Annotated in this window: 50 protein-coding genes and 1 other annotated feature (1 of these 51 running past the window's edge); of the genes, 2 read left to right on the top strand and 48 right to left on the bottom strand. The window is 47.8% G+C overall.

Translation table 11 applies throughout. The annotated features are described in order from the left end of the window. The 11 genes from BLV50_RS22040 to pyrR form a co-directional block, all read right to left on the bottom strand. On the bottom strand, window positions 1–135 hold the 5' end (the start) of the coding sequence (locus tag BLV50_RS22040; RefSeq protein ID WP_063567873.1) for an ABC transporter ATP-binding protein. It extends 729 nt beyond the left edge of the window; the window shows 135 of its 864 coding nt (coding positions 1–135); the start codon lies at window positions 133–135; the stop codon falls past the left edge of the window. Between the two features lie 2 nt (window positions 136–137). Next, a complete protein-coding gene (locus BLV50_RS22035; RefSeq protein WP_090809968.1) occupies window positions 138–3,044 on the bottom strand; it encodes an ABC transporter permease in 2,907 nt (968 codons plus the stop codon). Then, on the bottom strand, window positions 3,044–4,159 hold the full coding sequence (locus tag BLV50_RS22030) for an efflux RND transporter periplasmic adaptor subunit (protein ID WP_079696183.1): 1,116 nt from the start codon (window positions 4,157–4,159) through the stop codon (window positions 3,044–3,046). Before BLV50_RS22030 ends, BLV50_RS22035 begins: the two co-directional genes overlap by 1 nt. Continuing rightward, window positions 4,122–5,042: an ABC transporter ATP-binding protein gene (locus BLV50_RS22025; protein ID WP_256338017.1), complete on the bottom strand. Its 921-nt coding sequence runs from the start codon at window positions 5,040–5,042 to the stop codon at window positions 4,122–4,124. Before BLV50_RS22025 ends, BLV50_RS22030 begins: the two co-directional genes overlap by 38 nt. A 289-nt stretch (window positions 5,043–5,331) precedes the next feature. Then, a complete protein-coding gene (pyrE, locus tag BLV50_RS22020) occupies window positions 5,332–5,973 on the bottom strand; it encodes an orotate phosphoribosyltransferase (RefSeq protein WP_090809967.1) in 642 nt (213 codons plus the stop codon). After that, window positions 5,970–6,710, bottom strand: coding sequence for an orotidine-5'-phosphate decarboxylase (gene pyrF / locus BLV50_RS22015; protein WP_064636479.1), 741 nt, complete (start codon window positions 6,708–6,710; stop codon window positions 5,970–5,972). Before pyrF ends, pyrE begins: the two co-directional genes overlap by 4 nt. A 112-nt stretch (window positions 6,711–6,822) precedes the next feature. Beyond that, the gene (gene carB, locus BLV50_RS22010; protein WP_090809965.1) at window positions 6,823–10,041 is read right to left on the bottom strand and encodes a carbamoyl-phosphate synthase large subunit; all 3,219 of its coding nucleotides are present in this window, start codon (window positions 10,039–10,041) and stop codon (window positions 6,823–6,825) included. 1 nt (window position 10,042) lies between these two features. After that, the gene (gene carA / locus BLV50_RS22005) at window positions 10,043–11,185 is read right to left on the bottom strand and encodes a glutamine-hydrolyzing carbamoyl-phosphate synthase small subunit (protein WP_090809963.1); all 1,143 of its coding nucleotides are present in this window, start codon (window positions 11,183–11,185) and stop codon (window positions 10,043–10,045) included. A gap of 401 nt (window positions 11,186–11,586) precedes the next feature. Beyond that, window positions 11,587–12,891 carry a dihydroorotase gene (locus BLV50_RS22000; protein WP_072734473.1) on the bottom strand — a complete coding sequence of 435 codons (1,305 nt, stop codon included), beginning with the start codon at window positions 12,889–12,891 and terminating at the stop codon, window positions 11,587–11,589. A gap of 126 nt (window positions 12,892–13,017) precedes the next feature. Beyond that, window positions 13,018–13,929, bottom strand: a complete 912-nt coding sequence (locus BLV50_RS21995) for an aspartate carbamoyltransferase catalytic subunit (RefSeq protein ID WP_090810050.1) — start codon at window positions 13,927–13,929, stop codon at window positions 13,018–13,020. After that, window positions 13,929–14,492 (bottom strand): bifunctional pyr operon transcriptional regulator/uracil phosphoribosyltransferase PyrR, encoded by a 564-nt coding sequence (gene pyrR, locus BLV50_RS21990; protein WP_053784191.1) that lies wholly within the window; start codon window positions 14,490–14,492, stop codon window positions 13,929–13,931. The genes BLV50_RS21995 and pyrR overlap by 1 nt, the downstream gene beginning before the upstream one ends. A 782-nt stretch (window positions 14,493–15,274) precedes the next feature. Between pyrR and BLV50_RS21985 the strand changes: the two genes are divergently transcribed. Beyond that, window positions 15,275–17,950 (top strand): YhgE/Pip domain-containing protein, encoded by a 2,676-nt coding sequence (locus tag BLV50_RS21985; protein ID WP_090809961.1) that lies wholly within the window; start codon window positions 15,275–15,277, stop codon window positions 17,948–17,950. Between the two features lie 145 nt (window positions 17,951–18,095). Here BLV50_RS21985 and BLV50_RS21980 read toward each other — a convergent pair whose 3' ends face one another. The 9 genes from BLV50_RS21980 to BLV50_RS32865 all read right to left on the bottom strand — a co-directional run bounded on the left by BLV50_RS21980 (window position 18,096) and on the right by BLV50_RS32865 (window position 24,800). Continuing rightward, entirely contained in the window at window positions 18,096–19,397 is a 1,302-nt protein-coding gene (locus BLV50_RS21980) for a DUF6080 domain-containing protein (RefSeq protein WP_090809959.1), read from the bottom strand. Between the two features lie 24 nt (window positions 19,398–19,421). After that, the gene (locus BLV50_RS21975; protein ID WP_256338016.1) at window positions 19,422–19,724 is read right to left on the bottom strand and encodes a DMT family transporter; all 303 of its coding nucleotides are present in this window, start codon (window positions 19,722–19,724) and stop codon (window positions 19,422–19,424) included. A gap of 4 nt (window positions 19,725–19,728) precedes the next feature. After that, entirely contained in the window at window positions 19,729–20,019 is a 291-nt protein-coding gene (locus BLV50_RS21970; protein ID WP_090810048.1) for an EamA family transporter, read from the bottom strand. A gap of 26 nt (window positions 20,020–20,045) precedes the next feature. Then, window positions 20,046–20,678, bottom strand: a complete 633-nt coding sequence (locus BLV50_RS21965; RefSeq protein ID WP_079696187.1) for an HAD-IB family hydrolase — start codon at window positions 20,676–20,678, stop codon at window positions 20,046–20,048. 32 nt (window positions 20,679–20,710) lie between these two features. Continuing rightward, window positions 20,711–21,625, bottom strand: a complete 915-nt coding sequence (locus BLV50_RS21960; RefSeq protein ID WP_371121651.1) for a decaprenyl-phosphate phosphoribosyltransferase — start codon at window positions 21,623–21,625, stop codon at window positions 20,711–20,713. Window positions 21,626–21,810: 185 nt separating this feature from the next. After that, window positions 21,811–23,064 (bottom strand): LL-diaminopimelate aminotransferase, encoded by a 1,254-nt coding sequence (locus BLV50_RS21955; protein WP_063567860.1) that lies wholly within the window; start codon window positions 23,062–23,064, stop codon window positions 21,811–21,813. Between the two features lie 109 nt (window positions 23,065–23,173). Next, window positions 23,174–24,157, bottom strand: coding sequence for an RluA family pseudouridine synthase (locus BLV50_RS21950; protein WP_090809957.1), 984 nt, complete (start codon window positions 24,155–24,157; stop codon window positions 23,174–23,176). After that, window positions 24,150–24,644 carry a signal peptidase II gene (lspA, locus tag BLV50_RS21945; protein ID WP_024628399.1) on the bottom strand — a complete coding sequence of 165 codons (495 nt, stop codon included), beginning with the start codon at window positions 24,642–24,644 and terminating at the stop codon, window positions 24,150–24,152. The genes BLV50_RS21950 and lspA overlap by 8 nt, the downstream gene beginning before the upstream one ends. Before the next feature lie 9 nt (window positions 24,645–24,653). Then, window positions 24,654–24,800: a hypothetical protein gene (locus BLV50_RS32865; protein ID WP_157258414.1), complete on the bottom strand. Its 147-nt coding sequence runs from the start codon at window positions 24,798–24,800 to the stop codon at window positions 24,654–24,656. Window positions 24,801–24,864: 64 nt separating this feature from the next. Between BLV50_RS32865 and BLV50_RS21940 the strand changes: the two genes are divergently transcribed. Continuing rightward, a complete protein-coding gene (locus tag BLV50_RS21940) occupies window positions 24,865–25,602 on the top strand; it encodes a TraR/DksA C4-type zinc finger protein (protein ID WP_063567858.1) in 738 nt (245 codons plus the stop codon). A 12-nt stretch (window positions 25,603–25,614) separates the two neighbouring features. Here BLV50_RS21940 and BLV50_RS21935 read toward each other — a convergent pair whose 3' ends face one another. The 28 genes from BLV50_RS21935 to mraZ all read right to left on the bottom strand — a co-directional run bounded on the left by BLV50_RS21935 (window position 25,615) and on the right by mraZ (window position 57,397). After that, on the bottom strand, window positions 25,615–25,971 hold the full coding sequence (locus BLV50_RS21935) for a DUF5665 domain-containing protein (RefSeq protein ID WP_063567857.1): 357 nt from the start codon (window positions 25,969–25,971) through the stop codon (window positions 25,615–25,617). Window positions 25,972–26,200: 229 nt separating this feature from the next. Then, window positions 26,201–29,299 carry an isoleucine--tRNA ligase gene (gene ileS, locus BLV50_RS21930; RefSeq protein WP_090809952.1) on the bottom strand — a complete coding sequence of 1,033 codons (3,099 nt, stop codon included), beginning with the start codon at window positions 29,297–29,299 and terminating at the stop codon, window positions 26,201–26,203. 336 nt (window positions 29,300–29,635) lie between these two features. After that, window positions 29,636–29,927, bottom strand: a binding site (T-box leader). Between the two features lie 58 nt (window positions 29,928–29,985). Then, window positions 29,986–30,495 (bottom strand): DivIVA domain-containing protein, encoded by a 510-nt coding sequence (locus BLV50_RS21925; RefSeq protein ID WP_063566974.1) that lies wholly within the window; start codon window positions 30,493–30,495, stop codon window positions 29,986–29,988. Between the two features lie 241 nt (window positions 30,496–30,736). Further along, a complete protein-coding gene (locus BLV50_RS21920; RefSeq protein WP_063566975.1) occupies window positions 30,737–31,519 on the bottom strand; it encodes a YlmH family RNA-binding protein in 783 nt (260 codons plus the stop codon). Window positions 31,520–31,535: 16 nt separating this feature from the next. Further along, complete coding sequence (locus tag BLV50_RS21915; RefSeq protein ID WP_301290087.1) at window positions 31,536–31,805, bottom strand: YggT family protein; 270 nt, start codon at window positions 31,803–31,805, stop codon at window positions 31,536–31,538. 7 nt (window positions 31,806–31,812) lie between these two features. After that, window positions 31,813–32,280: a cell division protein SepF gene (locus BLV50_RS21910; RefSeq protein ID WP_063566976.1), complete on the bottom strand. Its 468-nt coding sequence runs from the start codon at window positions 32,278–32,280 to the stop codon at window positions 31,813–31,815. Then, window positions 32,271–32,972 carry a YggS family pyridoxal phosphate-dependent enzyme gene (locus BLV50_RS21905; protein ID WP_090809950.1) on the bottom strand — a complete coding sequence of 234 codons (702 nt, stop codon included), beginning with the start codon at window positions 32,970–32,972 and terminating at the stop codon, window positions 32,271–32,273. The genes BLV50_RS21910 and BLV50_RS21905 overlap by 10 nt, the downstream gene beginning before the upstream one ends. 6 nt (window positions 32,973–32,978) lie before the next feature. Next, window positions 32,979–33,872 carry a peptidoglycan editing factor PgeF gene (pgeF, locus tag BLV50_RS21900; RefSeq protein WP_072734482.1) on the bottom strand — a complete coding sequence of 298 codons (894 nt, stop codon included), beginning with the start codon at window positions 33,870–33,872 and terminating at the stop codon, window positions 32,979–32,981. Between the two features lie 51 nt (window positions 33,873–33,923). Then, window positions 33,924–34,277, bottom strand: coding sequence for a YlmC/YmxH family sporulation protein (locus tag BLV50_RS21895; protein ID WP_063567037.1), 354 nt, complete (start codon window positions 34,275–34,277; stop codon window positions 33,924–33,926). Window positions 34,278–34,513: 236 nt separating this feature from the next. Then, window positions 34,514–35,296: an RNA polymerase sporulation sigma factor SigG gene (gene sigG, locus BLV50_RS21890; RefSeq protein ID WP_063566979.1), complete on the bottom strand. Its 783-nt coding sequence runs from the start codon at window positions 35,294–35,296 to the stop codon at window positions 34,514–34,516. Between the two features lie 111 nt (window positions 35,297–35,407). After that, window positions 35,408–36,130, bottom strand: coding sequence for an RNA polymerase sporulation sigma factor SigE (sigE, locus tag BLV50_RS21885; protein WP_017687308.1), 723 nt, complete (start codon window positions 36,128–36,130; stop codon window positions 35,408–35,410). A gap of 11 nt (window positions 36,131–36,141) precedes the next feature. Continuing rightward, window positions 36,142–37,122 (bottom strand): sigma-E processing peptidase SpoIIGA, encoded by a 981-nt coding sequence (gene spoIIGA, locus BLV50_RS21880; RefSeq protein WP_063567038.1) that lies wholly within the window; start codon window positions 37,120–37,122, stop codon window positions 36,142–36,144. A gap of 253 nt (window positions 37,123–37,375) precedes the next feature. Next, window positions 37,376–38,488, bottom strand: coding sequence for a cell division protein FtsZ (gene ftsZ, locus BLV50_RS21875; protein WP_063566980.1), 1,113 nt, complete (start codon window positions 38,486–38,488; stop codon window positions 37,376–37,378). Window positions 38,489–38,638: 150 nt separating this feature from the next. Continuing rightward, on the bottom strand, window positions 38,639–39,922 hold the full coding sequence (ftsA, locus tag BLV50_RS21870; RefSeq protein WP_063566981.1) for a cell division protein FtsA: 1,284 nt from the start codon (window positions 39,920–39,922) through the stop codon (window positions 38,639–38,641). 293 nt (window positions 39,923–40,215) lie between these two features. Beyond that, window positions 40,216–40,983 carry a cell division protein FtsQ/DivIB gene (locus tag BLV50_RS21865; RefSeq protein WP_063566982.1) on the bottom strand — a complete coding sequence of 256 codons (768 nt, stop codon included), beginning with the start codon at window positions 40,981–40,983 and terminating at the stop codon, window positions 40,216–40,218. Window positions 40,984–41,041: 58 nt separating this feature from the next. Beyond that, the gene (gene murA / locus BLV50_RS21860; protein ID WP_090809948.1) at window positions 41,042–42,325 is read right to left on the bottom strand and encodes a UDP-N-acetylglucosamine 1-carboxyvinyltransferase; all 1,284 of its coding nucleotides are present in this window, start codon (window positions 42,323–42,325) and stop codon (window positions 41,042–41,044) included. A gap of 17 nt (window positions 42,326–42,342) precedes the next feature. Further along, window positions 42,343–43,248 carry a UDP-N-acetylmuramate dehydrogenase gene (murB, locus tag BLV50_RS21855; protein WP_063566984.1) on the bottom strand — a complete coding sequence of 302 codons (906 nt, stop codon included), beginning with the start codon at window positions 43,246–43,248 and terminating at the stop codon, window positions 42,343–42,345. Window positions 43,249–43,396: 148 nt separating this feature from the next. Continuing rightward, window positions 43,397–44,506, bottom strand: coding sequence for an undecaprenyldiphospho-muramoylpentapeptide beta-N-acetylglucosaminyltransferase (gene murG / locus BLV50_RS21850; RefSeq protein ID WP_063566985.1), 1,110 nt, complete (start codon window positions 44,504–44,506; stop codon window positions 43,397–43,399). A gap of 7 nt (window positions 44,507–44,513) precedes the next feature. Beyond that, window positions 44,514–45,611 (bottom strand): stage V sporulation protein E, encoded by a 1,098-nt coding sequence (spoVE, locus tag BLV50_RS21845; protein ID WP_063566986.1) that lies wholly within the window; start codon window positions 45,609–45,611, stop codon window positions 44,514–44,516. Window positions 45,612–45,659: 48 nt separating this feature from the next. Continuing rightward, on the bottom strand, window positions 45,660–47,081 hold the full coding sequence (gene murD / locus BLV50_RS21840; protein WP_090809946.1) for a UDP-N-acetylmuramoyl-L-alanine--D-glutamate ligase: 1,422 nt from the start codon (window positions 47,079–47,081) through the stop codon (window positions 45,660–45,662). A gap of 3 nt (window positions 47,082–47,084) precedes the next feature. Then, window positions 47,085–48,053, bottom strand: coding sequence for a phospho-N-acetylmuramoyl-pentapeptide-transferase (mraY, locus tag BLV50_RS21835; protein WP_063566988.1), 969 nt, complete (start codon window positions 48,051–48,053; stop codon window positions 47,085–47,087). Between the two features lie 12 nt (window positions 48,054–48,065). After that, window positions 48,066–49,478, bottom strand: a complete 1,413-nt coding sequence (gene murF, locus BLV50_RS21830) for a UDP-N-acetylmuramoyl-tripeptide--D-alanyl-D-alanine ligase (protein WP_090810046.1) — start codon at window positions 49,476–49,478, stop codon at window positions 48,066–48,068. Beyond that, a complete protein-coding gene (locus BLV50_RS21825) occupies window positions 49,478–50,965 on the bottom strand; it encodes a UDP-N-acetylmuramoyl-L-alanyl-D-glutamate--2,6-diaminopimelate ligase (protein ID WP_090809944.1) in 1,488 nt (495 codons plus the stop codon). The genes murF and BLV50_RS21825 overlap by 1 nt, the downstream gene beginning before the upstream one ends. Before the next feature lie 130 nt (window positions 50,966–51,095). Next, a complete protein-coding gene (locus tag BLV50_RS21820; protein WP_053781224.1) occupies window positions 51,096–53,060 on the bottom strand; it encodes a stage V sporulation protein D in 1,965 nt (654 codons plus the stop codon). Window positions 53,061–53,153: 93 nt separating this feature from the next. Beyond that, window positions 53,154–55,484 carry a penicillin-binding transpeptidase domain-containing protein gene (locus BLV50_RS21815; RefSeq protein ID WP_090809942.1) on the bottom strand — a complete coding sequence of 777 codons (2,331 nt, stop codon included), beginning with the start codon at window positions 55,482–55,484 and terminating at the stop codon, window positions 53,154–53,156. A gap of 50 nt (window positions 55,485–55,534) precedes the next feature. Further along, complete coding sequence (locus tag BLV50_RS21810; protein ID WP_063566991.1) at window positions 55,535–55,963, bottom strand: hypothetical protein; 429 nt, start codon at window positions 55,961–55,963, stop codon at window positions 55,535–55,537. A gap of 27 nt (window positions 55,964–55,990) precedes the next feature. Then, the gene (gene rsmH / locus BLV50_RS21805; protein ID WP_064636430.1) at window positions 55,991–56,941 is read right to left on the bottom strand and encodes a 16S rRNA (cytosine(1402)-N(4))-methyltransferase RsmH; all 951 of its coding nucleotides are present in this window, start codon (window positions 56,939–56,941) and stop codon (window positions 55,991–55,993) included. An 18-nt stretch (window positions 56,942–56,959) separates the two neighbouring features. Beyond that, window positions 56,960–57,397, bottom strand: coding sequence for a division/cell wall cluster transcriptional repressor MraZ (gene mraZ, locus BLV50_RS21800; RefSeq protein ID WP_017687291.1), 438 nt, complete (start codon window positions 57,395–57,397; stop codon window positions 56,960–56,962). Between the last annotated feature and the right edge of the window lie 274 nt (window positions 57,398–57,671).

The following is a 57,671-nucleotide window of genomic DNA, read 5'->3' as shown; positions in this document are numbered from 1 at the left end:
GGATTTACCACTACCACTGTTACCGATGATAGCCATCATTTCACCTTGATTGACAGTCAGATTGAGACCTTGAAGGGCAACGACTTCCACATCGCTGGATTTAAAAATTTTGACAAGTCCTTCGCATTGGATCACGTTTACCTCTCCTCTCCCATTTTGACTGCCTGGTGAACTCGCAGCCTGCGGATTTGCCACAGCAGCATCGTTGCTCCAATGATCAGCATGACCACGGTCACGCCGTATAGTTGCAACATATCTTTCTCTTCAAATACAATTCGGAACGGAGGTACCTGTGCGGACACATTATCTGTCGTTTGCAGGAAGGGCAGGAACAGACGGCTGGATACCTGACCAATGCCAATACCAAGAATGATGGACAGACCCGCCGTGAACACCTGCTCTAACAGCAACATACCGCTCAATTGTGCCCGGGATAATCCCATCGCCCTCAGGACACCGAACTGTACTACACGCCCGGATAGATTGAAGAACCAGTACAGAATGTATCCGATCAGGGAAATAATCACCGAGACAAGGAATCCGAGACTCAGTATGCCGAACACCCCGCCTCTTGACGGATGTTTGCCCTGGGATACCAGCTCTGTACGCACATCGCGCACAGACGATAATTCAATGCCTTCAGCTGCAAGTTTCTCCATCAAAGGAGCAACTTTGGCATCCGGCTCCATCTTCAGCCAGACCTCATATGGAATCAGAGGCACCTGATCATAGATGTAATCCAGATTGGCAATGAAAAACGGCATTTGATCCGGGTACTGGGCAGGCCAGTAAGGTATAATGCCAAAGACCACAAATTCAATCGCCTGGCCCTGTACACCAATGGAGACGAGGTCTCCGGTTTTGAGCTTGAATTTGTCTGCAAATTTGGAAGAGACCAATACGGCCCCTTCATATTTTCCAAGCAAGTCAAGGTACTTATAAGGATGAGCCGGGAACAGATCGTTACGGAACCACGCCACTTGGGCAAAATCCACATTGTCGATCCCCACCAGCATTCCCTGTCCACCTGATTTGCCAGAGACAATAATGTTGCCTTTCGTTTGCAACACTCTCGCTGCATGTTCGACACCATTCAGGCTGCGGAACACTTCAAAAGGTGGCTCGGAATAGATCATCTTCGTGGGTTGTGAAGTACCACCGCCCCCACCTGATCCACCTCCGCCGCCGTTACCGCCGCCTCCAGAACCACCGCCACCGTTTCCTCCACCCTGTCCACCGCCTGAACCTCCGTTTTGTCCGGAACCCGTTGGCTTAACCTCAGGTGTGCCTTCCCATACCGTCTGCATAATAACATCCGAACCATAGCGATATAACGTACGCTCGGTTGAGTTCAGATCAATGGTACGAGCCGCCGCCGAGTTATACACACCGAGTCCGAGTGTCAATACAAGCAGGATCATCAAAGGATAATAAGAAGATGATGAACGTGAAAGCTGCGTCAGTGTCAGATACAGTGGAACCGGGAGAAACTTGCGCCCGATCAGCTGAATCAACTTCAAAATCCACGGGAACAATCGTAAGAAGAACAGTCCCAGTGCAAAGATCGCGAGTGCCGGTACAAAGAACAGAAACGGCTGTACCTGAAGCTGATCTGTCGTCATTCCGGTCTGGAACGTCAACATTTGCCGTTCATAGAACAAGTAGTATCCATATCCGGCGAGCCCCAACAGCGCGATATCCAGGAACCAGCGCTGCCATACCGGCGCACGATCTGTACGTGCTTGCCGCCGCTTAGCCGATACAATCGTCGCCCGCGCATAGGTTACTGCCGGAATGAGAGAAGCTATAATTGCCACCAACACGGCGATAAGGCCAAGCAGGATGGCTTCTTTCGATATTCCAATCGGAATGGATTTCCGATCCACGAACGACAGGAATCCACTCGCTGAACCGATGCTTTTCGCCATAAACCATCCAAGAAACGGTCCGATGACAAGAGCAATCGCTCCCAGGAATATACCTTCAAGCAGATAAAGAGAGAATATCTGCCGGGCAGAAGCTCCGCGACTGCGCAGAACCGCAATGTCACTTTCCTGCTTCTGTAACGACTGTCTGGCATTCATGGCAATAAAATAAAAGACCATCGCAATCATCGGTGCTGCCAGTGTGAACAGCATGGTCTGCAATTGCAGACTCTGACTGCGGAATTGTTTCAGCAGATCCCCGAAGGTGATGTCCACTTTCGTATCCTTCAACCGCTGATACAGATCGATATCCAGCCTTTCCAGCACAGAGGTCAATCCCGAGAGCTGGCTCGTTTGAATCTCTTTCAGATCAAATGCATAATACCAACGTGAATTCTGAAGAGGGATCCCTTTTTCCTTTAACAAAACATTATTAAATACCGATTCATCCACATATAGTCCGTTCATCATACCGTCAAATCCCTGTACCCAATACGGGCTGCTAGGATCATCGGCTTTGAAAGAACCTATAATCTTCACACGCAACGTAATATCGAGACCGCTGTAAATTGGATATTCCAGAACATCTCCGATATGCAGATCGTTACGATACATGCCCTCTTCGAGCATGACCGCTTCAATCGTATCGCCCTTGACCTGGTTGCCCGGCTTCACTCCCGCAGAATAATTAACCTGTGCATCCAGGCCTGTCATCGTCCCCAGACTCATGCTGCGGACCCGGCTGGCATCCACTTTCGTTGGGTCTTCCGGGTTCACTTCCGTGCTGCGGATGGAACGGGAGTTCACAAACGTATGAAAAGGAAATCCAATGTCACGGGGCACATCCTCGCGGATATATCGATCCACCTCTTCCAGACCACGTGTATCTGTCTTCACACCACCAGGTGCCTGGTAACTCATGAGCAACGAGCCGGCTGGCAGTCCCTCACTGTTATCCTGCAGCGTCTGGGCCACGACCCGCTTCAGCGCACCATCGGCATACATCGGAATACTAACGGTGAACGCTACCGCCACAATCAGTCCGATTAGTGTGCTGAACGTCATCCAGCGAGTGTTCCACATTTTGCGGAACAACAGTCGAAGCAATGGCAGCCCCATTAGCGGCCCACTACTTTCTGTCCAACGGTCAGACCTTTCAGAATCTCCACATCCGTGGATGTCTGCTGCCCAACTTCTACGTCCACTTCACGCTTGCTTCCATCACTCTCCACCACTTGCACGTACGTTCTTGAACCGATGGAGCGCAGAGCGGATACTGGAATGACAATCGCGTTCTCTGTTCGCTGCGTGACAATCGAAACCGTTAGAGGTGTACCGCGTTCAACCCCTTTGGGCATTTTCGCCAGCGAGACGATAACATATTGATCCAGGCTTTCTTTCGCTGGAGGCGTTCCGCCTTCCCCCGAACCTCCGCCGTTACCACTTCCACTACCCGATGCTTGGGCAACAGGCATCACTTTAACTTTGCCAGCCACTTTGCCTGCCCCATTAATGTCCACATCCGCCTTCATGCCAGCCGAGAACTTTTCCAAATCTTCCTTGGCAAACGTAGCTGCGACAACCAGGTTGGATGTATCTGCTATAGTCGCAATCGGGTCATAAGCTTTGACAGCCGCGCCCTTCTCCACCTGCACAGCAATGACTGTTCCACCGAATGGAGCGGTCAAAGTGGCTTTACCCAACTGATCCTCCAGATCGGCGAGTTCCTGACGAAGTTCTTCAAAGGCAATCGTGGACTCTTCGAACTCTACCGGGTCCATCTCATCCCGTTTGCGAAGCGTTTCCTTCATTTGCACTTCCGATTTGCGAATCTGCAGGTTTTTGGCCCGGATTTCCTTCTCCACGCTCTCTACATCAAGAACAGCGAGAAGTTGACCTTTTTTCACTTTATCCCCTGGTTTTACATTCAACTCTTTGATATGCATACCGTCCAGCGTAAAATACACCTTTTCTTCCCGCTGGCTCATCATCTTGCCGCTTCCGCTTACTTTCTTCTCCAGCGTCTCTGTCCGAACTTCATATTCCGGCTTCTTGGAGATCGTTGGCGGTGTAATTGGCGGAAGTACTTCTTCCTCTGTCTCAGCCGGCAGCAAAGAGCAGCCGGACATCGTTGCAGCCACTATCGCACTAAGCACAATAAGCGCTGCGCGTTTCCCCCTCTTCGGAGCGGCCCCTTTACTTGATAAATCTGCCGTCCGCCATTTCATAAACATGGTCCGCAACCTCCAAAATCGTAGGATCGTGTGTAGTCATACAGATCGTTACTTGTTCAACTTCAATAATATTGCGAAATACAGCCATAACCTGTGCTCCCATTTTGGAATCGAGTTCAGCTGTCGGCTCATCCGCGAGCAATAATCTCGGTCTGTGGGCTATCGCCTTGGCGATGGCCACCCGCTGCTGCTCTCCCCCGGACATCTCGAATGGACGGTGCTTGACCCGTTTGGTTAGTCCGACCAGATCCAGACAATGACCTACCCGGTCCTTCCATTCCGAACGCGGCACGTCCGCCATGCGCAGCGACAGCTCTACATTTTCCCAGGCAGACAACAAGGGCATAAGCGCATACGCCTGAAAAATAAAACCAATTTCTCTGCGCCGCAAAGCGGTCCGCCGCCGGTCTCCCCAATCTTGAAGAGGCTGGCCGGAGAACAGAATGTCTCCACTGGATGGCTGATCCAGCCCACCCAGCATATTGAGCAGCGTTGTTTTCCCTGAGCCCGACCGCCCTTTCAACATCACCAGCTGTTGCGGGTTCACTTCCATATCGATGCCTTTGAGCACATGAATAATACGGCTACCCGTCTGGAAACTGCGATGAACATTGCGAACCTCCAGCACAGGTCCGTCATATGGAGGTAACAGATCCTTCTTGGAGGGCTTGGACTTCACTTCAGGTTCAGCTGCTGCAACCGCAACTTCCTCTTGGCTTGTTTCACTGGTTATGTCGTGCGGGTCGATGGATGTATTCTGCGGTTCACTTATGTATGCCGATTCCTCCTGCCCGACTGGTTCCTGCTGCTCCGTGAGTCCGACTGCACTGTCCTCGCCTGACTGGCTCTTGGCAGGTCTGATTTTTGAAAATAAATTCTTCATGCCAGCAATCACGCTCATCCTTTCTTCATATCCCGTTCACTTCATCAAGACACTAAAAATAGAAATCTATTCCATACTACACTGCATTATAAACGACGGATCACAACTAAAAGTTACAAGCTTTTTACAACGTTCCAGTGAAAAAGTTAATATTTTGATGAACAAACGAAAAAAGCACCCCAAAGTGCGGGATGCCTCTTGATTATTCGCTGAATTTGCCTCTATGGCGGCAATCATTACAATTTTGATACCGTTCACAATCAAACTGTTCAGTCGGGTGTGAATGATATTATTTACCAAATGAAGAAGGATCTTCACGCCAGGATTTGAGCAGTTCAAAATCACTCTCCTGGATTGAACCCTCAGCCAAAGCCACATCCATCAGAGCTGTGTAATTGGACAGGGTTTGCAGCGGAATTCCCGCTTCTTCAAAAGCCTTAATTCCTTTGTCGAGCTGATAGCTGAAAATCGCCAGTACAGCCAATGGAGTCGCCCCGGCTACACGTACTGCTTCAGCGGCTTTGATTGAACTGCCACCTGTCGAGATCAGGTCTTCAATGACAACAACCTTCTGCCCCTCAGTGATCAGTCCTTCAATCAGGTTCTCTTTGCCATGTCCTTTGGCTTTATCACGAATGTATGCCATCGGCAGATTCAGCTTTTGCGCCACCCAGGCAGCATGCGGGATACCCGCGGTTGCTGTACCTGCGATGACTTCTGCATCGGGATATTGATCACGAATGATCGCAGCAAAGGCTTCAGCAATGTCGTTACGAATCTCGGGATAAGACATCGTTAGACGGTTATCACAATAGATTGGTGATTTGATGCCGGATGTCCAGGTAAATGGCTGCTGCGGACGCAGCGCCACCGCTTTAATTTTCAACAGTTGGGAAGCAATATGGTTAGGAATCTCAGTAAGTTCGATCATGCGTTCAACATCTCCTTCAAAATGGTTTCTGCCGCTTCACGTGGATTGGGAGCGCCCGTAATGGGTCTGCCTACAACAATGTAATGGCTGCCTCTGGCAATGGCTTCACCTGGCGTCAGGACACGAGTCTGGTCTCCGAGGCCACTTCCCGCTGGGCGGATGCCTGGTGTGACCGTGTGAAAATCACTGCCACAGGCTGCGCGGATCGCCGGTACTTCCAACGGGGAAGCAACGACGCCATCAAGACCTGCCTCATGGGCCAGTCCTGCATAACGGACTACTGCTGCCTCAACGCTGCCCTGGATGCCGATCTCGGCATTCATCGTTTCCTGGCTGGTACTGGTCAGCTGGGTAACCGCAATAATCTCAGGTCTACGCAAGGATGGGTCAGCAGCCAGAGCCGCCTCAGCACCTTCACGAGCAGCACGCATCATGCTTGTACCACCAGCTGCATGCACATTGAACATATCCACTCCCAGACGGGTGATGCTTTCAGCACCCCCACGAACCGTGTTTGGAATATCATGCATCTTCACGTCAAGGAATACCGAGTACCCCTTCGACTTCAGCTCGCGAATGAAGTCCGGGCCAGCGGCGTAGAACAGCTGCATGCCCACCTTCAGATAACAGGGAATGCCTTCGAGGGCTTGTACCAATTCCTGTGCTTGCTCTGCTCCGGGATAATCGAGTGCCACCATCAGACGGCCAGCCATTTCGTTGAAATTCGGGTGATTCATATTCCAGCGCTCCTTCCAAAAGCTTGATTTTTCCGTTTTTTGCCCGATATAAAGGACATCCCGCCAGCCCGAAGGCTGACTGATGTCCTTGATCAGTGACAAATCGTCTTATTTATTTTACAAGAGCTGGCATAGCCTCAGAGGAGAAGTTGATCGTTTGCAGCATGATCAACAGGGCACGGATCGTATCCAGTGAAGTCATACATACAATGCCGTTCTCTACCGCCTCACGACGAATACGGAATCCGTCACGCTGCGGGGTTTTGCCTTTGGTCAGCGTATTGAACACAAAGTTTGCTTCGCCGCTACGGATCATATCGAGAATGTTCGGCGAACCTTCACTTAGTTTGTTCACCGTCGTCACCGGAATGTTCGCTGCTTCAAGCGCAGCTGCCGTGCCTCCGGTAGCCATGATTTTGTATCCCAGTCTATAGAAACCTTCAAGCAGTGGAACAGCTTCCTCTTTGTCTTTGTCCGCTACCGTTACCACGATTGCTCCGGTGGCCGGGATCTTCATGCCTGCACCGATAAGACCTTTGAACAACGCTTTAGCGTAATTCGGGTCACGACCCATAACCTCACCTGTGGATTTCATCTCAGGTCCAAGCGTTGGTTCCACACGACGCAGCTTCGCGAAGGAGAAGACCGGAACTTTTACGGAAACATGATCCGATTCAGGCCATAGACCGTCGACATATCCGAGGTCTTTCAGCTTCACGCCCAGAATGGCTTGTGTTGCCAGGTTCGCCATCGGAATGTTGGTTACTTTGCTCAGGAAAGGTACTGTACGGGATGAACGCGGGTTCACCTCGATGATGTACACTTGACCCTTATGGATAACAAACTGGATGTTAACCAAACCGATCGTTTTCAGTTCTTTTGCAATCTTGATTGTAATCTCTACAATTTTCTCTTTGAGATCCTGGGACAGGTGCTGTGGCGGATAAACCGCGATGGAGTCACCGGAGTGAACCCCTGCGCGCTCGATATGCTCCATGATACCCGGAATCAATACCGTTTCACCATCACAGATCGCGTCAACCTCACCCTCTTTCCCCATCATGTAACGGTCGATCAGGACCGGATGCTCCGGGTTGATTTTAACCGCCTGTTCCATATATGTCAGCAATTCTGCATCGGAGTATACAATCTCCATCGCACGACCGCCGAGTACATAGGAAGGGCGAACCAGTACCGGGTAACCCAGACTTTGAGCCGTTTCAACCGCATCATCTACCGAAATGACTGTTTTTCCTTTTGGTTGTGCAATTTCCAGACGGGAGAGCAAACGCTCGAACTTCTTGCGATCCTCTGCCTCATCAATGTTTTCCAGATCTGTTCCGAGAATCGTTACACCAGCGGCACGTAGTGGTGCTGCCAGGTTGATTGCTGTTTGACCACCAAACTGTACGATAACACCTACCGGCTGTTCCTGTTCGATAACGTTCATTACATCTTCGAAGAACAGGGGTTCAAAGTACAAGCGATCCGATGTATTAAAGTCCGTAGACACCGTCTCCGGGTTGTTATTGATGATAACTGCTTCATAGCCTGCTTTTTGCAGAGCCCATACCGCGTGTACTGTGGAGTAGTCAAACTCAATCCCTTGACCGATCCGGATTGGACCAGAACCAAGTACGACTACTTTTTTCTTATCTGAAGGAATGACTTCATTCTCAGTTTCGTAAGTAGAGTAGTAATATGGCGTTGTTGCTTCAAACTCAGCTGCACATGTATCTACCATTTTGTAGACTGGGCGAAGGTTTTCCTCTTCACGACGTGCTCTGATTTCAGCTTCTTTCGTCAGCGTACCTCCTGGTTGACCTTCAGCCCGCAGCTCAGCAATGGCACGGTCTGTGAAGCCAAGACGCTTCGCTTGATACAAGGTTTCGGAGGACAATTCGGATTCCTCACGAATGCGATCTTCGAAGCGGATCAGCCCTTCGAGTTTATCCAGGAACCACCAGTCAATCTTCGTCAGATCTTGAAGCTGTTGCAATGTATACCCTCTGCGGAATGCTTCAGCGATCAGGAAGATACGCTCATCGTCGGCTTTGACCAGACGCTCGTTCAGCGTTGCTTCATCCAGGGTTTCGGCATCTTTCAGATAGAGACGGTGTACGCCGATTTCCAGGGAACGAACAGCTTTATGAATTGACTCTTCAAATGTACGGCCAATCGCCATAACTTCGCCTGTCGCTTTCATCTGTGTACCCAGTTTGCGGTTCGCTGAGATAAACTTGTCAAACGGCCAGCGTGGGATTTTGCTCACGATATAGTCCAGTGTTGGCTCAAAGCATGCATATGTTTGGCCTGTTACCGGGTTCACGATTTCGTCCAGTGTGTAACCCATGGCAATTTTGGCAGCCATCTTAGCAATTGGATAGCCCGTTGCTTTGGAAGCTAGTGCCGAAGAGCGGCTTACCCGTGGGTTAACTTCGATAACATAGTACTGGAAGCTGTGCGGATCAAGCGCAAACTGCACGTTACATCCACCTTCGATGTTGAGGGCACGGATGATTTTCAGGGAAGCTGAGCGCAGCATTTGATATTCACGGTCAGACAGCGTCTGGCTTGGCGCCACAACGATACTGTCACCTGTATGAACACCTACCGGGTCAAAGTTTTCCATGTTGCAGACTACGATACAATTATCGTTCTTGTCACGCATAACCTCATACTCGACTTCTTTCATGCCAGCAATGCTTTTCTCCACCAGACATTGCCCGATCGGGCTGTAACGAATTCCTGCTGCTACGGTTTCACGCAGTTCTTCTTCGTTCGAACAGATCCCGCCGCCTGTTCCGCCAAGCGTGTAGGCTGGACGGACGATGATTGGATAACCAATCTCATTCGCAAAATCAAGTGATTCCTCAAGTGTTGTTACGATTACACTTTCGGGTACAGGCTGTTCCAGTTCACGCATTAGATCACGGAACAAATCACGGTCTTCCGCTTTCTCAATGGATGTGAGCTGTGTTCCGAGTAGTTTGACATTCTCACGCTCAAGGACGCCAGCACGTGCCAGTTCCACAGCCATGTTCAGACCCGTTTGACCGCCAAGGGTTGGCAGCAAACCGTCTGGACGTTCCTGACGAATGATTTGCGTTACAAAATCCAGTGTAATCGGTTCAATGTACACTTTATCAGCCATGTTGGTATCCGTCATAATCGTAGCCGGGTTGCTGTTGATGAGTACAACTTCCACGCCTTCTTCTTTCAGTGCCTGGCATGCTTGTGTACCGGCATAGTCGAACTCGGCCGCTTGACCGATGACGATTGGACCTGAACCAATCACCAGGATTTTTTTGAGATCTTTGTTAATCGGCATGTTATTGTGCTCCTTTCACTGCGGCTGCCAATACGGCTTGACGCGGCTTTTGCGGGTTAGTGATCTTGTGCTCGCGAATCATCTCGATGAAGCGGTCGAACAGATAGCTATTGTCGTAAGGACCCGGGGCTGCTTCAGGGTGATATTGAACCGAGAATGCCGGGAAGGATTTATGTTTCAGACCTTCAATGGTCTTATCATTATTGTTGATATGTGTCACTTCAAGCTCCGTATTTTTCACGGATTCTTCGTTTACGGTGTAACCGTGGTTCTGGGATGTGATGAAGCAACGTCCGCTCTCCAGTTCTTTAACCGGGTGGTTTCCGCCGCGGTGTCCAAACTTGAGTTTCTCTGTATCGGCTCCTGCCGCAAGTGCGAACAGTTGGTGACCCAGGCAGATTCCGAAGATCGGATATTCGCCGAGCAGTTCACTGATCATTTTAACCGCGTGAGGAACGTCTTTCGGGTCCCCAGGGCCGTTGGACAGCTGGATGCCATCCGGGTTCATGCGGCGGATTTCGTCCGCTGTTACATCATGCGGAACGACGACAACGTCACAGTTACGTTTGCTGAGTTCACGCAAAATCCCTGTTTTGGCACCGTAGTCAACCAATACAATGCGTTCACCCGTTCCCGGGCTGTTGTAAACATGTTGAGTAGAAGTCATAGGAACCTGGTTACGCAGCTCAGCGATGCTGGTGTCTCCCATCATCTCCAGCAACTCTTCCACAGGTTTCGATCCTGTTGTGAGAATTCCTTTCATTGTGCCGTGGTGACGAATCCGGCGAGTCAGCATCCGTGTATCAATCTCGCTGATTCCTACGATGCCATACTCTTTAAGCAAATCGTCTACGCTGTATTCCGCACGCCAGTTACTTGGTGTCGGCTCATGACGACGTACCACAAAACCATGTACGAATGGACGAATCGACTCGAAGTCGTCACGCGTAATGCCGTAGTTACCAATCAGTGGGTACGTCATGGTTACGATTTGACCGCAATAAGAAGGATCCGAAAGCACCTCTTGATAGCCTGTAATTCCCGTATTAAAAACGACCTCACCTGTTGTTTCACCTTCAGCACCGAATGCTTTCCCGGTGAACAGTGTGCCGTCTTCCAACAATAATCTTGCCTGTGCCTGCATCCCATTTCACTCCTCTGTGTTTATCAACGTTGAATACTTTGAGTTGAACATGGGGGACGTTACGTTTGGTGCGGCTCCGTGGGCAGAAAACCCTTTGATCGCTGTTATCTCCGGATTACTTTGATCCCATTCTTCAAATGGAGTAATCCGGTGATAAAGGCGAACGCTTTGCTTCTTCGGGTTCTTTCTGCCCACTCCACAGTTACGTTGGTGTCCATGTTCAAAAGCATTATTCAACTTTTCTTTGTTTCGTATGTTTGACTCTCGGCATGGTCTGCCTTGAGTTAGTTGTAAAGATGTTATGGTGTATAGGTTGTAGATTTAGAGTTATAAAGCCTTGTTGTTTTAAAAGAATTAAAGAGGAAAAGCTTATTGATTTATTGATCTAATAAGTTACTGATTTACTGTTGTACCGTGTTATTCCACACGCTTTTGCCGTCCACCCATGTCTGTACCGGCCATCCTTTTAGCTTCCAGCCTGTGAATGGTGTGTTTCTTCCTTTGGTTGCGAACGTTGCAGGATCAACCGCTTTTTCCTCGTTCAGGTCAATCATCGTGATATCCGCTGGTGCTCCCTCTTCCAGCTTGCCAGTATCCAGTCGGAATACCCGTGCCGGATCTGCTGTCATGCGTTTCACGAGGAAGTCCAGGCTCCAAAGCCCTGTTTCCACAAACTTCGTGTACAACAGCGGGAAAGCCGTCTCGAATCCAACGATACCGAACGGTGCCAGCTCCATACCTTTTGCTTTCTCTTCTTCGCTATGCGGCGCGTGATCGGTAACGATCATATCCAGTGTTCCGTCCAGCAAACCTTCGATACAAGCTTGCACGTCGCGTGGTGAGCGTAGGGGCGGGTTCATCTTCCAGTTGGCATCCATACCTGGGATATCCTCATCCGACAATACCAGATGGTGCGGACATACCTCAGCAGTTACTTTAATACCGATGGACTTCGCCAGGCGAATCAAGCGAACCGACTGCTCCGTACTTACGTGGCAGACGTGGTAGTGAACTCCCGTTGCTTCTGCAAGCAGGATATCACGGCCTACGTGGATGGCCTCGGATTCATTAGGGATACCTTTGATACCATGACGCTTCGAAAACTCGCCTTCTGTCACATATCCGCCAACTACCAATGAGTCGTCTTCGCAGTGAGCGATGACTGGCATATCCATACTTGCTGCGAGGCTCATAGCATCTTTCATCATTTGAGCGTTTTGTACGCCCACCCCATCATCCGTGAATCCAATCGCACCCGCTTCTTTCAATGCGGCGAAATCCGTAAGTTCACGTCCAAGCTCGTTCTTCGTAATAGCTGCATAAGGCAGTACTTTAACCAGGTCGGCTTCTTTGGCTTTATCCAAAACCAACTTAACGACATCTGCGCTGTCGGTTACCGGTCTTGTGTTTGGCATACATGCAATCGTTGTAAAACCACCTTGTGCTGCCGAACGGGCACCCGTCTCGATCGTCTCTTTATGCTCGAATCCAGGTTCACGCAGATGCACGTGCATATCAATCAAACCGGGAATGACCAGTTTGCCTGAAGCATCGGTTACGCTATGCGCTGATTGCTCTGCTTTCAGTACCGCTTCGTCTTCCACTCCAGCGATCTTTTGAATTTTTCCTTCATCTATAATGATCGTTTTCCGTTCAAGTTCCCCTTGATGATTCAAGATGTTCGCGTTCTTTATAATCTGTAGCATAATTGCCCTCCGCTTCGGTTCTGTCCGACTTGCCAGACAAGCCGGGTGATTTTCTTTATCGTGTACCCTCACATTGCTCTATAAGAACTTCCGTCCCGTCAGCCTATGACCCACAGCCAGACCCTGTTACAGTTTCATCGCACGTTCCATGACCGCCATGCGGATTGGAACACCGTTTGCCATCTGCGGGAAGATCCGCGATGCTGCGCTCTCCACTACCGCGTCATCTACCTCGACATTTCGGTTCACAGGAGCAGGGTGCATAATGATTGTGCTTGGTTTCAGGCGTGATGCCCGTTCTTCCGTCAATCCGTAGTGTTCGCGATAATCCTCAGCCGAAGTAATCAGGCCATGTTTATGACGTTCCAGTTGAACTCGGAGCATCATGACTACATCCGCATCGAGTGCTTCTTCCAGACCTACATAAGGCGCGTGTTCTGCGAGCTCTGGTGCCTGCATCGTTTGCGGTGCGCAGAAGCGCACATCCGAACCAAACTTTTGCAGTGCCCACAGATTGGAGCGAGCTACCCGGCTATGCAGGATGTCTCCGATGATCGACACACGCAAACCTTTCAGCTCACCGAAAGCCTTCCGCATCGTGTAGAGATCCAACAACGCCTGGGTAGGGTGCTCGTTATTCCCGTCTCCGGCATTCACCAGTGGAACATTCACTTTCTGAGCCAGTTGTTGCAGAACACCCGAAGGTTTCAACCGAATCACTCCTGCGTCAATGCCCATGGACTCCAGTGTGCGTACCGTATCATAGATGGATTCACCTTTCTCCACGCTTGATGCAGCCGCCGTGAAGTTCAGTACTTGTGCACCCAGACGTTTTTCTGCCATCTCAAATGAGAAGCGAGTACGCGTGCTGTTCTCGAAGAACATGTTGGCTACGAAGTGGGATTCCAGTACAGGAACCAGTTTCTCCTTCTGCGCTTCCCAATGTGCTGCTCTGTTCAGAATGGAGTCGATCTCATCGCGGCTAAGGTCCTTAAGGCCAAGCAAGCTCCGGTCCTTCAATGCTGGTTGTGTAATCATCATGCCTGTTCCCCCCGGTTCTGAATGATCTTGACTTCGTCCTGTCCGTCCGTTTCTATCAGTGCAACCTCGATCTCCTCTGATTTAGAAGTCGGCACATTCTTGCCGATAAAATCAGGTCGAATCGGAAGTTCCCGGTGTCCGCGATCTGCGAGAACCGCCAGCTGAATGTTCTGTGGTCTTCCACAATCCATCAGGGCATCCATCGCTGCGCGAATCGTACGTCCGGTATAAAGCACATCATCGAACAAAATCACTTTTTTGTTATGAATCGAAAGTGATTCAGGTGTCATCGTCAACAGTTCCTTGCGATTCGCTTTATTCTCATCCAAGCGATCATCGCGATAAGGGGTCACATCGAGCTCTCCCCAAGGGATCGGTGTACCTTCGATTTCTTCAATCTTGGCGGCGATCCGTTCTGCGAGGTATACACCCCGTGTTCGAATACCGATCAGTACACAGCCCTCAATACCTTTGTTTTTTTCCAAAATCTCATGGGCAATCCGTGTTAATGCGCGGCGGATCGCGGTTTCATCCATAATGACATGTGTCTCTGTGCTCATGCGTTCAGCCTCCTCAGGATTTACCTTTCAGATCATGGCCCCGTGACGAGGAGAACAAAAAAGACTCCTTGCCGTGTTCATTGGCAAGGAGTCTCCGAACTTCAGACCGCTCTGAAGAAAGTTTACTCTCGGGATGCATCGCTTGATTTGCCGCAGCAAAAAACGATGTATCGTTCACGTTACCTTGCCAGTCTCACGGGACTGATTTAAAGGTGCTATTCATGTCGTTCATATTGCAGGACCTCACAGGGTTCTGTACTCAATATGTCCGTTTGTCTTCATGAATTATGACAGAAAGACAACCCTCTGTCAACACCTCAACATCACAGGCGAAATTCCTCTACTGTATTCCCTTAGAATCAGCAGTTCGGCTGAAAAACATCCAAACACATCACATTTCATTCGTTATTCATAATTATACAATAATTCTGTATATTTATCCATAGGCAATTGCGGAGAATCTTACAACCAAAATAATCCTCTGACTATACTCAACGTTGAGACAGAGCCCTATTCTTTGGAACATGCAATGAGTTTCGTCATAACTATCTTAAGTTCTGAATGCATTTTTAATATGATCCATCTCTTCTAATTTTAGAGTTCAACGTCCAGAAACACGGAATACATGAAGGCTCTGCATTAGTACCCAGCGAAATGGGTAAAGTTTATAAACATGAAACAATTCATAGATGCTTCAATAAAGCCGATATACATAAGGATTTACAAATACGCGACATAGAAATAAGATAAGACCTACATTTATTTACATTTAGGAGGAATTTATGCGTCACATTTGGCAAGTTTACAAAACAGACTGGTTGCATATTTTGAAGGTTCCCACAGGTATTTTTCTAATTGTGGCTATTATTTTACTACCCGGGGTGTATGACTGGGTCAACGTGAAGTCCGTATGGGACCCATACAGCAACACCCAAGGGATCAAAATTGCGGTGACAACCGAGGACAAGGGTGCAACTGTTGCAGGAACTAATGTCAATATTGGAGACGAACTGGTGTCCAGCCTGAAACAGAACGAAAAGCTGGGATGGACTTTTGTGGGCCAGGCTGAGGCTGATCGTGGTGTGCAAACAGGAGAGTATTATGCAAGCCTGCTCATTCCTGGGGACTTTTCAACCAAAATTACAGGTATCGTTGACGGGAAGCTGGAGCGCCCAGAGGTAATCTATACCGTTAATGAGAAGGTTAATGCCATCGCTCCAAAAATCACGGGTTCCGGTGTATCTGCGATAACAACACAAATCAATGAAAATTTCACTGAAGCCGTCAGTCAGGCTGTTCTAACCAAATTGAAGGAAGCCGGAGTTGAGATCAATGCCCAGCTTCCAACTTTGCGCAAGATGGAGAATGGCATATTCACGCTGGAGAAAAATCTTCCGGATATACAAGCTGCAGGTCAAAAGGTACTGGAAGTAGAAAAAGCCATGCCTGGTATCGTAAAAGATGCTCAAAAGATCGTCGAGATCGAAAAAAAACTGCCTGAAATCAATGAAGCCGCACAGTATGTGCTCAAGGTGCAGGAGTATTGGCCACAAATTAATGATGCAGCATCCGAGGTGTTGGCTATTCAGGGGCGTATTCCCGATATTCAAAAAGCCGTAGAACGTATTCAAGAAGTGGATGCAAACTTTGGTCAGGTATCAGGTGTCATCCAAACGGCCCTGGATAAAACCAATAAGGCTCTCTCTATCGTAACGGCCGCAGAGCAAGATCTGGACAAAGTATCCCAAATCGCTGGTAACGGGATTGAGCTGGCCGAAGGCTTAAATCACTTTGTGGATTCCAGTGAAGAAGCATTTCAGGCTATAGGCCCGGCGATTCGGCAAAACCTGCTGCTGGTGCAGCAAATCTCAAACGCTGCATCAGACGTATTTGGGCAATTGCAGAATACAGATCTTAATAACCTGCCGACAGCAGAAGATCTGGACCGGATCGCTGCCCGTTTGGGGATTGCAGTAAGACTCGTCGACAGTATGGCAGAACTACTGGGCAAAATCGACAACTTACTTCCAAGCCATCCACTTGCTAATAAAATTACGCAGCTGAACACCATTTCAGATAAACTTCAGCTGCAAATCCGCCTGACAGGGATTATCAGTGATGCTCTGCGTCGTAATACAACTCCGCCCGCAGACGTCATCGCCCAGTTAAATGCTCTCTCCAAGGACATTAGCAGCGGCATTGGCAATATCATGAACACCTACGAGAGCGAAATATCGCCGGCTCTTGCGGCTGGTGCGGATAAGCTGAGGTCTATCCTTTCCACTTCAGCAGATACACTACAGGGAGCAAGAGATCGAATTCCGGATATCGCGGACATTCTTGCGTCAGCCAAAGAAGGGATTACGTTTGGGCAGACTGAATTGACAAAAATCCAGAGCGAACTGCCTCAAATACAATCTAAGATTCATGAGATATCGGAAACACTCGTGAATAAAAGTGAAGGCTTCATCCAAGCTTTGAACACAGTATCTTCATTAATTCGAAACGATCTGCCCAAGCTGGGCACCAAGCTGAATGAAGCGGCTGATTTTGTTCGGAACGATCTGCCCAATGCCGAGAAACAGATAGGCAAGGCATCCGATTTTGTACAGAACCAGCTTCCGGAGGTCGAACAAGGAGTACATCGTGTTGCCACGCTTGTACGTGATGATTTGCCAGCATTGGAAAGTGCCATCAGCAAAGCAGCAGACAAACTTAGAGAAGTCGAAGGTAATAACCAGTTTGCCGAGCTCGCCAAGCTTTTGCGCGGCGACATTGAAGAAGAGAGTGCTTTCCTAGCAAGTCCGGTGAAAATCAAGGAACAACAGCTTTACCCGATTCCGAATTACGGATCAGCCATGTCACCATTTTATGGCGTGCTGTCCTTGTGGGTCGGCTCAACGCTACTGATTTCCCTGCTTCGTGCCGAAGCTGAGAATCCAGAAGGCAAGTTCCGGGGATACGAGTTGTATCTTGGACGTCTTGCCACTTTTCTGACTATTGGATTGCTTCAAGCGATCTGTGTCAGCCTGGGAGATATATTGATCCTCGGCACCTATGTCGCAGATAAAGTGTGGTTTGTCTTGTTTGCCATGCTGGTGAGTGCCGTATTTGTTACCATAACGTACACCCTGCTGTCCGTTTTTGGGAATATCGGAAAAGGGATCGCGATCATCTTCATGGTGTTTCAGTTCTCCAGCTCCGGCGGTACGTTTCCAATCAGCATGACATCGCCCTTTTTCCAGGCATTGAATCCGTTCATGCCCTTCACGTATGCGATTAGTCTACTGCGTGAGTCGGTCGGCGGCATCTTGTGGTCGACTGCCATCAAGGATATTCTGTGGTTGTGCATGTTCATCGCGCTAAGTCTCATCGTTGCACTCGCTTTGAAACGTCCACTCAGCAGTCTCACCAAACGTTCAGCCGAGAATGCCAAGAAGACCAAAATTATTGCTTAAAATCGTCCGTGAGACCCTCAGCGTAATCAACGCAGTGGGTCTTTTGTTTATCCCAACATGCACATATCGAATGAATCATGCCAAACAAGACAAGGCCATTGGATTTAAAGTCCAATGGCCTTGTCTCATTATAGAGAATCTCTGATTATTTCACTGTACGTTCCTGTTCCAACTGATCATAGGACTGCTTAATGGTTGTTAAAGTTTCTACATGACGGTAGATGTTGTTGCCTGCGGTGACGAGAATACATATCATGATCAAGCCTATTAGCACTTTTTTACCCAGCCCCTGACGAAGACCGATGACGAAGCCCCCACCGAGGAGGAAAAACGCAAACAGATAGTGTCCCGCATACAGGTACATATCGTATTGAAATACCGCCAGCCCGAAACCAACAACGATATGAAGTAAAAAGGCAAACAGAATGTATGGCACAAGAGTCCACACTTCCCGTTCACGGATGCCTTTGAAAAACCCAGTGAGCGCCAGCAACAGGATAAATATACCCGTAAGCTGAACATAGATCGGATTGGAACGGGTCAAATCTGTTACAAACGCGACCATACCCGGGTCCAGCAAATGTACTTTCGGTGACAGCATCGGATTAATCGTTAGCAAACTTAGAGCTTTCCAATGAGCTGCGAACTGGAATGGAGTGGCATAGCTTGTTCCCCCATTTTGAATGCCAAGCAGCCAGTTGCTGACCCAACTGCGACCGCCAAACGCGATGTATTGGATTCCTGTCAATACTACGATGAAGGCAACGGCCAGTGCCATAATCCCGATATACTTTTTCCAACCAGACTTGTTACGCCACGTTCGCAAATTGAAAAACATGGCGGCCGCAAATGGTACAATGTTGGTCGACGTCAGTCCGAAATTGATGGATGCCAGCAGCGCATTAGGGATGTAACGGACATCTTTGCGTTCCCGGGTGTACTGCATATACAGCACAGAGAACAGGATAACAAACTGCACGTACGGATACGAATCCGGAATCAACGCGGTAAACATCAGATAGGAGCTGAAACCGAACAATAAAGCGAAAAGTAACGGTGTGGTGATTTGTTTATCTTTTTGATTCAAAAACAGAAATACCAGCACAACCGAACCCGCATTCACAAGGGACTGCAGGACAAGAAAGAACCAATTCCCGCCCAGCAATTGAGCACCTGCTTCAAGCGTGACCGCTAGAAATGAAATTAACGGATGAATAACCGAAGAACTGTTGCTTCCGTAATACATGGAAGGATCGAAGTTAAATAAATTAAGTGGAAACTGCGTCGTACTAAATGGCGTGTATGACCCAAGTAGCTCTGCGTGATTCGCAATGTACGTCACGTAAGGTCCATTCATGAGAGCGTAAAAAAGAGCAAAACCCGCAAACAGGCCAAATGCCGTCCAATTGGTCCTGCGATTATAAAATATGTAGTCCAAAAATTTCATGCATTCACATCCAGTTTCATTATTCTAGAAAACCAATAAACACAACCCGCCCATAATACAAGTGACACCGATCCAGCGCAAAGGACCCACTGCTTCCTTAAAGGCAAACCGCGCTATAATGAGCGTCCACACATACGTTAACGCATTGGCTGGCAGCACAACCGTTAAGGGAAGAAATTTCAACAATACAATGTTCAGCAGCGCACCTGTACCATAGAATCCTAGCCCCATTAAAACATGCAGCTTTTTGCGGCTGGTAGCGTAGGCTTTCAAACCCGCTCCCCCCATCGCTCCACACAGGGTCATTGCAATTAATACAGCAATCATCCAGCTATCGATCAACACTGGTCAACGTCACCCCAATTCCAAGCAGCACAACAGCGGCCAACTTCTGCACCGTAATTTCTTCTCCTAGCAAAAAGTATCCATAGATCAGCGCAAACACATAGCTTGCACACATCAAAGGATAGGCCACAGACAGCTTTTCCAAAGCAAAAGCCTTGATCATCAAAATGGCACCCAGCCCATAACAGAGAAAGCCGATGCCCAGATAGATCCACTCGGTCAGCCCCCACTTCCAGAACAATTGGCCTGTCGCTGTAAGAAAAGCGGAGACCAGCATCAACAGCTTGCCTGTATGGCGCCCTTTTATCTCCCCCACGACAATGCCTCCATCTCTGGCACGCGCTTGTTAATAAAGTATCGCTGACTCACCAACTGCATCACTGGAAGATCGGATAAGGAGTCGGAGTAGGAGCAGGATTGATCATAATCAATCACCATCTTTTTCTCATCCAGATAGGCCTGAATTCGACGAACCTTCTCATCCCCTTTGCAATTGCTGCCATCAATCCTACAGGTATAGCCATTCGAGTGACGAACCAGATCGGTACCAATGACATGATCCACCCAGGGAAAGTTTTTAAAATATTTCATATAGGCATGCGGAGATGCGGTCACCAGCAATACATGATAGCCTGCTTCCTTACGGTGCTGCATCTCTACACTTGCCTCCGCAAAAATGGCAGTACGCAATCGTGTATCAAAAAAATGCTCCAGATCATTTTCGGACATGCGTTCAATGCTTTTGAAATAGGAACGTTTGACACGCTCAACCGTCATCAGACCTGCCTTGAACAGCGCGGTATGAAATGCAATTACAGGCAATCTCCATACCTGCCATGGGTAACGGCGAACGCCGTAATGTACAAACTGAAACATGGAATCTCTGCGTATAATCGTTTTATCAATATCAAAGATGGCGATTTTCGTGCTTTTCACCCTGATCCCCTCTACCTTCCAGACTCAAACTTTTATTCAAAAATAGCAAAAATCGAAATAACACTTATGACATACAAAATGACCGTGATCAAGATGGGCTTGTCCTCAAATAGAACTCGATCTGGGGAACCACCTTGGTTCTTCATATGAATCAGATACAGATAGCGGAACATGCCGTATATAACCAAAGGAATCGTCCACATTAAATGAATGGTACGATCGGATGTGAACGTAAAGAGCGAATAGCTAATAATGGTCGCCGTTGTGACAATGGTATTGAACTGATCCAATAACGTTATCGAGTAGTTATCCAACACTTTACGGTGTGAACCGGTATTTCCCTCAAGCAGGGTGAGTTCATTCCTCCGTTTGCCGATAGCCAGAAACAGGGACAGCAGCATCGTACAGATGAGGAACCACGGCGTAAATGGCACATGGATCAGGACACCGCCTGCAATCGCACGAAGCACAAATCCGGCCGCAATGGTCATCATATCCAAAATAACGAGATGTTTGAGTACAAATGAGTACGACACATTCAATAGGAAATAAACAATACATAATACTCCGAATAATGGGTTCATCACGAAGGCTGTCCCAACGGAAAGAATTAATAACAGAATTCCGAACAACAAGGCGTGAGCCGGGTTGACCTGTCCAGAAGCAAGGGGACGGAACATCTTCACTGGATGCTGACGATCTCTGTCGCGATCTACATAATCGTTTAAAATATAAACGCAGCCTGCAACAAGGCTAAATAAAATAAAACCTAGCAAAGTCGATAGAATGGTCTCCGTCCGAATTTCCTCAAAAGAAAAAAGCAGCGCGGCAAACAACAGCAAATTTTTGGTCCATTGTTTTGGCCTCAATAGTTTAAGCAAGCCTGAAACGGTATTGCCTGTCCCTGCAGCAGGTGTGGACACGGTATTGGTACGTGATGATAACAATTTCCATTACTCCCTTCAAAAGCAACTTCTGACTATAATAAATAAACGTAAAGATCTAATCATATGTTGCTTGTATAATTTTGTAAAGGTATTACAGGGAGAAATTATATTTTTTGCATAAAAAAAAGAGACCGTTTCCGGTCTCTTCTTTCTTTACTTTACATCATTATGATTATGTGAATTAATTAAAATTCGAATTGCACGTCGCTCAGGCGGCGTTTAATTTCAGCGATAACACGTTTCTCTTCTTCTTCCCCTTTAGCTTCAAAGGTAACGGAGAAACGAACAAAGTTACCTGCATCATCCCAAGGCACCGAAGAGATCAGTTTCTCACGGATCAGGAACTGGGAGAAGTCTTCGCCTGATTCAAAGCGGCGGCCTCCGACAATACCTTTTGGAGCTTCAACATAAAGGAAGAAGGAACCTTTAGGTTTCTCAGCCTGGAAGCCCAGCTCGTTCAGTGCAGCTACCAGCAGGTCGTGACGACGGGAATATTTCTCGGCGATTTTTTCCGTGATTTCCGGGTGGTTCAATCCATAAGCAGCAGCCTTTTGGATCGCGATGAACTGACCAGAGTCATTGTTGTCTTTCACGTCGCTGAATGCTTTGACAACAAGCGGGTTACCTGCAACAAAACCAATTCTCCAGCCTGTCATGTTGTAGGACTTGGACAGGGAGTGTAATTCCACGCCCACATCCTTCGCACCAGGTACAGACAGGAAGCTGAACGGTTTTTTGCCGTCATAAGTCAATGCTGCGTATGGAGCATCATGTACAACGACTACGCTGTATTTTTTCGCCCATTCAACCACTTCCGTAAAGAACTCCACGGTAGCACTCGCGCCCGTTGGGTTATTCGGGTAGTTCAGATAGAGCAACTTTGCACGTTTCGCGATATCTTCCGGAATAGCCGACAGATCTGGCAGGAAGTTGTTCTCCTTGGTCAATTGAATGTTGAACACTTCACCACCCAGGTATTTGGTGTGTGTACCCATAACCGGATACCCTGGCACCGTCATAATCGTTACATCACCTGGATTGATGAAGCAAGAAGGCATCATCGCCAAAGCTGGCTTGGAACCGATGGAATGCACGATTTCAGTTGATGCATCGATACCTTCAACATTAAATACATTTTTCAGGTAAGCAGCTGCCGCTTCCTTGAATTCAGGAATACCGTTATCCGCGTATCCACGGTTTTCAGGTTTGGAGGCTTGCTCCGCCAATGCAGCTACGATGCCTGCATCTGCCATCTCGTCTGGTTCACCTACGCCGAGGTCAATCAATTCTACATTGGGAAAATCTTTTTTAGCCGAAGCTTTGGCACGTTTGATTTTCTCGAATTTATAGATGTTGGTGTCTTTACCATAGTTGGAGCCGCCAATACGGTCGGCAAAATTAGTCTGAATGTACGTTTCCTGATATTTATCGATACTCATGATTTTGTTCATCTCCTCATTTGACGCAAATTTCTACACTTTAATATGAAGCATTTGCGCGTTCAAAACCATGGACAAATTATCCGAACATTTGTACTTTCTCGAGCTGTCAGCGGCTACGCAGTGAGGCTAGAACATCTTCCATATCCTGCGGAAGCGGAGCTGTAAATTCAAGGTATTCTCCGGTCGTTGGATGTACAAAACCGAGAATCGCAGCATGCAGGGCTTGTCCCTGCATTTTGATTCCTTTGTTACGACCATACGTCGGATCTCCAACAAGCGGATGACCAATGAACTTCATGTGAACACGAATCTGGTGGGTACGCCCTGTCTCCAATTTCAGTTCCAACAACGTGTAGTCATTGATGCGCTCCGTGACGGTGAAATGCGTAACCGCATGTTTACTGTTACGCTCTGTAACGGTGTACATTTTGCGATCATTGGTATCTCGACCAATGGGTGCATCAATCGTACCCTGATCATGGCTAAGATGCCCATGAACGAGTGCAATATATCGTCTATTCACACTATGCTCTTTGAGCTGAGCAGCCAGCGAGGCGTGAGCACGATCATTTTTGGCAGCCATAATTAGACCTGATGTGTCCTTATCAATCCGATGCACAATACCGGGACGCAGCTCGCCGTTAATGCCTGAGAGATCTTTACAGTGATACATCAGTGCATTAACAAGTGTTCCTGACGTATGCCCTGGTGCTGGATGTACAACAAGGCCACGCTGTTTGTTAATAACGATCAAATCACTATCTTCATACACGACTTCAAGCGGAATATCTTCAGCAATAATCTCCACAGTCGTCGGCTCAGGGATCAGAAGCTCTATCAGATCACCTTCAGATAATTTGGTGTTAGCTTTGACTTTAACTCCGTTCACCGTTACGAATCCGTCTCCAATCCACAATTGAACTTGGGAGCGCGATACGTTATCCATGGATTCTGTAATATATTTGTCAATTCGTTCTTTTTTATGTTCAGCGGCAACCGTCCATTCCATACGATCATTGCCATTCAAGAGTTCATCGTCATGCGTTGACGTATCTCCGTTATTCTGTTCTTCATTTTGCGTTTTACTCATGATGTTCATTCCCTTCGACCTTTGCGGCTGCTTTCTCGCGCCGTCCTTCAAGCAACGTTTCTACAATAATCAGTACCACACCGATACAGATCGCCGAGTCGGCTATGTTGAAAATGGGAAACGTATAGCTACCAAAATTAAGCTGGATAAAATCGACCACTTCTCCGGTCAAAGCCCGATCCAGGAAGTTACCAATGGCTCCCCCAAGCACCAAACTAAGCGCCACGGGCAGCAATTTGTGCGGAGTATCTTTTACCTTTTGCAAATACCAAACCAAAGCCACCACGACAACCAGTGTAACTACAATAAAGAACCAGCGTTGATCCTGCAAAATACCAAAAGCTGCACCTGAGTTACGATGTGATGTGATGACAAAGAAATTGCCAATCACCGGAATTTCATCTCTAAGTTCCATCCGGGTTGCAATTAGGAACTTCGTTCCCTGATCGACTAAAAATACGATAAAAGCGAGGATATAATACACCACGTTTGTTTGTCACTCCGTTCTTGTCTTTTCCAAACGATACCAGGCTTTACGCCAGACTTGTTCATTGTAGCACAGCTGTTTGGAAATCGTCCACGACGCGGTTAGCCCCAGCCCGGATGGCAAAAACGATAACATTTCCCTTCTGTAATTCTGCACGAAATGGTACATCCTACAACAGAGTTAAAATCCGGAGTCCATACGGAACAGAAAGGGGAAAATGATGTCACATTTCACTGCTAAACAACTGCAATCGTTACGTTCCCAACTGATAACCGAAAAGCGTGACATTGAACATAGACTGGAGCAAAACGAACATTATGGTCTTGGTGATTCCATGAAGCTTCAAACAGGTGAATTATCACCGATTGACAACCATCCAGGTGATGTAGCTACCGAGATGTATGAGCGCGAAAAGGATATTTCTCTGCTGGAGCATGATGAATTTCAACTGGAGCGCATCGATTCTGCCCTGCATTCCATCGAAGAAGGCCATTATGGAACTTGCGCCGTGTGTCAGCAACCTATCCCCTATGAACGCATGCAAGCTGTTCCTTACACCAAATACTGCAAAAAACATCAACCGGAAACCGTTGTCTCCGAAAATCGTCCTGTCGAGGAAGAATTCCTCGCTCCTGCCTTTGGCCGCACAAGCCTGGATGAACGTGACGACCAGAACGGCTTCGACGGCGAAGATGCATGGCAGATTGTTGAAAGTTGGGGCACCTCCAATACTCCGGCTATGGCTGAGGGACGCGACATCGACAGTTATGATGTTATGGCGATTGAAGCCACTGACGAAGTGGAGGGCTGCGTTGAGGCATATGAGAGCTTTGTCGCAACCGATATCTACGGCCATGACGTGTCCATCGTACGTAATCGGCAATATCGACAGTACCTAGAGAACCGTGAAGGTGATGGTCTGTTAGAACCAGATGTCGAGTCAGACGACTCATATTAACCCACGGGTAAACTAATAAGTGTTCAATTCCAGCTGTCGCTGCACAATCCGTACAATATCTGCGATGTAATCACCCACGATGGGCAGATTAAGCGCACCAAGCACTTGTAACACGTAAATGATCGTTGCTGCAAAAAAAGTAAAACCGATGGCGATTCCCACGCCCCTTGCGGCGCCGGACAACAGATTAAGTCCGATCAGCTTCCACGGCCGGTTCAGTAATTCCGTATACTGTGCGATTCGTGAACGTTCGAGTTCATTCGCGAGTCGGTTAGTGAGCTTGTGAAGTTCTTCAATCTTGTCCTCCGCATTCTTGGAATGCGTCGTGGATTCTGAATTAGATGGCGATTGGGTATCCTGTTCGTTCATAATTTACTCAGTTCCTTTGATGTATATAGAATGTCTGCACAATAGAAATCATTGCCCATTTGCTGAAAAACCAAACGAGCCAGGATACAGGATTGATCTCCTGCATCTGAGGCTCGTTGGCATGTCTGTCTCTATATACTGTCCTATTTGAAATAGAGTTACTCTGTCCCCGTTAAAGTCTGACAAAGCAATCCTTTCTCCAGGAACGCCTTACGTGAGAATTACTGTATTACCCCTCGATATAAACACCGATGGCTTTGCCTCCGGCTTCAATGCGTTGCATCGAATCATTCGTTCCGAAGGTAACTTCGGTAACGAGCACATTCTCACGCAGCACATGATCAAAAGCCTGAATCGCTTCTTGTAAAGCAGAGTCTACATCCAGCGTCAAACGTACTCTTTTCTCAATCGGCAGATCCAGCTTCTTCCGTGTGTCTTGAACTGCACGAATGACTTCACGGACCCAGCCTTCCTGTTCGAGTTCTGCTGTGATCTCCGTATTGAGAGCTACTGTCAGACCATAGCCGGATGCCGAGGCAAAACCGGATTTGGCTTGTTTCTCAACCAGCAGTTCTTCACCCGTCACTTGCAGCTCTTCGCCTTCAGGAGAAACGATGTTCAGAACATCTTCTGCCACGACTTTACGCGTCTCATCTGCTGACATTCCCTTGAAGAAATTCTGCAGGAACCCTACGTTTTTACCGTATTTTTTACCCGCTACTTTCAGGTTCAATTTCAAAGTGAAATCAACGAAATCCGCATCATCATGCTCGGTACGAATCGTTTTGACATTGATCTCATCCTTGATGATCTCTTCATAACTTGCCAGATCGAAGCCTTTATCCAGGGAAACGATCAGTTCAGACAACGGTTGACGTGTCTTGATACCTGTTTCGTTACGGACGTTACGGGCAAGTTCAACGATTCGGCGTGCTGTCTCCATATCCTGCTCCAGATCCAAGTCAATCAGCGTTTCATTGGCAACCGGATAATCATCCATATGCACACTCTCACCAGTAGTCAGGTTCAGATAGATATCTTCTGCAAGCATTGGTGTGAATGGAGCGACGAGCTTGGCTGTAGTCACCAGCACTTCGGTAAGGGTACGGTAAGCGTCCAGTTTGTCTTCTGTCAATCCGCTGCCCCAGAAACGGTCACGGGAACGACGAATGTACCAGTTACTGAGTTCATCTACAAATGCTTCAATGGCTTTGGAAGAGTTCAGATAGTCATTAACAGCCAGCGCTTTTTCTACAACGAGAATCAGGCTGTTCAGTCTTGACAAAATCCAGCGGTCCAGGTTGTGTGATGACAATTTAAACGGATGCTCCTGTGGATCAAATCCATCAATTGTAGCATACAGCGTCAGGAATGCATGGGTGTTGACCAGCGTATCCACCATTTTGGATTTCGCTTCGCCCACGATGCCTTTGGAGAAACGTTTGCTGTTCCACGGTGCGCTGTCAGACAGCAAAGCCCAGCGGAATGCATCTGTACCGTATTCTTCGATAACTTCCCAAGGATCGATAACGTTGCCTTTGGATTTGGACATCTTTTGTCCGTTCTCATCGAGAACGTGGCCTGTTGCCATAACTGCTTTGTAAGGTGCTTTGCCTGTCAAAAGTGTAGATACGGCCAGCAAGCTGTAGAACCAACCGCGTGTCTGATCAATTCCTTCACAGATCATGTCTGCCGGATATTGCTGTTCGAATATTTCTTTATTTTCAAATGGATAGTGCTGCTGGGCAAACGGCATGGAGCCGCTGTCGAACCAGACATCGATCACTTCCGGTGTACGTTTCATTTCATATTTGCCACAAGAGCTCATGACTTTGACGTCATCTACATACGGCTTATGCAGCTCCAGATTCTCAGGCACGTCGCCAATGGCACGAGCACGCAGTTCAGCGATGCTATGCGGAGCGAATTGTTCACCTGTCTCTTCGCACACCCAGATGTTCAGTGGCGTTCCCCAGTAACGGTCACGGCTGATATTCCAGTCTACGAGATCTTCTAGGAACTTCCCGAATCGCCCATCACGGACGTGGCCTGGGTACCAGTCTACTTCACTGTTATTGGCGATCAACTGATCCTTGATTGCTGTTGTTTGGATAAACCAGCTGTCCATTGCATAGTACAGAAGTGGTGTATCACAACGCCAGCAGAACGGATAGCTATGCTCATATTTTTCTTTGCTGAACAAACGTCCTTTTTCAGACAAGTATCTTACGATATCAATATCGCAATCCTTAACAAAACGTCCGGCAAAATCAGTTACCTGTGGCACAAACTTACCTTCCAGGTCCACCATGTTCACAAAGCTGATGCCATGCTCACGACATACACGATAGTCATCTTCACCATGTGCTGGTGCCATGTGTACAATCCCTGTACCACTTGCATCGGTTACAAAACCTGCACCCAGGATGATGTTTGCTTTCTCAGCCTGTACGTAGTTAAACGGAGGATCATACGTTTTGCCAACCAGGTCAGAACCTTTCAGGGCATCGATGATTTCATATTCCCCTTTGGCATCCTTCATGACTTTCTCAACAAGATTGGTCGCCATGATGTACACTTCGTTGTCCTGACGAACACGGGAGTAGTCCATATCCGGGTTCACGGCAAGCGCAACGTGTGAAGGCAATGTCCAAGGGGTCGTTGTCCAGGCAAGCACGAATTCGCCGCTGTCATTCAGCTTGAATTTGGCTGTAGCACTGAGGTCTTTCACGTCTTTATACCCTTGCGCTACCTCATGGGAGCTAAGTGTAGTCTGACAAGACGGACAGTAAGGACTCACGCGGTGACCGCGATACAGCAGACCTTTTTCATGAATCGTCGCCAGAATGTTCCACACACTTTCGATGTAATTGTTGTCGAGTGTGATATACGGATTATTCATGTCGGTCCAGTAGCCGATACCTTCGGTCAGATCGCGCCATTGTTGTTCATATTCGAACACGCTCGCTTTACATTCGTTAATGAATTTCTCCACACCATAATCTTCGATTTCCCACTTATGGGAGATGCCCAGCTTTTTCTGAACACCCAGTTCTACAGGCAGACCATGTGTATCCCAGCCTGCTTTACGAACGACGCGGTAACCCTTCATCGTGTTATAACGTCCCACAAAATCCTTGATTACCCGTCCCAATACGTGACCGATATGCGGTTTACCGTTGGCTGTAGGCGGCCCCTCGTAAAATACGAAATTCGGCTTACCTTCGCGGTTTTCGATGGATCTTTTGAATGTATTCTCGGTTTTCCATTTGTTTAACACACGTAGTTCTCTAGCACGTGCTTTCTCTTTGACGTCAACTCGTTGCATGATAATCTTCCTTTCGAGATATAGTTGTGGACCGTCCACAAAAAGCGTTTCAATCCCCCTAAATCCCCCTTACCAAGGGGGACCCCATAGGCGCTCCGCCCTCTGGACACCAGGAATGGGTCGTCTTTGGCGGGAGCTACGGCGGCGTTGGCGAGGGTGTGTATGTTGGAGTCGGCCCTCATGCGGCTGTCCCCTTCGGGAACGCCGCAGGGCCTTACCGCGAGAAGGGAGTTGCCGGACGCTTCGCTCCTCCGGCGGTTGGCTCTCTCCCTGAGGCACCTTCGGGCCTCATGTACGTTCGCTACTTTTTTTGGACACAAAAAAACCTCATCCCTGGAAAGGGACGAGGTTGTGCTCGCGTTACCACCCTAATTCTGTTCATCACAAACCACATCCAATATAAATTGGGTATGCTCTGTCATCAACAGCGCTTATGCCCCGCTTAACTACAGCAGGGTGCCGATATAACGTTCGGCTCACGGTTTCGCTTACACACGGCCAATCCTTCACCGCTTCAGCGTCACTTCTCCGGGGAGATATTCGGCTATAACTCATCCATTGGCTTGCACCAGACGCCAACTCTCTGAGGGATGAGATCATAACGTACTGAACCCGTCATGGAATCACTATTCATTATGAATATAGTTATAGCCTCTTTACAGGCAAAAGTCAACCAGGCGGATAGACTAATAAATTTCCTTCATTTCCCGCTCACGGTCACGGACTTCCTGCTCCCGGCTCTCCAGCGCTTCCCAACCATCCTGAGTCAACAATTCAAGCTGTGCTTCCACAAGTGTACGGAAACGAGCACGATAGATGGACGCCTGCTTTTTCAGCTCTTCGACTTCCAAAGCAATTTTGCGTGATTTAGACAAAGATTCGTTTACGATCCGGTCCGCATTTTTCTCGGCTTCCTTCACGATCAACTGTGCTTCTTTTTTCGCATTGTTCTTCACATCATCCGCAGCTTCCTGCGCAATGATGATCGTTTTGCTCAGCGTCTCTTCAATCGTTGCAAAATGATCAAGCTTCTCCTGAACGGACAGCAACTGATTGCTCAGCTCTTTGTTTTCGCGAATGACGCCTTCGTAATCTTTGATGACTTGATCCAGGAATTCATTGACCTCATCCTCGTCATACCCGCGCAAACGTCGGGAAAATTCCTTGTTGTGTATGTCCAGCGGCGTTAATGGCATGCTGTCCACCTCCTGTAAAAGTTCCTTCCCGGACTGAGAAGGTTTGCAGCATATGGGTTCCACCCAAGGGGCCGTATATGTGATGCCTAATCCTGGCACTAACACGGAATGCAGGATCAGACTCTGATCCTTTGGCAGTCATATCAACCTTTGTACTTTAATGTATATCGGAAACACCGAATGTTTTTTGCACCTTTACCTTAAACATTTCGACAAGAAAGCGGGTTTTCCTGCAACACTCTTAGGCAAATTTGCCGATTTTTACGCGGCAGCGTCCCTTTTTGGTCAACCCATCCTGTTCCATCACCTTGAATCGACCAAATCCTTGAATGGATACCACATCTCCCGCCTTCAGCGCTTTGGACGGATCTTCCTCCACTTTCCAATTCACCCGACAGCGGCCGGCCTTGATCGGAACCAGAACTTTACTGCGGCTAAGCCGATACACATCTGCACAGATGCCATCCAAACGCAGGGAAGCTACGGTAATGTCCATCGTCTCCAGTTTGCTCTCGGACCATTTCAGCTGATCCAGTGCCAACAACTCCGTAAACACATGTACCCGGTGCACCTGATTCAGTTGAAGCGATAAAAAAGCGCCGGTTTCCGACGCCACCACAGTATGGCACCCGTCCTCCAGCACTTGAATATCACCGATCTTGCCACGTTTCATGCCAAGCCCGAGCAGGGCACCCATATAGTCCCCATGCTCCAGCTCTTTGATTTTCTGATCGTCAGACGTAATGCTCATCACCTGCATACCCATATCTTCATCGTCCAGATATCGATAATCCGGTGCAATCAGCGCACGCTTACGTTCAGCTGTTTCATAACCACCATCCAGACGAATCTGTACATCATCTCGACGGTTCACAAGCGTTTGTAAAATAAAGGCCTGTCTGGGATCAAGAAAGTCAGTTAGCTTCATGTCATGATACTTACCTGCACGTTCAACCCAGTCTGAAGCTTTATCCACAAAATCCCGCTCGTCATGACTAAAATGCTCGTAAATTTCACCGCTCATCTATGTTCACCCTACCTTAATATACAAAGTATCGGAGGATGGAGATCAGCCCATTAAGCGCGAGTTGAAGAACGATCAACGCCACAATCGGTGAAATATCCAACACACCGAACAAAGGCGGAATAAATCGGCGGAAAGGTCTTAAATATGGTTCTACAAACTTACCTAGCCATTCACCGATGAAGCTCTCCCGTGCGTTGGGAAGCCATGACATCAATATGTAGACAATGACCATGTAAAAGTAAATCTGGTATAACGTGTACAACACGCTTTCAATCTGATACAAAAGTGGCTCACCTCATTCTGTTATAATCTTGCTCGCTGTCAGCCAGTATTTCCGTAATTGATCCTTGAATTTCAACCGTATCTGGCGTACAGAGAAAAATGTTGCCGCCAATTTTTGAAATACCGCCTCCCAGTGCATACACTGTGCCACTCAAGAAATCAATGACGCGAAGTGCTTGATCCTGACGCACCCGCTGCAGGTTAACTACAACTGTACGATGGGAGCGCAGATGGTCAGCAATCTCTTGTGCTTCGTCATAAGAACGCGGTTCATAAAGGACGACTTTAACATTTTTCTGGGAATGAATGCTCACCACATTATTACCCCTTTGGTTTCTACGTTTGTCTAGACTTGAGGTTTCAGCTTCCTGCTGATCAGGATCATGTTCCTCTTGTGCCGCCATACGCTCACGTTCCACAATCTCTTCCTCTTCCTGAAGCCCGAGGAAATTCATAAACTTATTCATTACGCCCATTGCGAACCCTCCTCTTTTCCTACGAGAATCGATCCAAGCCGAACCCAGGTTGCCCCTTCTTCAATCGCCACTTCAAAATCATTGGACATGCCCATCGACAACTCGGTCAATGGCTCCGCTGTCAAAGCTTGTCCATTCAAATGGTCTCTAAGCTCACGCAGTCCGCGAAATACGGGACGTGTAAGCTCCGGATCTTCCTCATGGGGTGCCATGGTCATCAGGCCGATGACCTTCAGGTTGTTGAACGAACTGATTTCACGCAAAAAGGAACTCGCCTGTTCAGGCTGCAAGCCATACTTGCTTTCTTCACCCGAAATATTCACCTGCAATAGTGTTTCCACCTGGATGCCAAGAGACGCCGCCTTTTTATCCAACTCCTTGGCCAGGGACAAACGATCCAGTGAATGTATGTAACGGAATTTACCGATGACGTCCTTCACCTTATTCGTCTGTAAATGACCGATAAAATGCCAGGTTCCCTGCTGACCGAATGCTTCCCATTTTGCTTGTACATCCTGCCAGCGGTTTTCGCCAATATGCTCAAGACCGTGGTCCAGCACAGCTCCCGTTGTTTCAAGTGAGACGTATTTCGTGACAGCAATCACATTCACATCTTCACGTTGACGGCCACTGCTCTGACACGCGGCTTCGATCTTCTGATTTACCAGTTGTATACGCTCCTCCAATGACACAGAGGGTCACCTCTCTTCCAGCCCAATCCAGCTCGCCATTCTCCCGGTAATGCCATTTTCTTTACGATACGAGAAAAATAGCTCGGGATTGCAGCTTGTACACCAAGTTGTACATTCGATATGATCCGGCAATATTCCTGCTTTCATCATAATGTGTCGATTGCATTCTTTCAAGTTTAACATCGTTTTGCCATTTGTGGCAGGCCGATATACTTGATTAGATGCAGAGTTCTTGTATTCATCATTACCCGAGGAGTGGTCCAACCAAACCCGTACATGCTGCATAACCGCTTCATCCACTTCATAACAGCAATCCCCAATGGAGGGACCTATTGCAGCATGGATATCCTGTCTGCGACTTCCGTATTCCTGCTCCATCTTTTCGACCATCGATTCGGCTATACCGGCAACAGTACCTTTCCATCCGGCATGAGCAAGCCCCACCGCTTGTTGTACGGGGTCATAGAAATAAAGGGGTACACAATCTGCATAAAAGGAAGTCAGCAGCACACCAGGCACATTGGTGACCAAACCATCCGTATCCTGTAATGCAGACTGTCGATCCAGCAAACCTTTACCCCGCTCTTCAGCAGTGATTACAGCGACATGTTTACCATGTACCTGTTCTCCACAAGTCCAGGATTCCAAAGGGAAACCCAGCTTTTCAGCCACAAGTTTGCGATTACTCAGCACGTTAGCCGGATCATCACCCACATGATAGGCACAGTTTAGACTGGCGTAAGGTGTGCTTCCAACACCACCCTGCCTTGTCGTAAAACCGGCTTTCATATGCTTAAACTGCAATTTCCACGGCTCCACATATAATAACAACGGGTCAGGACCCCAATTTGAGTTCTGGCTTCCCGACCGTATTTCCTTATCCAAAATAAACGGTTCCATCTTCTCACCTCACAACTTCCAGTGTACCAAATGAACCCCGTTCTGTCTCGGTTATATCGTTCGACGCTGGTTCCGATTCAACCGTTCAATACGTTCCACCCGGTCCACCCGGCCGTTCTGCTCGTCATACAAGCGGGCTTCACGGTCACGCTCATCGTAGTTATTTTCCTTCATTTCATCCATTTTAACCAAAATCACATCCGAACCGATCTTCACAATGTTTCTCCAAGGGATGATTAGATCCGTTCCCCCGCCGAATAGCCCCATAAAACGGCTGTAACCTGGCACAACAATTGCTTCAATTCGTCCCTGCTTCAGATCCAGCTCCAAATCGCTAATCTGACCCAGACGTTTGCCATCCGTAATGTTAATAACATCTTTGGTTTGAAAATCCGAAATTTTCATCCCGCTACCGACCGGTTCACCTGTGTTCACTTTCATTTGGTCCCGCCCCCCGATTAATCCGCTTCTGCCCGTTCTCCGCTTCTATACAATATATGTTTCATACGCGAAAAATGTCCTCTTTTTCGAAGGAAAGGCAATGGAACAATTCCAAATCCCTCTGATGTCGAAATCCAAAAAGCAAAAAGACGATCAAAGGGATATTTCTTCCCTTTGATCGTCTCCTGGCTTACCCCTTGTTACGACTTCACATGTTTCTGCATTTGTTGTATCGCTGATTTCTCCAGACGGGATACCTGCGCCTGGGAAATGCCAATTTCATCAGCCACTTCCATCTGGGTTTTCCCTTCGAAAAACCGCATCGACAGAATCATTTTCTCCCTTTGACCGAGACGGTGCATCGCTTCACGCAGTGCAATTTCCTCAATCCAGGACACATCCTTGTTTTTGTCATCGCTGATCTGATCCATCACATAGATCGGATCTCCACCATCATGATAGATCGGTTCGAAGAGCGAAACCGGGTCCTGAATGGCATCCAATGCAAAAACCACATCTTCCTTCGGCACATTCAGTACCTCAGAAATTTCAAATATCGTCGGTTCACGGGAATTTTTATTCGTCAGGCTGTCACGCACCTGAAGTGCTTTATAAGCAATGTCCCGCAAGGAGCGAGATACCCGAATTGGGTTATTATCGCGCAGATATCGACGGATTTCACCGATAATCATCGGCACCGCGTAGGTTGAAAATTTGACATTCTGGGATAAATCAAAATTATCAATGGCTTTCATCAGGCCGATACATCCAACCTGGAACAGATCATCGACAAACTCTCCCCGATTGTTAAAGCGCTGAATGACACTGAGCACCAGGCGCAGGTTGCCATTCACTAATTTCTCTCTTGCTGAGCGATCATGGTGTTGCTGTAGGGAATGAAACAATTCCCGCATTTCTATGTTGGTGAGGACAGGCAATTTTGCGGTGTCCACGCCACAAATCTCGACTTTGTTTCGGGTCATCGTGACTTACCTCCCAAGGAGAAACATTAATGTACATTATCTCCGGGGCAGGCTATTTTATTCGCACTTGGCATCCTTGCCATTAATACCCATTATGAAAAATGCTCCTGTTCAGACCATCTTGTTGAACTCCTTTCGGAGTCTTTTAATGATTCTTTTTTCGAGACGAGAGATATAGGATTGGGAGATTCCAAGCAGATCGGCGACATCTTTTTGTGTCTTTTCCTCCCCATCCGTCAAGCCAAAACGAAGCTCCATAATCATTCGCTCACGCTCGGTTAATTTTTCCAATGCTTTATGCAAAAGCTTCCGGTCTACCTGTTCTTCGATATTCCGATAGATTGTATCGTTCTCTGTACCGAGTACATCGGATAATAATAGTTCATTTCCATCCCAATCAATATTGAGTGGTTCATCAAAAGAAACTTCTGTACGAATTTTACTGTTACGTCTCAGGTACATCAAAATTTCATTTTCGATACAACGGGAAGCATAGGTTGCCAGTTTAATTTTCTTTTCCGGGTCAAATGTATTAACGGCTTTAATCAACCCGATCGCACCGATGGAGACCAAATCCTCGATATTGATACCTGTATTTTCGAATTTGCGTGCGATGTATACCACCAGTCGCAGGTTCCGTTCAATCAGCATGGCACGGATAGCGGAATCCCCTGAAGACAACTTTTGCAACAAAAATTCTTCTTCTTCACGTGTTAATGGGGGCGGTAGCGCCTCACTGCCTCCGATATAATAAATCTCTTCACTTTTCAAACCAAGCAGAAATAATAAACGATAGTACTGCAGCTGCGCCACCAGTTTCCATTTTACAAGCATGTACGTTCCTCCTATACCACATTCAGCGGCTTTTCTGTTGCTCCCGCAGAGATAGCCGTAGACTGCGCAGAAGCAGCGTCTTGCACAAGCTCAGGGTGAATCACGGCCTGGTATTTTCCATCGGATGACAGTACGCCCCCGTCCAACCCTATTAATACCTTTGTCGTCTCATAACACATCTCATCCATCGTTACCTTCACCCGGTCTGGCTTCATCGCCAGCATAAACGCAGTTCCTTTGTTAATGCCTCGATAGGGTACAAGCCTTAAACGATCCTGCCAGTGGAAATCCTCCTGATCGAGCTCCATGATAAGGTTGTCCGGCGCCTCATCCTTCAACCTGCCCTTCCATGCAGCAGGCAGCATGTCTTGCCATAACGATACCTCCATTACCATGACGGGCATACGTGAAAGAGGGTCTGTGAGTTGATTTCCTGTATCCAGAAGGCCTGTACAAGAAATAGTCACATCATCAATAAAAACCTCCACTTTACCCAAGTACGTTGTCATTCGGTCTGTTTTTCGTTTCGAGCTCTGCACGGCTTTGAATAGAAAAAGCACGGCAAAAAAGACGACAAACGTGAACCAAAAGGCAATTTTCAAATCAAAAGACATTCCACCTGATGCCGTAAACCAAATGCCGTTGAACAATTCCCCAGAGCTTTGCAGCATGTAGTGCACACCCAGAATTCCCCCTGCGGCGACAAAATTGATTACATAGAAGGTACCCAAGGTCCTCATAAATGCCTGAAGACCCTTAAACCCAAATGCAATACTCAGCATCACCAGAGACAATCCAAACTTGATCAAAAAGGTGAACATAAAATCAAACTCCGGTACAAACATCATGACTACGTACAGCGCACCCACGATCGCGGACAGCAACCATCTCCACCAGACCAGCTTCGTTTTTCGCATCCAGGCCGTCAGTCCGATGAGTGCACCGTCAATACACAGGTTCGTCAAAAAAATAAGATCCACATATACAACCACATTCTTCACCTGCCTGCGCGCAACATATCGAAATAACGTTATCCCGATATTCATGAGCATATTCACAAGTATAAGGAGCTCACTTTTCAAAGTCTGTCTAATCATGGGGGGATCGTTCCAACTTTTTTTGTCGGAATTGCTCAAACCCGTTGTTCAGAATTTGTTCAATACGATGTGATAGGATAATAAAAAACAAAAAGACCCGGTTACTCCTATCAGGAGTACCGGGTCTTCATTGAAATCTATTGGAGTATTAATCGTTGTTATTATTGCGTGAACGATTGCGCAAAAATGTCGGAATATCCAGCTGATCATTGCTCGGCTGATTTCCGAAAGGACGCAGGTTCGGCGAACGGTTATCCGCAGGCTCACTTGCTGGAGCAGGTTTGCGTCCAGGTGGAGGCGAAGCAGGCTTGTCCTCAAATCCGGTCGCGATAACTGTAACCTTGATCTCCTCTTTCAGATCCTCATCAATGATGGCACCAAAGATCATGTTCACTTCCGGATCGGAAGCTGAAGTAACAATCTCAGCTGCTTCATTGACTTCATACAGGGACAGGTTAATGCCACCCGTAATGTTCATGATGACACCACGTGCACCTTCGATGGACGTTTCCAGCAAAGGACTCATGATGGCTTTACGAGCTGCTTCAGCTGCACGGTTCTCGCCAGTCGATTCACCGATACCCATCAGCGCAGATCCACGCTCGTGCATGATCGTTTTGACGTCTGCAAAGTCAAGGTTGATCAGACCCGGTACAGCGATCAAGTCAGAGATACCTTGTACCGCTTGACGCAATACATTATCTGCTTGACGAAACGCTTCAAGCATTGGGGTCTTTTTGTCTACAATCTCAAGCAAACGATCATTTGGAATGACGATCAGCGTGTCCACTTTTTCCTTGAGAGCTTCAATACCTTGCTCTGCATGGCTGGAACGTTTACGTCCTTCAAATGTGAACGGGCGTGTTACAACACCCACGGTAAGTGCGCCGCACTCTTTGGCGATTTCGGCAATAACCGGAGCCGCACCTGTACCCGTACCGCCGCCCATACCCGCTGTAACAAATACCATGTCTGCACCTTTCAAGGTGTTCATGATCAAGTCGCGGGATTCTTCCGCTGCTTTTTTACCTACATCCGGGTTGGCGCCAGCGCCAAGACCACGGGTTAATTTATCACCGATTTGCAATTTATGCTCGGATTTCGCGAGGTGCAACGCCTGAGCGTCCGTATTTACCGTAATAAATTCTACACCTTGTACACCGTTTTCGATCATACGGTTGACTGCATTGCTTCCGCCGCCGCCTACACCGATGACTTTAATTTGAGCCAAGCTCTCCATCTCGAAATCAAATTCCAACATATTATTCCATCTCCCCCTCAATGTGCATGGATGGCCCGTCCAATTTTTGATTGAACCGAATCAATTTCATATATCGACGAACGAAAGCGTTTATTTTAGAACCAGCGCATTCAAACGGCTTCAAGAATTGTATGAAATGGATTCAACCTGTTATATAAATTCGCTGAACATATTTTTCAGCCGTTCGAACAGACCTGGTTTTTGCTCCGATTCCTGGGCCGCATTCGGCTTAGGACGGTTGGTCGGTTTTTTGTTGTTATTATTGTTGTTGTTATTTCCACCGCCGTTGTTGATCGAGGGACGAATACGCAAACTGCGGATTACACTGTGCAAAATGCCGACTCCGCTCGTGAAGCCAGGGTCACGCACACCGATATAATCCGGCACCGCAACTCGTACCGAAGCAGCAAGCTCATGCTGAGCTACCTGCAGAACACCCGGCATAGAGACCGTACCTCCCGTTAGTATATAACCTCCAGGAAGATCATTGTAACCAAGACGCTTCACTTCTTGAGAAATCATCTGGAATATTTCTTGAACCCTCGGTTCGATAATAGCCGCCAGATCCTCTTGAGAGAATTCCTTGTCTACGTTGCTGCCGATCCGTGTTACTTTGAACATGACATCCGCAGCAGCATCATCCAGCCATGCGCAGCCATATTTCAATTTTACCTTTTCGGCTTGATCTGTTAATGTGCGCAGACCATAGGCAATATCATTCGTTACAAACTCCCCACCAATAGGTAGCGTTGAAGTTGCAACGAGACTGTCTTCTTCGAAGATGGCGATGGTTGTAGCCCCTGCTCCGATATCAACAAGCACGGAACCCATCGTTTTTTCATCCTTGGACAATGCCAGCTGACCTGCTCCAAGTGACATGAGTACCAAATCACTTACTTTCAGACCCGCTTTTTCCACGCAGCGCAAAAGATTATGTATCGCGGTTTTTGCACCCGTAATGATGGTCGCCTCTACTTCCAGACGAACACCAATCATACCACGGGGGTCCTGTATGCCCTCCAAGCCATCTACAACATACTGCTTGGCTACAACATCAATAATTTCCCGTTCCGGTGGAACCGCAATCACTTCGGCTGCTTTCAACACCCGCTCCATGTCTTCTTCTCCGATTTCACGATCCTCGTTAGATACTGCCACGACACCGTGACTGCTCATCAGTCCGATATGATTTCCCGAGATTCCAACATATACTTCGGATATTTGAATACCTACCATACGTTCTGCATGATCCACTGCATTACGGATCGATTGCACCGTCTGATCGATATCTACGATTACACCTTTGCGAATTCCCTCCGAGTCGGCAGATCCAACTCCAATAATATTAAAGGTTCCATTATTCATTTCCCCAATAATAGCGCGAATTTTGGATGTACCGATGTCCAAACTAACAATGATGTCATTGTTGCTCAAGTCTGTGGCACCTCCTGACTCCAAATAGTAAAATACGTTCGGGTTTAAACACTCTTAAAATATATTCAACACACTTTAGGCTTTCCCTCTTTTTTCTACAATTTTTTTGGGTGCCAAGATCTGGTTGCGAGACATAAAACCTTGAAGAAAAAAGAAGGAGGCAACTCAAGTGCCATAAGTTCAAGTGTATCATTTTTTCTTCGTCTCAGAAAGAACAACTTTCATTGGATAAAAGGGGCTAAACCCCGATCCCGCCTGGTTTTGAATACTTCTCTACCGAATAAAGGCGGAAATCAGGGAGTTGCTCCTGGTTCAGCATCTTCTTCCGGGTTATCCGGAATGAAAGGCACGTACGTATCAGCCTCTAGCATCGTGATTTTCCCTGGCCGTTCCGTCTCAATGACCTGGTTGAGATACTCTACCTTATCGGACAATAGAGAAACAGTTGTAATCACTTCAAACTGTGACTTGGTATACATCCGAATCTGATCCGGGAATGAAGGTGTAGGATTCGGAATAATCTCTGAAATATCCGTCGTTAGTTCATTCGGGATCTTGGCCAACGCTTCACTCAGCTTGGCCTTGAGCGGATCGTCCGCCTTCCACTGGGTCAAAATCGGTTTCTCAACCGCAACGCCAATGGTGGCAGGAACCGTTAAGCTTGTCCCGCTTGCCAGTATGGCTTTTAGCGTACCGTCAGAACCAAGTTCATACGCAACCGTTGGATATTCCTGCACCTTGATAAGAATAGTACCCGGAAATTGTTTATCCACAGTTACGGTTGATATAGCCTTGATCGTTTTCAGTCGCTCAATCACATCAGCAGAGGTTGTCCCAAAAAACTGTTCGCCCTCCTTCAGACCGCTTTTCTCCAGCAGTTCCGAAGTTGTTGTGTATACATTACCCGTAATCTCAATTGCCGAAATCCGACTCATCGAAGAACGAAAAAAAAGTACAGCAAGTAATACAATAAAAAGAAGTAAAAGAATAAATACGATTTTACGGCTTGTGTTTCGTTTGGGCCGATTCTTCTTCAGAACCGGAATTTGACTTTTAGGCATAGGTCGCGCTCCACAAAGCCTCCGGCCCCCTTCCCTTAAGAAGGGGACTCAAAGGACGTTAATTGGCAAAATCCAGCTGCTTCGAAACGGGGGACTGTCGCTCAACCGAAGCTCCAAGACTCTGAAAGAGCTTCTCGATACGATCGTACCCTCTATCAATATGATGTACTTGCTCCACAACCGTTTTTCCCTGGGCAGCAAGGCCAGCAATGACTAGTGCTGCACCTGCACGCAGATCGGTTGCTTCCACTGTAGCCCCGTACAAACGGGGAACGCCACGGATAAATGCTGCATTCATGTCTACCGAAATATCGGCTCCCATGACATTCAGCTCATCCACATGTTTGAACCGACCCTCGAATACCGTTTCCTTCATCACACTGAAACCGTCTGCCAGACTGAGCAGCACCATAATTTGCGACTGCAGGTCTGTTGGAAATGAAGGATACGGAGAAGTCACAATGCGGTCTACTGATTTGGGACGGCTCATACAGCTCACCGTCATTATATCATTGCAGACTGTGATTTGAACACCAGTACGCCTCAACACATGTATAAGGGAAGTAAGATGAGCCGGATTGCAGTGTGTAAGCGTTACATTCCCTCTCGTTGCTGCGGCTGCAATCATCACCGTTCCTGCAACGATCCGATCAGGTATAATTTCGTAAGAACAAGGCTTGAGTTTCTCCACACCATTAATGGTGATCGTATCCGTTCCAGCACCGATAATCCGTGCACCCATTGCATTCAGAAAATGTTGCAAATCCTGTATCTCAGGTTCTCTGGCTGCATTAAATATCGTTGTTGTACCCTCAGCCGTAACAGCAGCCATCATAATATTTTCTGTGGCTCCTACACTGGGGAAATCCAGATGAATGTCTGTACCCACCAGCTTGCGCCCGCGGCATATGATCTGCTGATCCAGCTCTTCAATCGAAGCTCCGAGCGTCTCAAGGCCCCGAAGGTGAAGATCAATTTTACGTTCCCCAATGGCACAGCCACCTGGCTGGTACACGGATACTTGCCCAAACTTAGCCAGTAATGGTCCCATTAAAAAAATGGAAGAACGCATCTGCTTCATGAGATCCTCAGGCACATCATATGACCGGATGGACGATGTATCTATCGTCACTGTTCCCTGTTCATGCCGACACGTGCATCCAAGTCGTTCCAGGATATACAGCATCACTTCAATGTCCAGCAAGTGTGGAACGTTGTGCAGCGTAACTTCTCCGTCTGCCAACAAACTTGCGGCCATAATCGGTAAAGCGGCATTTTTTGCTCCATGGATGCGTATGGATCCTGAGAGGGGTTTCCCGCCTTCAATCACCAATTTGTCCAATGTATCACCTCCGGGGTTTACCGTTCACCCACTACGAAGACTTCCGGTACCAGGTTAATACCGTTTTGAGATGATATAGTGTTCTGAATCTGCTGCATTAGGGTGATAACGTCCTCTGCTGTTGCTTGGCCTGTATTGACAATGAAATTGGCATGCATGGTGGATACCTGTGCGCCTCCTTGAGTCATACCCTTTAGCCCCGCTGCTTCAATCAGGCGGGCGGCATGATCACCAGGTGGATTCCGGAACACGCTGCCAGCACACGCCATCTGCAGTGGCTGTGTACGGCGTCTACGGTCTTTATAAGCGGCCATCGATTCCGAAATGACTTTGCGTTCTCCCTGCTGGAGTGCAAATGTAGCCTCCAGCACGATACCTCTCCGGTCATGAAGAACAGAGTGGCGATAGGCAAATTCCATGTCCTCCTTGCTGTAACGTACCAATTCCCCTGTCTCCAGTACAATCTCAGCGGATTGAAATATCCGTGACACATCCGATCCATGGGCACCAGCATTCATATATACGGCTCCGCCGACCGTTCCGGGGATGCCGCTACCAAATTCCAAACCGGTCCACTCTTTCTTTGCAGCAACAACACTGAGTTTAACAAAGGAATGTGCCGCTCCGGCAGTTACCCCGCCCTCGTGAAATTCGGCATAATCAAAGCCTTCTCCCGGTTTCACGACAACTCCGCGTATTCCCTTGTCAGACACCAACATGTTTGAACCCCGTCCAAGCTGCATCCATGGGATCTGATGCTTGTGCAGCAATTGAATGAGATTGATCATCTGCTCCTTGTTTTCCGGTATGACCAGCGCATCTGCAGGACCGCCGATCTTCCATGTGGTGTATTTGGCTAGCGGCTCGTTTTCAAGAACTTTGCCGACATTGTTCTGGGATAGTAACGATATCCACTGCTGCATATTAACATCCTCCTTTACTTCAAAACCGATGAGCACGGCAGTTTTCGTTGCTGCAAGCCGTGTTGCGGCGCCATGGAACGATTGTCACGATTTATAGGGTATCTTATGTCAGTCCCGCCGTGTGTGTGACAATCGCCCAAAACGCACTTTAACGCCCTGCAGCAAGACGCCGAATCTCGCTCACAAGCACCTCGGCTGCATCAGGTTTCCCCAGTTCCCTGGAGGCTTCCGCCATCCTTTTGCGCGCCGCTTCGTCATTCATAATTCCAGCAATCGCTTTATATAGCGCCTGGCCTGTCAGATCCTTCTCCAGCATCGTAAGCGATGCACCACCACCCTCAAGTGTACGAGCATTCGCCTCCTGATGATTATTCGTCACGTTAGGTGACGGAATCAGAATGGATGGAATACCTAGAGATGTAATCTCGGCAAGGAATGATGCCCCAGCACGATTTACAATCAGCGACGTGCATGCAAGAACCTCAGGCATGTTGTGTACGTAGGGCAGCACATGCAGATGATTTGGCATCGTTCCAAGGGAACTGCGAATCGCTTCACGCGTTTCATCAAAATAAGAATCACCAGTCACGTAGACCACGTGCACATCTTCAAGCTTGGCCAGCATCGGTGCCATATCCACCATGGCTTTATTGATTGCTTTCGCACCACGGCTACCACCAACCACAAGAACAACTCGGCTGTCCATCGGTACACCCAGTGTCGCAAAACCACGATCACGGCTAGCTTGAGCTACCGTTGTAGCCCTTGGATTGCCGGTATACACAACCCTTTTGGCTCCAGAGAATGCTTTCTCCGAACCCTCAAAACTAACAGCTACCGTGTCCACATACCGGGTAAGGAACTTGTTAGTTAACCCGGGAATGGCATTCTGTTCATGAATGACACTTGGAATACCAAGTTTGGCTGCTGCATATACGACAGGCCCACACACATAGCCCCCCGTACCGATGACAACATCGGGTTTGAATTCCTTGAGCATTTTCTTGGCTTTGCGAACACCTTGCAGAAATCTCATCACAGTCTTCACGTTGTCAAAGGACAATTTCCGGCGAAAACCTGTAATGTCAATCGATTGAAACGGAATATTCTCTTGTGGCACCAGTTTACTTTCCAGTCCACGGGTACCACCGATATATAAAAATGTCGAGTCGGGATTCTCCGCCTCACATTGCCTTGCTATAGCAACGGCCGGATAGATATGCCCACCGGTACCGCCGCCGCTTAGAACGACTCGCATCGTACATTCACCTCGCATAACGGGATAAGTTCAATAATATGCCTAGCGCTGTCAACATCAAGGTCAGAGATGAACCGCCATAGCTGATGAGCGGGAGCGTAATCCCCGTAACCGGCATAAGCCCGATCACGACACCAATGTTGATAATGACCTGCACAGCCACCATACCCACAATGCCTACACCCAGAAGGCTGCCAAAAGCATCCGGTACCGTCATCGCTACGCGCATCCCTCTCCACACCAGGACCAGAAACAGCAATAATACAATCATTCCACCAATGAAGCCTAGCTCTTCTGCCAAAATGGAAAAAATAAAATCCGTTTGTGGCTCGGGTACGTAGCTGTATTTTTGTCGACTCATACCCAGCCCCAAGCCCGCAAGTCCTCCAGGGCCGATCGCATATAAAGATTGAATAATCTGATATCCGGCACCAAGTGGATCAGACCACGGGTCCAAAAAAGCCGTTATTCTCTGCAATCTGTAGGGAGCTGCCGCAATCAGTCCGGCAAACCCTGCTATACCGCCGAGGGCAAGCAGTGATAGATGTTTCATCCGTGCTCCTGCTGTGAAAATAATCAGCATCGATGCACCCATCATCACGGTGCCTGTCCCCAAATCGGGCTGAAGCATAATAATACCAAAGGCCAAACCAATCAAGCCGAGCGGTGGCAGAAGCCCCGTCGTGAACGTTTTGATTTTGCCAGGTTCCTTGCTTAACCAGTGAGCGAGAAACAGGATCATACCCAGTTTCATGAATTCTGAAGGTTGTATGCCGAACGAGCCAATGCCCAACCAGCTTCGTGCCCCTCCCCGAACCACTCCGATGCCAGGAATCAGCACCGCAATCAGCATTATAAAACAGGCAATCAGTATAGGCTTTGCATACTTTCTCCAGACCCGGTAGTCCACATTTGCCGTAACAAACATGGCAGCAAGTCCAAGTCCGGCGAACAGCAGCTGTCTTTTGACAAAGTAAAATGAATCACCGTAGTCATGAAAAGCAAGCACCGAGCCCGCACTGTATACCATAATAATGCCGATGGCAAGCAATGCCAGAATACAAATTAGGAGCCAGAAATCCGGCGCCGGTCGCGTCTGTTTCATCAGGAGGCCACCCCTTGCATGGAAGTAGGGGCTTTTCCACCCCCCTACTTACAAGTTATGCGCCGCCTCTTTAAAAATGCGTCCCCGCTCTTCATAGGAAGGAAACATGTCCCAGCTTGCACACGCCGGTGATAACAAGACCACATCACCTGGAGCTGCAAACTGTGAAGCTTCCTGCACGGCAGCGGTTAACGTCCGAGCAGCGTCCTCCTCATTATCGACGACCTTAATTTGCTTTAATCCCGCCAGTTCCGCGACCTTGGCAATTTTCTCTCGTGTCTCTCCAAGAGCAACCACAGCTTTCACGCGCTCCTGGAATAATGGCAGCAATTCCATCATGTCTGAACCACGATCCAGTCCTCCGGCAATGAGCACGACTGGTTCCTTGAAGGAGTTCAGCGCCATTACGGTTGCTTTGGAGTTGGTCGCTTTGGAATTGTTGTAATAGCCCGCTCCATTATGTTCAAGTACATATTCAAGACGGTGTTCAACCCCCTTGAAGTCAGCCAGAGGCGCAGCAAGCACAGATGGATCGGCTCCAGCGGATACAGCAATAGCTACTGCTGCCAAGGCATTTCCCACATTAAATCGTCCTGGTATTCCGATGTCTTCCACATCAATAATGACATGATGGTTGCCCTCACCGTCTGCATAGATCACCTGGCGCTTCACATCATCCTCTTCCCCATCCACGTATGGAGGATCGGCATATACCCCTGCTTCAAGCTTCTCTGTCAGCGAGAATGGGAGCAGTCTTGCTTTAATATAAGGAACCAGTCCGCGACATACCGGGTCATCCCAGTTAAGGATAGCTACATCCTCCGGTTGCTGGTTGGAGAACAATTTGGCTTTGGAAGCCACATAATCATCCATGTCCCCATGGTAATCCAAATGAGTCTCCGCCACGTTTAGCAAACTTGCAATGCGTGGACGGAAATCGGATGTGCCTTTCAGTTGGAAACTGCTAAGCTCCACCACCATCCAGTTATCCGCAGAAGCCTGCTCTGCCGCCTCACACAATGGCGTTCCAATATTACCGGCAACGATTGGTTTCAAACCGGCAAGCTCCAACATGTTGCCTACCCACGTTGTTGTGGTTGTTTTCCCGTTAGAGCCCGTGATCCCGATCATAGGCGCAGCGCATAGATGGTAAGCTACCTCCACCTCAGTCACCACTTCTATGCCTAAGGCAAGTGCCTGTTGCACAGGAGGTGCCTGATAAGGAATGCCCGGATTTTTGACTACAAGCTTCACATCACTATGAATCAGGTCGTCCGGATGTCCCCCGCATACAACAGAAATTCCCAAAGCCTCCAATTCGGATGCTTCGGGACACTGTTCTCTCTCTTTTTTATCATTAACTGTAACGACTGCGCCGGCACGATCCAGTACTTTGGCGACCTGCACGCCGCTTTTGGCCAGTCCAAGCACGACCACTTGTTGTCCACGATATGATTCAGGATGATTCATTGTTTACAACCCCTTGTTGAGATAAAGTCCAAGAGCGGCCAAAATGGCACCTACCGCCCAAAAAGTAATGACAACTCGCCATTCCGACCAGCCACTCAGTTCAAAGTGATGATGAATCGGGCTCATTTTGAATACACGTTTGCCACGAGTTTTGAAAGATACTACTTGAATGATAACGGACAGGATTTCGATGACGAAAATACCGCCAATGATGACAAAAAGAAGTTCCGTCTTCGTCACAATGGCGACGGCACCAATCGCACCACCAATTCCGAGTGAGCCTGTATCTCCCATAAACACTTTGGCCGGGTGTGCGTTATATACCAGGAATCCAAGTACCGCACCAATCATCGCCGCCGCACATACCGCTGCTGGCATGGATGTTGCCTGCATCGCCACAATGGCAAATGCCCCAAATGCAATGGCGCTCACGCCGGACAGCAAGCCGTCCAGACCATCGGTAAAGTTAACTGCATTCGTGATGGCAAGCATCATGAATACCACAAACGGATAGTAGAACCATCCCGTCCAGTCGAAGGAGACTGATGTACCTGGAATCGATATGGCTGTGCTGTGTCCATTCTGAATCAGCAAGTAGCACATCACTGCACTGAAAAACAACTGACCAATCATCTTTTGTCTAGCCGTCAGCCCCAGTGAACGTTTGAATACAATCTTGATGTAGTCATCCAGGAAACCAATCAGACCGAAGCCGAGTGTAGCCACCAGCAGGACGTAAAAGTCCGTATTTTTGACCGCTGAAAATTTCAAAAAGGCCAATGTGAACGCGAGTAAAATAACTACTCCGCCCATTGTAGGTGTTCCGCTTTTTTTCAGATGGCTCTGTGGCCCATCTTCCCGAACCTGCTGTCCGAACTTCATTCGACGCAGCAATGGAATCAAGAGCGGTGCAGCAATCACCGCCAAAATAAATGAAACACCGATTGTTAACAGTAATACCTGAAAATCCATGGGTTCACCCCTCTAGTCTACTCTATTCTGTAATGGAGCTATTTTTAGCGCTTCGACCACTTCCTCCAGCTTCATGCCTCGGGAGGCCTTAAACAAGACAACATCTCTGGATTGGAGATTCTCCAGTAGATATCGGGTCAATTCTTCCTTGCTCTCAAAAGTGTGTACGGCTTCTGCTGGCATGTTTTGTCTTGCTCCTTCTGCGATACTCGCAGATAAAGGGCCATAAGCCAGCACCATATTCATTTTGTCGGGTGTAATATATTCACCGATTCCCCGATGGAGCTCATGCTCCTGAGGCCCCAGTTCTAGCATATCACCGAGCACGGCAACTTTGATCCGATACCCCTTAAGGCCCTCCAGCACATCCACAGCGGCTTTCATGGAGGTTGGACTAGCGTTGTAAGCATCATTGAGCATGGTCAAACCACTGACCCCGTTAATAATCTCGATGCGCATGCCGGTTAATTTCAGACGTGACAGTCCTGCTACAATCTGTTCAGCAGCCACTCCAAAATGACGGGCAACCGCTAATGCAGCAAGACAGTTGACCACATTATGTGTTCCCAATAATGGCAGTGTAAGAGCATCCTCTCCAGACTGCTTGGTTGTAAACGCAACCCCACTCTGTGCATTCATAATTCCAGTAGGATAATCATCGTTATCCGTCTGCAAGCCAAATGTATACCGTTGAAGTCCTTCAGGCAGCTTAGTCGCTGGCTCCGCCAGAACCTGCTCAATCAACGGTTCGTCGCCGTTGTATATCAGCAATCCACCTGGTTTCATGCCAGCAGCAATTTCAACTTTTGCCCGAGCAATCTCCAATCGAGATCCCAGTTGAAGTAGATGGGATTCACCAATATTCGTGATGATTGCGACATCCGGCTGGGCAATTAAAGATAATTCTTCAATCTCTCCTCGGCCACTCATACCCATCTCCAGAATTACGATCTCAGTGTCTGGTTCCATGCTAAGTACGGTAAGCGGCAAACCAATATGATTATTGAAATTGCCTTGGGTCTTATGCACTTTGAACGTGGTAGACAGAATGGCATCCACAATGTCCTTTGTTGTTGTTTTACCATTGCTGCCTGTAATGCCTACAACGGAGGCCTTGTTTTCTTTTAAATAGGAGGACGCAAGCTCCTGCAATGCAACCAGGGTATCCTCCACAATAATCACAGCACCTTGAGGTGCAGTTCCGTGATCCTTTTGCCATAAAGTTCCGGCAGCGCCCTTCTCTACACAGGTTTGCACAAATTCATGTCCGTCAAACCTTTCGCCAACAAGCGGGATAAAGAGACTGCCTTGAACGGGCTTACGCGAATCTGTAAATACACCTTCAACACCAACATCACCATAAGCAGCAATGTCAGTTAGTGTTCCTCCACACATCTCGGCCAATTGTGCCAATGTTCTTTTTATCAATTGGATTTGCCCCTTATCGCTTCTTTCGCTATGATCCGATCGTCAAAGTCCGTCTTGGTTGTGCCGATGATTTGATAGGTCTCATGCCCCTTGCCCGCAATCAATACTACATCGGCAGGGCTTGCCATTTCAATAGCTTCATGAATCGCCTGGCGCCGATCCACAATCATCGTATAACGGTCAGGTTGAATGGCATCTTCAATCAAGCCCTGTTCAATATCCTTGAGAATCAGATCGGGATCTTCTGTCCGCGGATTGTCGGAAGTAACAAATACGATATCGCTATACTTCGCAGCAATTTTACCCATTAGAGGCCGCTTCGTACGATCTCGGTCACCACCACATCCAAATACGCAGATCACACGGCCTTCAGCAAATTCCTTCACCGTCCGCAATACGTTCTCCAGGCCATCTGGGGTATGAGCATAGTCAACAATGACTGCAAACGGCTGTCCTTCGTCAACAGCCTCAACACGTCCATCTACGCCAGGTACCGTCTCCAAACTACGTTTGATCTCCTCCAGCGGAATGTCTTCAACCAGAGCAGCAGCGATGGCAGCCATTGCGTTGTACACATTGAATTTGCCTACCATCCGTAAACGAATATCAGTGCTGCCTCTGAATGTGTCTACATGGAAAGAAGTCCCCTGCGAGGTAATTGAAATCTGGGATGCGCGTACATCCGCATTTTCCTCCATGCCGTATGTAATGACTTCAGCTGCCGTTACAGATATAAAATAAGCTGCTGCGGGATCATCTGCGTTGATCACTGCAAATTTGCGCTTGGAAGCATCTGCGGTATATCCGTTACCCAACCGTGCAAAGAACAGTCCTTTCGCTCCGCGATATTCTTCCATGGAATGATGGTAATCCAGATGATCCTGCGTCAAATTGGTAAATACAGCCGTACGAAATTCCGTCCCCTTCACCCGACCTTGCTCCAAAGCGTGGGATGAAACTTCCATAACACAACAGTCCGTGCCTGCTTGAACCATATCATTCAGACTGCGCTGTAGATCAAGTGCTTCCGGTGTAGTACCTGACATCGGGTATGTGCGCCCGTCATAGCGCATTTGAATGGTCCCGATTAATCCTGTTTTTTGACCAAAGTCACTCATGATTTTTTCAATTAAATAGGTAGTCGTTGTTTTTCCGTTGGTTCCCGTTACACCAATCATATTCATCTTACGGCTTGGCGAGTCAAAAAAGGAATCTGCCAGTACAGCCATGGCGAAACGGCTGTCTTTTACCAGCAACTGCGGAACAGGAAGATCCAGCTCTCGTTCCACAACCAGAGCGACAGCTCCAGCGTTTACAGCCTTCTCAGCATAGTTATGTCCGTCAACCGTATGTCCTGGAAGACAGATAAACAGATCTCCCGGTTGTACCTGGCGAGAATCTGTCTGTAGGTTTTGACATTCTGTATTTGGTTCGCCAATGACACGGGCGGTTGTTAGCATTGATGAAAGTTGTTTTAAAAGCACATGAATAACCTCACTTTTTCCAAGTTTACTTCAATTTCAACAGTTCTCTGTAATCATTAATATCGTAAACACAGCCAATTAATGAAACGCAACTCAGTGCATTTTGTTGCGGTGGGGATCAAGAGCCCCATCAGGGCTCTTGTCCTTCCTCCTTGGTATGATCATGAATATCATTCAGAACATCACCCATATAGATTCGTATAGTAGAACCCTGATCAACCCGTGCTCCTGGCTTTGGAGCCTGGTTAATGACATATTTCCCACTGCCGGATTTGGCCAGCATAAAGTTCATATTCAGATCCTCATACAGGTCTTCGACCGTAGCTCCTGTCAGATCGGGAACCGTCACGATTTTGGTTTCTCCATACTTGTATTCTTTGGCTACCTGATCCTTCCGAACCGGAACATTCATATAATGCAGCGCATCCTCCAGAATGTTCTGTACGATCGGTGCGGCAACCACGCCGCCGAACTGAATCCCTTTCGGGTTATCCACCGCAGTATACACAACAATCTGCGGATCATCCGCTGGAGCAAAACCGATAAAGGATACAATATGCTCGGTAGAGGAGTAACGTCCATTGATTACCTTCTGGGCCGTACCCGTTTTTCCGCCAACCCGGTATCCATCAATAAACGCCGGACGCCCCGTACCCTTGGCAACGACACTCTCAAGTGCTTCACGTACTTGCTTGGACGTATCTTCCGAGATGACTTGACGAACCAGTTCCGGTTTGGCCTCTTCCATCACTTCACCCGTTTCGGGATGAACCCAAGCCTTTGTAACATATGGCTTGTATAGTTTACCACCATTAATAGCTGCTGACACAGCCGCTACTTGCTGAATCGGCGTAACGGATACCCCTTGACCAAAAGCAGTGGTCGCAAGCTCCACAGGACCGACCCGTGACAGTTTGAACAGAATCCCGCTGGCCTCACCACTCAGATCGATGCCTGTTTTGGTGCCAAAACCGAAGTCTTTAATATAGGAGAATAATGATTCTTTGCCCAGCCTCTGACCCAGTGCAACAAATCCAGGGTTGCAGGAGTTCTCCACGACTTGGAGGAAGGTCTGACTTCCATGACCGCCCTTTTTCCAGCACCGCAGGCGAGCGCCTCCAACTTCAACAAATCCGGGATCATAGAACTGATCCTGCGTCAGATTTACTTTTTTCTCTTCAAGTGCTGCTGCGAGCGTAATAATTTTAAACGTTGAACCCGGTTCGTACGTCATCCAGATCGGTAAATTCCGGTTGTATACATCGGCCGGATATTGCTGATAATCGGCTGGTTCGTATCCGGGTCTACTGGCCATGCCAAGGATTTCACCCGTCTTAGGGTTCATGGCAATAGCAAGCGCCGAGTTGGCCTGGAACTTGACCATAGCCTGATCCAGCTCGCGTTCCATGATGGACTGAATCGATTTATCAATAGTCAGCTTCAGGTTCAGACCATCCTTTGGTTCCACATACTTCTCAGATGAGCCCGGCATAAGCCTTCCGGCCGCATCGGACAAGTAGGACACACTGCCATTCAAACCGTTCAGCTTATCATCATACTTTTTCTCTACACCCGTTAAGCCCTGATTATCAATACCCGTAAAACCAAGAATATGAGCCGCCAGATCATCATAAGGATAAAAGCGTTTATTATCCTCAGCAACAACGATACCCGGAAGCTTCAAATCACGGATGTGCTGAGCTTTCTCCATCGTAATTTTGCGGCCACCGGGTTGTAGTCGTACAATTAGTTCTCTTTTCTTGATGGTTGCCAGCACTTTCTCTTCGGTCATCCCCAGCAAAGGAGCCAGTGCTCTTGCTGTTGTCTCCGCTTCCTTGACCTGGGCAGGAATCGCCATAATGGTTGGTGTGGTTATATTGTAGGCGAGAGAGGTTCCATTTCGATCCAGGATCTCTCCCCGTTTGGCTGAATAAGGAATATTCCGCCGCCAAGACTCTTCCGCTTTCGCAGAGAGTTCCGGTCCTTTCCCTAACTGTACATAAGCAAGCCTGATTACCAAGGCTGAGAATAACAGAACTAAAATCACTAAACTCCATAACAACCTACGCCGCAGATTTACGCTTGACCCCTTCACGAAAAGATCCCCCCACTCGTCCCAAAATCATGATTGTGTTCAATTCATGAATATTCAGGACAACCGGGGGTTAGAACAAGCTGTCTGTGATCTCTATGGAAGCGAAGCCCCGTCCGAAGTGTTACCAGACGATTTTGTCTCATTTGAAGGTGGATTTGTAGTATCCGTTTTGCCCGTTTCTTCGGTGTTCCCCGTTCCATCAGCTGCTCCCTGATTGTTAGTCTCGTCCCCTAATGCTGGATCAGAAGACTCAGGAGCTTCATCTGCTATACCGGTAACTGCCGCTTTGGCCGTCTGCAGCACAAGCTCAACCGTTCTCTGTTCGCCTGCCACCTGCTCCGTTTGCTTCACCACATATCCTTCACCTTTAACGGTTACGCCCACTTTCATGAGGGAGAGCACTTCAAGTGCATCTCGTAGAGATTCGCCAGTCAGATCAGGGATCTTCATTTTGCTGCTCTCTTCGGTCAAAAGGTAGATTCGTTGGCCAGGATTCATGGCTGCACCCGCCACAGGATACTGGCGAATGACATTTTCACCCTGACCAAGCGTCTCATAGGCAATTCCTGCGTTCAAAAGTTGGCTTCTAGCCTGTTTGGCTGTCTTACCTGACAGATCAGGAGCTTTAGCTTGAACGACCGGCGTTGTTTTTGACTTTTTGTCAGTGGTCTTTACTGTATCTTTGGGAACTCCCATGTATTGAAGGGTCTGGCTCACAATCTTCTTGAATACCGGAGCAGCTGCAGTACCGCCGCCAATATTGGCACCGTCAGGCTGGTCAATCACAATTAACATCGCGATTTTGGGATTATTTACAGGTGCAAATCCGATAAACGAAACAACGTCTTTGGATTTACTGTATGTCCCATTCACAACTTTTCTTGCCGTACCCGTTTTACCAGCCACACGGTATCCTTCGATATAAGCATTGCGCCCTGTACCAATCGTTTGGTCGGCTACAACCTGTTCCAGATACCCACTCACCAGTTTGGAAGATTCCTTGGAAATGACCTGACGAACGACCTTCGGCTTGATTACTTCTGATGTACCGTCATTCGGGTTAATAATTTCCTTTACCAGATGCGGTTCCATAAGTTTGCCGCCGTTGGCAATGGCCGAAATGGCTGCTACCTGCTGGATTGGCGTTACCTGTACGAGACCATGACCATATGCTGCTGTGGCAATTTCCGATTTATAAACCAGCGGCTTGATTGGTGAAGCCGATTCACTCGGCAGATCAATGCCCGTCTTTTTACCAAAACCGAATTGGTCTATGTAATGACGCAAACGTTCACCGCCAAGCATGTTATAGCCCAGATTAACGAACGCAATGTTACTTGAACGTTTGACACCTTCCAAGTAGGAAATCCGGCCATAGGCGTGACCGTTATCACTGATTGGGTAGCCACCGATATAGACTCGCTTGGATTCAAACGTAGCATTCGGATCAAACAGCTTCTCTTCAACCGCACCCGCCAGAGTAACAATTTTAAAAGTAGACCCTGGTTCATAGATGGATTGTATCGCATGATTGATAAAATTCTTCTGATCCGGCGTTTCCGCATACGTATTAGGATTAAAGGTCGGCCAATTGGCCATTCCTAAGATTTCCATCGTGTTAGGATCTGCTGCAATGACAGTCATGCTCAGTGGATTGTACTGGGCTACCGCTTCTTTCATTGCATCTTCGATGTAGTACTGAATTGTATCATCAATCGTCAGTTTCAAGTTACTTCCATTCTGCGGTGGAAGGTAGTTGTCCTGGGAATCAGGCAGCTTGTACCCTTTGGCATCCTTCTGATAGTTCAGATAACCATCTGTACCTGTAAGCTGTTCATCATACGAGACCTCAAGTCCGTTAACCGCTTTGCCATCACGGCTCATGTATCCCAGCAGATGAGAGGCGAGCGTTTCTTCTGGATAAAATCGCTTCGACTCCTGTGTCATGACAATCGCGTTTTTAGCCTTGTAGTCATCCTGAAGTTTTTCGCGAAATTCGTCTACTTTAGCAGCGAGTTCAGGGCTAATTTTATACCCTTCACTGCGCACTTCACGTTGTTGAAAGAATGTCCCATCTTTCTTTTTGGCTGTTACAAGTGCGCGCATTTCACTCTCGCTTTTACCCAATAAACTAGATAATTTGTTAATAACCACATCTTCAATCCCAAGTTTATTAATCATCTCCGGGTTTACAGATACCGTGTAAGCAGGTGCATCTGTGGCCAGGATGTTACCATTGCGGTCTGTGATTGTCCCGCGACTGGCCTTGATGGTTTGTTCACGTTCGACCAAACCAGCTGCTCGCTCCTGCCAAATACCGCCATTAACAACCTGAATAAAGAATATGCGGGTTATTAATACAAGAAAAAAGAGGGTAATACATCCCCCTATAAGCAGCGTGCGCATCTTTATTCTTTTTACCATCGGTACACCTCTTTTGCTTCAGCACTTTGTATGGATTGATACAAAATGTTCTACTTATTTGCTGTATCCGAGGACGATTCAGTACCTGTCGAGTTCGTTGCACTTGTTGAGCGAGGTACAAAAATGACATCCTTACCGGAAGCCTCAACATAACCAAGTTTGCGAGCATTCTCGATGACCAGATTGTTCAGTTTTTCTTTCTCCACTTGCAGATCTGCAATCGTTTTCTCTGCGTCTCTCACATCAGACAACGTCGTCTGTGCCTGCTTATTCAGATCATAGATGTGAGCGTAACGTGACATCATTACACCACCCACAACAATGACTGCAACCAGAGTAATCAGATACAAAAATTTCTCGCGTGCCGGAAGACCGGTACGACGGGTCACCACTTTGGTAGTTTCCTTGTACCGTTGCTGGGCCACACGTTCTTGGGACGCTTTTTCTTTCACTGCCAGATTACCACGTGTATATGCCATACTCCGACTCTCTCCTCCGCTCTTGATTTACAGTTTCTCGGCTACGCGCAGCTTCGCTGAACGAGCACGGGAGTTTTCGGCCAGTTCCGTTTCCGTTGGAATCAGCGGCTTTCTGTTCACTAAACGCATGGTACCCTTACCGCCGCAAACACACAACGGAAAATCGGGAGGGCATGTACATTTCTCCAGATAACTGCTAAAAATCTGTTTGCAAATTCGGTCCTCAAGTGAGTGAAAAGTAATAACAGATACACGTCCGCCTGGTGCCAAGCACCGAACGGCCTGATGTAACGCTTCTTCGAACGCGCCCAGCTCATCATTAACCGCAATTCGCAATGCCTGGAAGCTGCGTTTTGCAGGATGTCCTCCGGTACGACGAGCCGCCGCCGGAATCCCTTCTTTGATCAATTCCACCAGTTCGCCAGTAGTCTCAATTGTGGACTGCTTTCTTTTTTCAACAATGACACGAGCAATTCGTCTAGAGAATTTCTCTTCACCATAGCGATACAAAATGCGGGCAATCTCCTCTTCCGGCCATTCGTTAACAATCTCTTTGGCGGTAAGGGATGCGTCCTGATCCATACGCATATCCAACGGAGCATCGTGATTGTAGCTAAATCCACGTTCTCCTTCGTCAAATTGCGGCGATGATACCCCCAAATCGTACAAAATGCCATCTACCTGTGGCACGCCATCTTTCATCGGTACATCCAGTTCTTTCAGTACCTGTTCGAGATCACGGAAATTGGTTTTCACCAATGTAATCCGCTCTCCATATGGAGCCAATTTTTCACGCGCGTTATCCAAAGCCCAATCATCCTGATCCAGTGCGATCAGACGTCCCCCTGGACCGAGCTTGGATGCAATCACGGAGCTATGTCCGCCACCGCCTAAAGTGCAGTCCACGTATATACCGTCCTGCTTGATGTTTAATCCCTCTGTTGCCTCTTCTTTGAGTACGGTTATGTGGTGAAACAACCTGCACCCCTCCTGACTTTATAGATCAAAATTAAAATCGACCAGCTTTTCGGCAATGTCGTTGAATGCTTCTTCGGATTGATTGAAATAACTCTCCCATATGCCTTTGCTCCAAATCTCCACCCGGTTCGACACGCCAAGAACAACGCAATCCTTGTCCAGCTTGGCATACTCTCTAAGATTGCCCGGCAAATTTACCCTGCCCTGTTTGTCCAATTCACATTCGGTGGCACCCGAGAAAAAAAACCGGGTAAACGCACGTGCATCGGATTTCATCAACGGCAGTGCTTTGAGCTTCTGTTCCATGACCCCCCACTCCTCCATGGGGTACACGAAAAGACACTGGTCCAAACCCCGTGTGACAACGAAAGACGGTCCCAGAGATTCGCGGAATTTAGCCGGAATAATAACCCGACCCTTGTCATCAATGCTATGTTGGAACTCCCCCATAAACATTGGCCCACTCACTCCTCACCCGTTTCTCCCACTTTGCCCCACTTTCCACCACCTAAGCATAATAGATTCGCACAAAAAAATCAAAACCCTTCTTACGGGCTTTACTTTTTTTTAATTTCCAACCGCAAAAAAACGTCTTTGATCCTGTCACTCAGGATCAAAGACGTTTCCCGTTTACGGGCAATCGCACGTACACCCGCATATGAGCCATATCATTAATAAACCATTTTAAACCCTTTGAAGCACTTAATCAGCTTGTAATTAATGGATGCCT

The sequence above is a fragment of the Paenibacillus sp. 276b genome (genome assembly GCF_900107875.1).
Lineage (GTDB): Bacteria > Bacillota > Bacilli > Paenibacillales > Paenibacillaceae > Paenibacillus > Paenibacillus marchantiae.
Note: the sequence above shows the minus strand (reverse complement) of the source record. Positions and strands in the feature narration are given on the sequence as shown.

Excerpts from the sequence above, each read along its gene's own strand:
- BLV50_RS22035 (WP_090809968.1), bottom strand. The coding sequence starts at position 3,044 with ATGGGGCTGCCATTGCTTCGACTGTTGTTCCGCAAAATGTGGAACACT.
- BLV50_RS22030 (WP_079696183.1), bottom strand. The coding sequence starts at position 4,159 with ATGTTTATGAAATGGCGGACGGCAGATTTATCAAGTAAAGGGGCCGCT.
- BLV50_RS22025 (WP_256338017.1), bottom strand. The coding sequence starts at position 5,042 with ATGAAGAATTTATTTTCAAAAATCAGACCTGCCAAGAGCCAGTCAGGC.
- pyrE (WP_090809967.1), bottom strand. The coding sequence starts at position 5,973 with ATGATCGAACTTACTGAGATTCCTAACCATATTGCTTCCCAACTGTTG.
- pyrF (WP_064636479.1), bottom strand. The coding sequence starts at position 6,710 with ATGAATCACCCGAATTTCAACGAAATGGCTGGCCGTCTGATGGTGGCA.
- carB (WP_090809965.1), bottom strand. The coding sequence starts at position 10,041 with ATGCCGATTAACAAAGATCTCAAAAAAATCCTGGTGATTGGTTCAGGT.
- carA (WP_090809963.1), bottom strand. The coding sequence starts at position 11,185 with ATGCAGGCACAGGCAAGATTATTGTTGGAAGACGGCACACTGTTCACC.
- BLV50_RS22000 (WP_072734473.1), bottom strand. The coding sequence starts at position 12,891 with ATGCTACAGATTATAAAGAACGCGAACATCTTGAATCATCAAGGGGAA.
- BLV50_RS21995 (WP_090810050.1), bottom strand. The coding sequence starts at position 13,929 with ATGATTACACAACCAGCATTGAAGGACCGGAGCTTGCTTGGCCTTAAG.
- pyrR (WP_053784191.1), bottom strand. The coding sequence starts at position 14,492 with ATGAGCACAGAGACACATGTCATTATGGATGAAACCGCGATCCGCCGC.
- BLV50_RS21985 (WP_090809961.1), top strand. The coding sequence starts at position 15,275 with ATGCGTCACATTTGGCAAGTTTACAAAACAGACTGGTTGCATATTTTG.
- BLV50_RS21980 (WP_090809959.1), bottom strand. The coding sequence starts at position 19,397 with ATGAAATTTTTGGACTACATATTTTATAATCGCAGGACCAATTGGACG.
- BLV50_RS21975 (WP_256338016.1), bottom strand. The coding sequence starts at position 19,724 with ATGATTGCTGTATTAATTGCAATGACCCTGTGTGGAGCGATGGGGGGA.
- BLV50_RS21970 (WP_090810048.1), bottom strand. The coding sequence starts at position 20,019 with ATGCTGGTCTCCGCTTTTCTTACAGCGACAGGCCAATTGTTCTGGAAG.
- BLV50_RS21955 (WP_063567860.1), bottom strand. The coding sequence starts at position 23,064 with ATGAGTATCGATAAATATCAGGAAACGTACATTCAGACTAATTTTGCC.
- BLV50_RS21950 (WP_090809957.1), bottom strand. The coding sequence starts at position 24,157 with ATGAGTAAAACGCAAAATGAAGAACAGAATAACGGAGATACGTCAACG.
- BLV50_RS21940 (WP_063567858.1), top strand. The coding sequence starts at position 24,865 with ATGTCACATTTCACTGCTAAACAACTGCAATCGTTACGTTCCCAACTG.
- BLV50_RS21935 (WP_063567857.1), bottom strand. The coding sequence starts at position 25,971 with ATGAACGAACAGGATACCCAATCGCCATCTAATTCAGAATCCACGACG.
- ileS (WP_090809952.1), bottom strand. The coding sequence starts at position 29,299 with ATGCAACGAGTTGACGTCAAAGAGAAAGCACGTGCTAGAGAACTACGT.
- BLV50_RS21925 (WP_063566974.1), bottom strand. The coding sequence starts at position 30,495 with ATGCCATTAACGCCGCTGGACATACACAACAAGGAATTTTCCCGACGT.
- BLV50_RS21920 (WP_063566975.1), bottom strand. The coding sequence starts at position 31,519 with ATGAGCGGTGAAATTTACGAGCATTTTAGTCATGACGAGCGGGATTTT.
- BLV50_RS21910 (WP_063566976.1), bottom strand. The coding sequence starts at position 32,280 with ATGGGCGTAATGAATAAGTTTATGAATTTCCTCGGGCTTCAGGAAGAG.
- pgeF (WP_072734482.1), bottom strand. The coding sequence starts at position 33,872 with ATGGAACCGTTTATTTTGGATAAGGAAATACGGTCGGGAAGCCAGAAC.
- BLV50_RS21895 (WP_063567037.1), bottom strand. The coding sequence starts at position 34,277 with ATGAAAATTTCGGATTTTCAAACCAAAGATGTTATTAACATTACGGAT.
- sigG (WP_063566979.1), bottom strand. The coding sequence starts at position 35,296 with ATGACCCGAAACAAAGTCGAGATTTGTGGCGTGGACACCGCAAAATTG.
- sigE (WP_017687308.1), bottom strand. The coding sequence starts at position 36,130 with ATGCTTGTAAAATGGAAACTGGTGGCGCAGCTGCAGTACTATCGTTTA.
- ftsZ (WP_063566980.1), bottom strand. The coding sequence starts at position 38,488 with ATGTTGGAATTTGATTTCGAGATGGAGAGCTTGGCTCAAATTAAAGTC.
- BLV50_RS21865 (WP_063566982.1), bottom strand. The coding sequence starts at position 40,983 with ATGCCTAAAAGTCAAATTCCGGTTCTGAAGAAGAATCGGCCCAAACGA.
- murB (WP_063566984.1), bottom strand. The coding sequence starts at position 43,248 with ATGCAGCAGTGGATATCGTTACTATCCCAGAACAATGTCGGCAAAGTT.
- murG (WP_063566985.1), bottom strand. The coding sequence starts at position 44,506 with ATGCGAGTCGTTCTAAGCGGCGGCGGTACCGGTGGGCATATCTATCCG.
- spoVE (WP_063566986.1), bottom strand. The coding sequence starts at position 45,611 with ATGAAACAGACGCGACCGGCGCCGGATTTCTGGCTCCTAATTTGTATT.
- murD (WP_090809946.1), bottom strand. The coding sequence starts at position 47,081 with ATGAATCATCCTGAATCATATCGTGGACAACAAGTGGTCGTGCTTGGA.
- mraY (WP_063566988.1), bottom strand. The coding sequence starts at position 48,053 with ATGGATTTTCAGGTATTACTGTTAACAATCGGTGTTTCATTTATTTTG.
- BLV50_RS21815 (WP_090809942.1), bottom strand. The coding sequence starts at position 55,484 with ATGGTAAAAAGAATAAAGATGCGCACGCTGCTTATAGGGGGATGTATT.
- BLV50_RS21810 (WP_063566991.1), bottom strand. The coding sequence starts at position 55,963 with ATGGCATATACACGTGGTAATCTGGCAGTGAAAGAAAAAGCGTCCCAA.
- mraZ (WP_017687291.1), bottom strand. The coding sequence starts at position 57,397 with ATGTTTATGGGGGAGTTCCAACATAGCATTGATGACAAGGGTCGGGTT.